This is a genomic window from Embleya sp. NPDC008237 (genome assembly GCF_042956465.1).
Classification (GTDB): Bacteria; Actinomycetota; Actinomycetes; order Streptomycetales; family Streptomycetaceae; genus Embleya.
The window spans coordinates 462,047-518,607 of record NZ_JBIBGL010000003.1 but is presented as its reverse complement, the minus strand read 5'-3'; the positions used below and the strand labels follow the sequence as shown (position 1 = coordinate 518,607).

Annotated in this window: 51 protein-coding genes and 1 pseudogene (2 of these 52 running past the window's edge); 34 read left to right on the top strand and 18 right to left on the bottom strand. The window is 70.7% G+C overall.

From position 1 onward, the window contains the following. The 3 genes from ACFZBU_RS09205 to era form a co-directional block, all read left to right on the top strand. Positions 1 to 518, top strand: partial view of a hemolysin family protein gene (locus ACFZBU_RS09205; protein ID WP_391582847.1) — the end only. The gene continues 811 nt to the left of window position 1, outside the view; the window shows 518 of its 1,329 coding nt (coding positions 812-1,329); its start codon lies off the left edge, out of view; its stop codon occupies positions 516 to 518. Between the two features lie 95 nt (positions 519 to 613). After that, on the top strand, positions 614 to 973 hold the full coding sequence (locus ACFZBU_RS09200; protein ID WP_391582846.1) for a cytidine deaminase: 360 nt from the start codon (positions 614 to 616) through the stop codon (positions 971 to 973). Positions 974 to 1,054: 81 nt separating this feature from the next. Further along, positions 1,055 to 2,005, top strand: coding sequence for a GTPase Era (era, locus tag ACFZBU_RS09195; RefSeq protein WP_391582845.1), 951 nt, complete (start codon positions 1,055 to 1,057; stop codon positions 2,003 to 2,005). Between the two features lie 13 nt (positions 2,006 to 2,018). Here era and ACFZBU_RS09190 read toward each other — a convergent pair whose 3' ends face one another. Further along, positions 2,019 to 2,738, bottom strand: a complete 720-nt coding sequence (locus ACFZBU_RS09190) for a hypothetical protein (protein ID WP_391582844.1) — start codon at positions 2,736 to 2,738, stop codon at positions 2,019 to 2,021. A gap of 309 nt (positions 2,739 to 3,047) precedes the next feature. Between ACFZBU_RS09190 and leuA the strand changes: the two genes are divergently transcribed. The 8 genes from leuA to ACFZBU_RS09150 all read left to right on the top strand — a co-directional run bounded on the left by leuA (position 3,048) and on the right by ACFZBU_RS09150 (position 11,109). Next, entirely contained in the window at positions 3,048 to 4,805 is a 1,758-nt protein-coding gene (gene leuA / locus ACFZBU_RS09185; protein WP_391582843.1) for a 2-isopropylmalate synthase, read from the top strand. Between the two features lie 180 nt (positions 4,806 to 4,985). Then, on the top strand, positions 4,986 to 5,906 hold the full coding sequence (locus ACFZBU_RS09180; protein WP_391582842.1) for a TauD/TfdA dioxygenase family protein: 921 nt from the start codon (positions 4,986 to 4,988) through the stop codon (positions 5,904 to 5,906). Between the two features lie 168 nt (positions 5,907 to 6,074). Next, positions 6,075 to 6,683, top strand: a complete 609-nt coding sequence (locus ACFZBU_RS09175; RefSeq protein ID WP_391582841.1) for a TerB family tellurite resistance protein — start codon at positions 6,075 to 6,077, stop codon at positions 6,681 to 6,683. Positions 6,684 to 6,753: 70 nt separating this feature from the next. Next, positions 6,754 to 7,506 carry a DNA repair protein RecO gene (gene recO / locus ACFZBU_RS09170; protein WP_391582840.1) on the top strand — a complete coding sequence of 251 codons (753 nt, stop codon included), beginning with the start codon at positions 6,754 to 6,756 and terminating at the stop codon, positions 7,504 to 7,506. Positions 7,507 to 7,529: 23 nt separating this feature from the next. Next, positions 7,530 to 8,420, top strand: coding sequence for an isoprenyl transferase (locus tag ACFZBU_RS09165; protein WP_391583075.1), 891 nt, complete (start codon positions 7,530 to 7,532; stop codon positions 8,418 to 8,420). Between the two features lie 120 nt (positions 8,421 to 8,540). After that, positions 8,541 to 9,626, top strand: coding sequence for a permease (locus tag ACFZBU_RS09160; RefSeq protein ID WP_391582839.1), 1,086 nt, complete (start codon positions 8,541 to 8,543; stop codon positions 9,624 to 9,626). Further along, entirely contained in the window at positions 9,623 to 10,411 is a 789-nt protein-coding gene (locus ACFZBU_RS09155) for a TIGR03943 family putative permease subunit (protein ID WP_391582838.1), read from the top strand. The genes ACFZBU_RS09160 and ACFZBU_RS09155 overlap by 4 nt, the downstream gene beginning before the upstream one ends. A 158-nt stretch (positions 10,412 to 10,569) precedes the next feature. Beyond that, complete coding sequence (locus ACFZBU_RS09150; protein WP_391582837.1) at positions 10,570 to 11,109, top strand: hypothetical protein; 540 nt, start codon at positions 10,570 to 10,572, stop codon at positions 11,107 to 11,109. 15 nt (positions 11,110 to 11,124) lie between these two features. On the opposite strand, the gene ACFZBU_RS09145 is transcribed toward ACFZBU_RS09150, so the two are convergent. The 4 genes from ACFZBU_RS09145 to ACFZBU_RS09130 all read right to left on the bottom strand — a co-directional run bounded on the left by ACFZBU_RS09145 (position 11,125) and on the right by ACFZBU_RS09130 (position 14,254). Then, on the bottom strand, positions 11,125 to 11,541 hold the full coding sequence (locus ACFZBU_RS09145; protein WP_391582836.1) for a Fur family transcriptional regulator: 417 nt from the start codon (positions 11,539 to 11,541) through the stop codon (positions 11,125 to 11,127). A 69-nt stretch (positions 11,542 to 11,610) separates the two neighbouring features. After that, positions 11,611 to 12,522 (bottom strand): metal ABC transporter permease, encoded by a 912-nt coding sequence (locus ACFZBU_RS09140; RefSeq protein WP_391582835.1) that lies wholly within the window; start codon positions 12,520 to 12,522, stop codon positions 11,611 to 11,613. Continuing rightward, positions 12,519 to 13,295: a metal ABC transporter ATP-binding protein gene (locus ACFZBU_RS09135; RefSeq protein WP_391582834.1), complete on the bottom strand. Its 777-nt coding sequence runs from the start codon at positions 13,293 to 13,295 to the stop codon at positions 12,519 to 12,521. Before ACFZBU_RS09135 ends, ACFZBU_RS09140 begins: the two co-directional genes overlap by 4 nt. Next, on the bottom strand, positions 13,292 to 14,254 hold the full coding sequence (locus tag ACFZBU_RS09130; protein WP_391582833.1) for a metal ABC transporter substrate-binding protein: 963 nt from the start codon (positions 14,252 to 14,254) through the stop codon (positions 13,292 to 13,294). Before ACFZBU_RS09130 ends, ACFZBU_RS09135 begins: the two co-directional genes overlap by 4 nt. Positions 14,255 to 14,417: 163 nt before the next feature. On the opposite strand from ACFZBU_RS09130, the gene ACFZBU_RS09125 reads away from it, so the two are divergent. Then, complete coding sequence (locus ACFZBU_RS09125; protein WP_391582832.1) at positions 14,418 to 15,800, top strand: glycine--tRNA ligase; 1,383 nt, start codon at positions 14,418 to 14,420, stop codon at positions 15,798 to 15,800. Between the two features lie 103 nt (positions 15,801 to 15,903). Here the strand turns inward: ACFZBU_RS09125 and ACFZBU_RS09120 are convergent, their stop codons facing one another. Together ACFZBU_RS09120 and ACFZBU_RS09115 are read right to left on the bottom strand one after the other, a co-directional pair. Further along, positions 15,904 to 16,911: a hypothetical protein gene (locus ACFZBU_RS09120; protein ID WP_391582831.1), complete on the bottom strand. Its 1,008-nt coding sequence runs from the start codon at positions 16,909 to 16,911 to the stop codon at positions 15,904 to 15,906. Positions 16,912 to 16,926: 15 nt separating this feature from the next. Continuing rightward, the gene (locus ACFZBU_RS09115) at positions 16,927 to 17,601 is read right to left on the bottom strand and encodes an NADAR family protein (protein ID WP_391583074.1); all 675 of its coding nucleotides are present in this window, start codon (positions 17,599 to 17,601) and stop codon (positions 16,927 to 16,929) included. Positions 17,602 to 17,737: 136 nt separating this feature from the next. Here ACFZBU_RS09115 and dusB point away from each other — a divergent pair, with 136 nt between their 5' ends. Continuing rightward, positions 17,738 to 18,934: a tRNA dihydrouridine synthase DusB gene (gene dusB, locus ACFZBU_RS09110; protein WP_391582830.1), complete on the top strand. Its 1,197-nt coding sequence runs from the start codon at positions 17,738 to 17,740 to the stop codon at positions 18,932 to 18,934. A gap of 113 nt (positions 18,935 to 19,047) precedes the next feature. Then, positions 19,048 to 19,629 (top strand): TetR/AcrR family transcriptional regulator, encoded by a 582-nt coding sequence (locus ACFZBU_RS09105; RefSeq protein ID WP_391582829.1) that lies wholly within the window; start codon positions 19,048 to 19,050, stop codon positions 19,627 to 19,629. A gap of 86 nt (positions 19,630 to 19,715) precedes the next feature. Here ACFZBU_RS09105 and ACFZBU_RS09100 read toward each other — a convergent pair. Next, a pseudogene (locus ACFZBU_RS09100) lies at positions 19,716 to 20,153 on the bottom strand (peptidoglycan DD-metalloendopeptidase family protein); the annotation flags it as partial. Between the two features lie 427 nt (positions 20,154 to 20,580). Between ACFZBU_RS09100 and rpsB the strand changes: the two are divergent. From rpsB to rlmN, 6 genes are all read left to right on the top strand, one after another. Next, positions 20,581 to 21,528: a 30S ribosomal protein S2 gene (rpsB, locus tag ACFZBU_RS09095; protein WP_391582828.1), complete on the top strand. Its 948-nt coding sequence runs from the start codon at positions 20,581 to 20,583 to the stop codon at positions 21,526 to 21,528. A gap of 205 nt (positions 21,529 to 21,733) precedes the next feature. After that, positions 21,734 to 22,567, top strand: coding sequence for a translation elongation factor Ts (gene tsf, locus ACFZBU_RS09090; RefSeq protein WP_391582827.1), 834 nt, complete (start codon positions 21,734 to 21,736; stop codon positions 22,565 to 22,567). Positions 22,568 to 22,648: 81 nt separating this feature from the next. Beyond that, entirely contained in the window at positions 22,649 to 23,458 is an 810-nt protein-coding gene (gene pyrH, locus ACFZBU_RS09085; RefSeq protein ID WP_078977400.1) for a UMP kinase, read from the top strand. 32 nt (positions 23,459 to 23,490) lie between these two features. Then, entirely contained in the window at positions 23,491 to 24,048 is a 558-nt protein-coding gene (gene frr, locus ACFZBU_RS09080; RefSeq protein ID WP_391582826.1) for a ribosome recycling factor, read from the top strand. Further along, positions 24,048 to 25,313, top strand: coding sequence for a phosphatidate cytidylyltransferase (locus ACFZBU_RS09075; protein WP_391582825.1), 1,266 nt, complete (start codon positions 24,048 to 24,050; stop codon positions 25,311 to 25,313). Before frr ends, ACFZBU_RS09075 begins: the two co-directional genes overlap by 1 nt. A 97-nt stretch (positions 25,314 to 25,410) precedes the next feature. Beyond that, positions 25,411 to 26,517, top strand: a complete 1,107-nt coding sequence (gene rlmN / locus ACFZBU_RS09070) for a 23S rRNA (adenine(2503)-C(2))-methyltransferase RlmN (protein ID WP_391582824.1) — start codon at positions 25,411 to 25,413, stop codon at positions 26,515 to 26,517. A 377-nt stretch (positions 26,518 to 26,894) separates the two neighbouring features. Here rlmN and ACFZBU_RS09065 read toward each other — a convergent pair whose 3' ends face one another. Next, entirely contained in the window at positions 26,895 to 28,157 is a 1,263-nt protein-coding gene (locus ACFZBU_RS09065) for a hypothetical protein (RefSeq protein ID WP_391582823.1), read from the bottom strand. A gap of 4 nt (positions 28,158 to 28,161) precedes the next feature. Continuing rightward, the gene (locus ACFZBU_RS09060) at positions 28,162 to 28,914 is read right to left on the bottom strand and encodes an ABC transporter ATP-binding protein (RefSeq protein ID WP_391582822.1); all 753 of its coding nucleotides are present in this window, start codon (positions 28,912 to 28,914) and stop codon (positions 28,162 to 28,164) included. Between the two features lie 180 nt (positions 28,915 to 29,094). Between ACFZBU_RS09060 and ACFZBU_RS09055 the strand changes: the two genes are divergently transcribed. Beyond that, positions 29,095 to 29,895 carry a tyrosine-protein phosphatase gene (locus ACFZBU_RS09055; RefSeq protein WP_391582821.1) on the top strand — a complete coding sequence of 267 codons (801 nt, stop codon included), beginning with the start codon at positions 29,095 to 29,097 and terminating at the stop codon, positions 29,893 to 29,895. A gap of 131 nt (positions 29,896 to 30,026) precedes the next feature. Here the strand turns inward: ACFZBU_RS09055 and ACFZBU_RS09050 are convergent, their stop codons facing one another. The 4 genes from ACFZBU_RS09050 to ACFZBU_RS09035 form a co-directional block, all read right to left on the bottom strand. Further along, positions 30,027 to 31,406 carry an NAD(P)/FAD-dependent oxidoreductase gene (locus ACFZBU_RS09050; RefSeq protein ID WP_391582820.1) on the bottom strand — a complete coding sequence of 460 codons (1,380 nt, stop codon included), beginning with the start codon at positions 31,404 to 31,406 and terminating at the stop codon, positions 30,027 to 30,029. Beyond that, positions 31,403 to 32,059: a pyridoxamine 5'-phosphate oxidase family protein gene (locus tag ACFZBU_RS09045; protein ID WP_391582819.1), complete on the bottom strand. Its 657-nt coding sequence runs from the start codon at positions 32,057 to 32,059 to the stop codon at positions 31,403 to 31,405. Before ACFZBU_RS09045 ends, ACFZBU_RS09050 begins: the two co-directional genes overlap by 4 nt. Positions 32,060 to 32,263: 204 nt before the next feature. Continuing rightward, positions 32,264 to 33,649 (bottom strand): aspartate aminotransferase family protein, encoded by a 1,386-nt coding sequence (locus ACFZBU_RS09040; protein ID WP_391582818.1) that lies wholly within the window; start codon positions 33,647 to 33,649, stop codon positions 32,264 to 32,266. Beyond that, a complete protein-coding gene (locus ACFZBU_RS09035; RefSeq protein WP_379989642.1) occupies positions 33,646 to 34,137 on the bottom strand; it encodes an Lrp/AsnC family transcriptional regulator in 492 nt (163 codons plus the stop codon). Before ACFZBU_RS09035 ends, ACFZBU_RS09040 begins: the two co-directional genes overlap by 4 nt. A gap of 184 nt (positions 34,138 to 34,321) precedes the next feature. Here ACFZBU_RS09035 and ACFZBU_RS09030 point away from each other — a divergent pair, with 184 nt between their 5' ends. Further along, a complete protein-coding gene (locus ACFZBU_RS09030; RefSeq protein WP_391582817.1) occupies positions 34,322 to 35,752 on the top strand; it encodes a gamma-aminobutyraldehyde dehydrogenase in 1,431 nt (476 codons plus the stop codon). A 200-nt stretch (positions 35,753 to 35,952) separates the two neighbouring features. After that, positions 35,953 to 37,170: a spermidine/putrescine ABC transporter substrate-binding protein gene (locus ACFZBU_RS09025; RefSeq protein WP_391582816.1), complete on the top strand. Its 1,218-nt coding sequence runs from the start codon at positions 35,953 to 35,955 to the stop codon at positions 37,168 to 37,170. A gap of 78 nt (positions 37,171 to 37,248) precedes the next feature. Here ACFZBU_RS09025 and ACFZBU_RS09020 read toward each other — a convergent pair whose 3' ends face one another. Next, positions 37,249 to 38,448 (bottom strand): cation:proton antiporter, encoded by a 1,200-nt coding sequence (locus tag ACFZBU_RS09020; RefSeq protein WP_391582815.1) that lies wholly within the window; start codon positions 38,446 to 38,448, stop codon positions 37,249 to 37,251. Positions 38,449 to 38,552: 104 nt separating this feature from the next. Between ACFZBU_RS09020 and ACFZBU_RS09015 the strand changes: the two genes are divergently transcribed. Beyond that, positions 38,553 to 39,785, top strand: coding sequence for a geranylgeranyl reductase family protein (locus tag ACFZBU_RS09015; protein WP_391582814.1), 1,233 nt, complete (start codon positions 38,553 to 38,555; stop codon positions 39,783 to 39,785). Between the two features lie 180 nt (positions 39,786 to 39,965). On the opposite strand, the gene ACFZBU_RS09010 is transcribed toward ACFZBU_RS09015, so the two are convergent. Next, positions 39,966 to 40,790: a hypothetical protein gene (locus tag ACFZBU_RS09010; RefSeq protein WP_391582813.1), complete on the bottom strand. Its 825-nt coding sequence runs from the start codon at positions 40,788 to 40,790 to the stop codon at positions 39,966 to 39,968. Here ACFZBU_RS09010 and ACFZBU_RS09005 point away from each other — a divergent pair. Both ACFZBU_RS09005 and ACFZBU_RS09000 read left to right on the top strand, forming a co-directional pair. Beyond that, a complete protein-coding gene (locus tag ACFZBU_RS09005) occupies positions 40,777 to 41,061 on the top strand; it encodes a hypothetical protein (protein WP_391582812.1) in 285 nt (94 codons plus the stop codon). The two genes, ACFZBU_RS09010 and ACFZBU_RS09005, sit on opposite strands and share 14 nt — an antisense overlap. Positions 41,062 to 41,354: 293 nt before the next feature. Next, positions 41,355 to 43,178, top strand: coding sequence for a protein kinase (locus tag ACFZBU_RS09000; protein WP_391582811.1), 1,824 nt, complete (start codon positions 41,355 to 41,357; stop codon positions 43,176 to 43,178). Positions 43,179 to 43,207: 29 nt separating this feature from the next. On the opposite strand, the gene ACFZBU_RS08995 is transcribed toward ACFZBU_RS09000, so the two are convergent. Next, positions 43,208 to 44,821 (bottom strand): PucR family transcriptional regulator, encoded by a 1,614-nt coding sequence (locus ACFZBU_RS08995; protein WP_391582810.1) that lies wholly within the window; start codon positions 44,819 to 44,821, stop codon positions 43,208 to 43,210. A 319-nt stretch (positions 44,822 to 45,140) separates the two neighbouring features. Between ACFZBU_RS08995 and ACFZBU_RS08990 the strand changes: the two genes are divergently transcribed. From ACFZBU_RS08990 to ACFZBU_RS08955, 8 genes are all read left to right on the top strand, one after another. Beyond that, positions 45,141 to 46,643, top strand: coding sequence for a gamma-aminobutyraldehyde dehydrogenase (locus ACFZBU_RS08990; RefSeq protein WP_391582809.1), 1,503 nt, complete (start codon positions 45,141 to 45,143; stop codon positions 46,641 to 46,643). Positions 46,644 to 46,738: 95 nt separating this feature from the next. Beyond that, a complete protein-coding gene (locus ACFZBU_RS08985; protein WP_391582808.1) occupies positions 46,739 to 47,890 on the top strand; it encodes an ABC transporter ATP-binding protein in 1,152 nt (383 codons plus the stop codon). Then, positions 47,887 to 48,819 (top strand): ABC transporter permease, encoded by a 933-nt coding sequence (locus ACFZBU_RS08980; protein ID WP_391582807.1) that lies wholly within the window; start codon positions 47,887 to 47,889, stop codon positions 48,817 to 48,819. Before ACFZBU_RS08985 ends, ACFZBU_RS08980 begins: the two co-directional genes overlap by 4 nt. Beyond that, a complete protein-coding gene (locus ACFZBU_RS08975) occupies positions 48,819 to 49,619 on the top strand; it encodes an ABC transporter permease (protein ID WP_391582806.1) in 801 nt (266 codons plus the stop codon). The genes ACFZBU_RS08980 and ACFZBU_RS08975 overlap by 1 nt, the downstream gene beginning before the upstream one ends. 106 nt (positions 49,620 to 49,725) lie before the next feature. Then, entirely contained in the window at positions 49,726 to 51,156 is a 1,431-nt protein-coding gene (locus ACFZBU_RS08970; RefSeq protein WP_391582805.1) for an NAD(P)/FAD-dependent oxidoreductase, read from the top strand. Positions 51,157 to 51,560: 404 nt separating this feature from the next. Then, entirely contained in the window at positions 51,561 to 53,063 is a 1,503-nt protein-coding gene (locus ACFZBU_RS08965; RefSeq protein ID WP_391582804.1) for a CoA-acylating methylmalonate-semialdehyde dehydrogenase, read from the top strand. Positions 53,064 to 53,273: 210 nt separating this feature from the next. Beyond that, complete coding sequence (locus tag ACFZBU_RS08960; RefSeq protein WP_391582803.1) at positions 53,274 to 54,233, top strand: metallophosphoesterase; 960 nt, start codon at positions 53,274 to 53,276, stop codon at positions 54,231 to 54,233. Between the two features lie 52 nt (positions 54,234 to 54,285). Continuing rightward, a complete protein-coding gene (locus tag ACFZBU_RS08955) occupies positions 54,286 to 55,080 on the top strand; it encodes a tyrosine-protein phosphatase (RefSeq protein WP_391582802.1) in 795 nt (264 codons plus the stop codon). 95 nt (positions 55,081 to 55,175) lie between these two features. Here ACFZBU_RS08955 and ACFZBU_RS08950 read toward each other — a convergent pair whose 3' ends face one another. Beyond that, positions 55,176 to 56,561 carry the 3' portion of an APC family permease gene (locus ACFZBU_RS08950; RefSeq protein ID WP_391582801.1) on the bottom strand. 30 nt of this gene lie beyond the right edge of the window, so the window shows 1,386 of its 1,416 coding nt (coding positions 31-1,416); its start codon lies off the right edge, out of view — the gene reads right to left on this strand; its stop codon occupies positions 55,176 to 55,178.

Sequence of the window (56,561 nt, the reverse complement as noted above, 5' to 3'; positions counted from 1 at the left end):
AGAGCGTCGACTCGATCATGCGCGCGGCGACCTTCGTGCCGGACAGCAAACCGGCCGACGACCTGCTGCGCGAGATGCAGGCCGATCGCACGCACATGGTCGTGGTGGTCGACGAGTACGGCGGCACCGCCGGGCTGGTCACCATCGAGGACATCCTCGAGGAGATCGTCGGCGAGATCACCGACGAGTACGACACCGAGACCGCGCCGGTGGAGCAACTCCCCGACGGCACGTTCCGGGTCACCGCCCGGTTGCCCGTGGACGAGTTGGGCGAGCTGTTCGGCCTCGAACTCGACGACGAGGACGTGGAGACCGTCGGCGGCCTGCTCGCCAAGGCGCTCGGCCGGGTGCCCATCCCGGGCGCCACGGCCGTGGTCGAGGGCCTGCGGCTGATCGCGGAGAGCCCCTCGGGCCGGCGCAACCGGGTCGGCACGATCGTGGTCGGCCGGGTCGAACCGGACCGGGACGACCCGTCGACCACCGCGGACGCCCGCCCGGGATCCGAGCGGAACCGCTGACCTGCCCGGCCGGCCCGCCGCCTCGGGTGCGACCTTCACACGAGCGCGAGTTAGGGTGTGCCGGCACCCGTACCGCGCCGAACAGGAGAGCCCCCGTGAGCGCCGAGACGCCCGAGTTCGCCGTCGATCCCGAGGACGCCAAGCTGGTCACCCTGGCCCGGGCCACCCGGGCCCGCAACGGGGCGAGCGAGGGTGCCGCCGTGCGCGACGAGACCGGGCGCACCTACACGGCGTCCACGGTCGCGCTGCCCTCGCTGGAGTTGTCGGCGCTGCGCACGGCCGTCGCGATGGCCGTCGCGGGCGGCGCACGCGGTCTGGAGGCGGCGGCGATCGTCGGCGCGGAGGGCCCGGTGGCCGAGGCGGATCTGGCCGCGGTGCGCGATCTCGGCGGCGCCGGCACGCCGATCCTGTCGGCCGGCCCGGACGCGGTCGTGCGCGCGATCGCGACCGTCTAGGGCGCGCCGGGATCGGTCGGAAGGGTCGAAAGGGCGTCCGGCGCACCCGCGACGCGAGGAGCGCTCGCTTCTTGAGCGACAATGTCACCCATGAGTGATCGCCCTAACCCCTCCGCGCCCGTCCACCGCTCGGGCTTCGCGTGCTTCGTGGGCCGCCCCAACGCCGGCAAGTCCACCCTGACGAACGCGCTGGTGGGCACGAAGGTGGCGATCACGTCGGGCCGCCCCCAGACCACCCGCCACACGGTGCGCGGCATCGTGCACCGGCCCGACGGCCAGCTCGTCCTGGTGGACACCCCCGGCCTGCACAAGCCGCGTACGCTGCTCGGCCAGCGGCTCAACGACCTGGTCCGGGCCACCTGGGCGGAGGTCGACGTGATCGGCTTCTGTATCCCGGCCGACCAGAAGGTCGGCCCCGGCGACAAGTTCATCGCGGCCGAGTTGGCCGAGGCCAAGCGCACGCCCAAGGTCGCGATCGTGACCAAGACCGACCTGGTGGACCAGCAGACGCTGGTCCAGCAGTTGCTCGCGGTGCAGAAGATGGGCGAGGACGTCGGCATCGAGTGGGCCGAGATCATCCCGGTCTCCGCCGTCGGCGACAGCCAGGTGACCCTGGTCGCCGACCTTCTGGTGCCGCTGCTGCCGGCGGGCCCGCCGCTGTACCCGGACGGCGAGCTCACCGACGAGCCGGAGATGGTGATGGCCGCCGAGCTGATCCGCGAGGCGGCCCTGGAGGGCGTGCGTGACGAACTCCCGCACTCGCTCGCGGTGGTCATCGAGGAGATGATCCCGCGTGAGGACCGCCCCGCGGACCGGCCGCTGCTCGACGTGCACGCGAACCTCTACGTAGAGCGGCCGAGCCAGAAGGCGATCGTGATCGGGCACAAGGGCGCGCGGCTCAAGGATGTGGGCACGCGCGCCCGCAAGCAGATCGAGGCGCTGCTTGGGACGCCCGTTTACCTGGACCTTCACGTGAAGGTGGCCAAGGACTGGCAGCGCGACCCCAAGCAGCTCCGCAAGCTCGGGTTCTGAGGTCGGTCGGGGATCAGCGGCCGTACGGGCCCGACTGGTTGCGCTTCGCGGTCATCAGGACGAATACGGCCGCGCCGATGGTGATCACGGCGCCGGCCAGAACCATCCACAGGCCGTACTCGACCGTGAGATCGATTTTCTCCAGGATCTTCTTGGCTCGGTCGACCTGAGAGTCGGGCAGGTCCGCGTCCTGGAGCGGCAGCCGAGTCTTGTCGGCGATGTTCCAGATCGCGAAGCCCAGAGCCACGAGCCCGGCGATCGCGGCGCCCGCGGCGACCTGAGCCTTGCGCAGCGCGATGCCGACGCCGAACAGGACCACGGCGATCAGGCTTGCGGCCAAGGTCCACTTGCCGTCGCCCTCGAGGCCCTTGAGCGGGTCGCCCTCACCCTTGGCGCCGATCCAGGCCAGGCAGGACCCGATCGCCGCGAGCACCGCACCGATCGCCCCGCCGATCGCCGCCGGCGCGAACGGCGCCAATCCGCCGCCCATGCCGCCTCCGCTCGGCGTGGGCGGCGGATATCCACCGGGCTGCTGCCCGTATCCCGGCTGCTGACCGTACGGGCCGGACTGCTGCCCGTACCCGGGCGGCGGCTGCTGACCGTACTGCGGGGGTTGCTGTCCGTATCCGCCCTGTTGCGGTTGTCCGTAGCCCGGGCCGCCCTGCTGGGGGTATCCGCCGGGCTGGCCCTGACCCGGCTGTTGTCCGTATGGGCCCTGGTTGTCGTAGCTCATGGTCAGTGAGCGTAGGAGGATCTCGGCCGGCGGGCGAGGGGCTCGGCCGAAAAGATCGCATGTGTTCGTATGCCGGATGCCGGCCCGACGGTTGCGATCGGTCGGGTATGGTTGCCAGATCATGCGTCAGTGGCTGCTTCTCCTTAGCCGCCGCGCCGGGGGCTCATCCCTCTGACAGAGGTCAGACCGGCTCCCCCGTCGCGGGGATAGAGGCATGTCCGCACGTCGGAGCCTCCGGGATGTCGTTTCCTCCCGTCGCCGGCCTACCTGCCGTTGCAGCCCGTTCCTCGCATACAGGAGACCAGCCGCATGCCTTCCGTGAATCGCCCCACGCCGATCACCGCCTCGTCCGTGACGCAGCAGCCGTCCGGGATGCCGATCCACAAGTACAGGCCGTTCCGGGGCGTCGACCTGCCGGACCGCACCTGGCCGTCGAAGACGATCACGGTGGCACCGCGCTGGCTGTCCACCGACCTGCGGGACGGCAACCAGGCGCTGATCGACCCGATGAGCCCGGCCCGCAAGCGGACCATGTTCGACCTGCTGGTACGGATGGGCTACAAGGAGATCGAGGTCGGCTTCCCGGCCGCGTCGCAGACCGACTTCGACTTCATCCGCTCGATCATCGAAGAGGGCGCGGTACCGGAGGACGTCACCATCTCGGTGCTGACCCAGGCCCGCGAGGAACTGATCGGGCGCACCGTGGAGTCGCTGATCGGCGCGCCCAAGGCCACGGTCCACCTGTACAACGCGACGGCGCCCGCCTTCCGTCGGGTCGTCTTCAACGTCGACCGCGACCAGTGCAAGGCGATCGCGGTGTCCGGCACCGAGCACGTGATGCGCTTCGCGGACAAGCACCTGGGCGACGAGACCGCGTTCGGCTACGAGTACTCGCCCGAGATCTTCATCGACACCGAGCTGGACTTCGCCCTGGAGGTCTGCGAGGCGGTGATGGACGTGTGGCAGCCCGAGGCCGGTCGCGAGATCGTGCTGAACCTGCCCGCCACCATCGAGCGCTCGACGCCGAACGTGTACGCGGACCAGATCGAGTGGATGAGCCGCAACCTGACCCGTCGCGACTTCATCGCGCTGTCGGTGCACCCGCACAACGACCGCGGCGCGGCGGTGGCGGCGACCGAGCTGGCCGTGATGGCCGGTGCCGACCGGGTCGAGGGCTGCCTGTTCGGGCACGGCGAGCGCACCGGCAACGTGGACCTGGTCACGCTGGGGATGAACCTGTTCAGCCAGGGCGTCGACCCGATGATCGACTTCTCCGAGATCGACGAGATCCGGCGCACGGTCGAGTACTGCACGCAGCTGCCGGTGCACCCGCGCCACCCGTACGCGGGCGACCTGGTCTACACCGCGTTCTCCGGCTCGCACCAGGACGCGATCAAGAAGGGCCTGGAGGTCCTGGAGCGGGACGCGGCCGAGGCGGGCAAGCCGGTCGAGGAACTGGACTGGGCGGTGCCGTACCTGCCGATCGACCCCAAGGACGTGGGCCGCACCTACGAAGCGGTGATCCGGGTCAACAGCCAGTCCGGCAAGGGTGGCGTCGCGTACGTGCTCAAGGCCGACCACCGGATGGACCTGCCGCGTCGGGCGCAGATCGAGTTCTCCCGGATCATCCAGACCAAGACCGACGCCGAGGGCGGCGAGGTGACGCCGGCTCAGATCTGGGCCACGTTCCAGGACGAGTACCTGCCCACGCCGGACGCCCCGTGGGGTCGGCTGGAGCTGCGCGGTCACCGCACGGTCTCCGGCGCGGACGGCAAGGACGTGCTGACCGTCGAGATGAGCGTGGACGGCGCGGTGCAGACGCTGGAGGCGACCGGCAACGGCCCGATCGACGCGTTCGTCCGGGCCCTGGGCGGCCTGGGCTTCGACGCGCGGGTGCTGGACTACAGCGAGCACGCGATGAGCGGCGGCGAGGACGCGCGGGCCGCGGCCTACGTCGAGTGCGCGGTCGACGGCCGGGTGCTGTGGGGTGTGGGCGTGGACGAGAACATCGTGCGCGCGTCGCTCAAGGCGATCGTGAGCGCGGTCAACCGCGCCGCGCGCGGGTGACCGAGAAGGTTTCCCGAACGGCGGTCCCCGGCTCGGCCGGGGACCGCCGTTCCGTTTTCATCGAGCCCGCACTTGGTTGACCGGGACTGCGTCGAACCGGACTCGAGATCGCCTCGACCCCGTTCCCAAGTTAACTCAGCTGAGTTAAAGTGCCGCTCTACCCCCGGGGAGGGCACTGCCATGACACCGCCCACAACGCCGATGCGCAGCCGGATCGCCGACCGCAGGCTGATGCCGGGGCCGCGCGTGCTCCGCCGACTGCCCGAAGGCGTCGAGTCGGCGCCGTACACCCTGTTCGAACTCGTTCCGCAGGGCGACCTGATCGGCGCCGAGATCCGCGGCGTCTCGCTTGCCGAGCCGGTCGGTCCCGAACTGTTCGCCGAACTCGACCGGGCGCTCCTGGAATGGAAGGTGCTCGTCTTCCGGGACCAGCCGATCACGCCCGCGCAGCACTGCGCGTTCGCCCGGCTCTGGGGCGAATTGGAGGTGCACCCCTTCCTGTCCCACGGGGACGTGCCCGAGGTGGTGCGCTTCGCCAAGGACGCCGCGTCCGTGGGTGTGGAGAACATCTGGCACGCCGACGTCACCTGGCGCGAGCGGCCCGCGCTCGGTTCGGTGCTGCGTGCGGTCGAGGTGCCCGAGCGTGGCGGGGACACGGTGTGGGCGGACATGGCCGCCGCCCACGACGCGCTGCCGGCCGACCTGCGCGAACGGGTGGCCGGGCTGAGCGCCGTGCACGACTTCACCCTCGCCTTCGGGCACGGCCTCGATGCCGAGCAACTCGCGGCCAAGCGACGCGAGTTCCCGCCGGTCGAGCACCCCGTGGTACGCACCCACCCGGCCACCGGTCGGCGCACGCTGTTCGTCAACGGCATCTTCACCGACCACGTCGTCGGGTTGCCGGACGCGGAGAGCGAGGAACTGCTCGGGCTGCTGTTCCGCCAGGCGATGACACCCGAGTACCAGTTCCGGCTGCGCTGGACGCCGGACACCGTCGCGTTCTGGGACAACCGGGCGACCCAGCACTACGCGGTCAACGACTACCACCCGCACGTGCGGGTGATGGAGCGCGCATCGATCCTGGGCGACCGTCCGTACTGAGCACTCCGGCCGCCTGCCCCGACGGCCCGCGCACCCTGCCCGCGCGCCGCCCCGCGCGAACAAAAGTAACCATCTGTCCGCTTTCGATGACGCTTCGTGAAAATCGTGGCAGCATCGGAGCAGGCGGAAATACTGCATTCCGTCGCGCGGGACGCAGGGGGCTGCACCATGTTCTTCGTCGTGGGCATCCGGACCATTCGATCGGCGATCGGGGACGGCGAGTTCCACTGTCCGGCGTGCGGTGGTGACCGGCGCTTTCGCAAGGGCGGCGGTCGACGCCGGCTCGTGCTGTTGGGCGTCGCGCTGATCCCGCTCGGGCGGGCCGGCTCCGGCATCGAGTGCGCGGTGTGCTGCACGCGGCACGACGTCTCGGTGCTGGAGACGCCGACCGCGCGCGCTCTGACGCTGCTGCTGCGCGAGGCGGTGCGTGCCCTCGTGGTGGCCGTCGTGGCGGCCGTGGACGACGAGCCGCACGCGGCGGAGGCGGTGCGCGCGGCGGCGGTGGAGACGGTCCGGGCCGCGGGCATGCCGAGCTACGACGCGTGCACGCTCGCCGCCGACGTCGGGGCGCACATCGCGCAGGACACCGCGTGGGCGCTCGCCGAGATCGCGCCGCACCTCGCGGTCGCCGGGCGCGAGCACCTGGTCGGCCTCGCGGCCCGGGTCGCGCTGGCCGGCGGGGCGTACGACCCGGCGCACCGGGTGATCCTCTACCACGCGGGCGACCGACTCGGCCTCGGCCGGGCCCGCGTCGATCACGTGCTCGCAGGGCCCTGAGCCGCCCGCGGCCGGCCGCGAGCCGTGAGCACGGACCCGGCGCGTCGGCCGAGCGCGGCACAATGGGAGCATGAGCCTCCTCCGTGACGAGGGTGTCGTCCTGCGCGCCCAGAAGTTGGGTGAGGCCGATCGGATCATCACCCTCCTGACCCGCGACCACGGGATCGTGCGCGCCGTCGCACGCGGGGTGCGCAAGACGAAGTCGAAGTTCGGCGCCCGGGTCGAGCCGTTCGCGCACGTCGACATCCAGCTCTTCACCCGGGGCAGCGACTTCCCGGGCCGCGGTCTGCCGATCATCACGCAGGCGGAGACCCTGGGCGCGTACGGCGGTCGGCTCGCGCTGGACTACGCCGCGTACACCTCCGGGACGGCGATCCTGGAGACCGCCGAGCGGCTCACCGACCACGAGCGCGGCCAACCGGCACTCCAGCAGTACCTCCTGCTGATCGGCGCCCTGCGCACCCTCGCGATGGGCAGCCACGAGCCCGGCCTGGTACTGGACGCGTTCCTGCTCCGCTCGCTCGCGGTGGCGGGCTACGCGCCCAGTTTCGTCGACTGCGCGCGCTGCGGACTGGACGGACCGAACCGGTTCTTCTCCGTCCAGGGTGGTGGGACGGTGTGCGGCGACTGCCGCCCGGCCGGATCCGTCGTACCCTCACCCGAGACCCTTTCCCTGCTCGGTGCGCTGTTGACCGGCGACTGGGGCCGAGCCGACGCGAGCGAGCCGCGGCACCGGCGCGAGGGCAGCGGCCTGGTGGCCGCGTATCTGCAATGGCACCTGGAGCGGGGTATCCGCTCGTTGAGATTGGTGGAGAGATCGTGAGTCAGTCGCGTGGCCGCTTCGGCCTGTTCCCCCGCCGCCGGCGGGCCGAGTCGGCACCCGCCCGGGCCGCTCGCGAGCAGCGGCAGTACCGCGACCCGAAGCCGCACGCCGAGGGCGCACTGCCACCGGAGATCCCGGCCGACCTGGTGCCCCGGCACGTGGCACTGGTGATGGACGGCAACGGCCGCTGGGCCAAGGAGCGCGGTCTGGCCCGCACCGACGGGCACACCGCGGGCGAGGCGTCGTTGTTCGACGTGGTCGAGGGCGCGGCGCAGATCGGCGTCAAGTACGTCTCCGCGTACGCCTTCTCCACCGAGAACTGGAAGCGTTCGCCCGAGGAGGTGCGCTTCCTGATGGGCTTCAACATCGACACGATCCACCGGCGGATCGACGAGATGGACGAGCTCGGCGTACGGATCCGCTGGTGCGGTCGGCGGCCCCGGTTGTGGGCGAGCGTGATCAGGGAGCTGGAGATCGCCGAGGAGCGGACCAAGAACAACACCAACCTCACCCTGGCGATGTGCATCAACTACGGCGGCCGGGCCGAGATCGCGGACGCCGCGGCGTTGATCGCGGCGGACGTCAAGGCGGGCCGGCTCGACCCGAAGAAGGTCGACGAGAAGTTGTTCGCCAAGTATCTGGACGAGCCGGACATGCCCGATGTGGATCTGTTCATCCGGTCCTCCGGTGAGCAGCGCACGTCCAACTTCCTGCTGTGGCAGTCCGCGTACGCCGAGATGGTCTTCCTCGACGTGTTGTGGCCGGACTTCGACCGGCGGCACATGTGGCAGGCGTGCGAGACGTACGCCTCGCGCGATCGTCGCTACGGCGGCGCCCTGCCGAACGCGGTCGCGGCGCCGGACCCGGAGTCGGAGCCGGTGCCGTCGGGTTCGCCGGCCGCGTCGGGGGCCTGATCGGCCCCGGCGGGGTCGGTCGGCACGGGGAGCCGCTCGCCCGAGTGGGCGACGGTCGACGGGTGAAAGGTTCGTAAAGCGGGGTGTGCGCCCGGCGGCAGCCTCACGATCAATGCGAACATGACCATCATGTTCGAAAAGAGCGCGCCGCCGCGCCCCGCTGCCGCCGCACGGACGGCGCCACCGCCACCGCGCAGCGCCGAGTCGTCCGCGACCGCCGGGCCCGTTTCGCACGGTCGCCCACCCGCCGAGCGATGGCGACCGGGCCAACTCGAATTCTTCGTCCTCGCCCTGGTCGGGCTGCTCTTCGCGCAGCCGTGGATCGTGGATCGGCTCGGCACGCCCGCGGTGCAGACCTGGGCCACCGTGTTCGTCGCGATCTCCGTGCAGGCGCTGCCGTTCCTGGTGCTCGGCACGCTGCTGTCCGCGGCGATCACCGCGTTCGTGCCGCCGTCGGTGTTCACCAAGGTGCTGCCCCGGCGGCAGTCCCTGGCGGTGCCGGTCGCGGGCGCTGCCGGGGCGATCCTGCCCGGCTGCGAGTGCGCGTCGGTGCCGGTGGCCAGTGGGTTGATGGCGCGCGGGGTCGCGCCCGCCGCGGCGCTCGCGTTCCTGTTGTCCTCGCCCGCGATCAACCCGATCGTGTTGACCGCGACCGCGGTGGCCTTTCCCAAGCAGCCCGAGATGGTGCTCGCCCGCTTCGTCGCCTCGCTCGGCACGGCGGTGCTGATGGGCTGGTTGTGGGCACGCTTCGGCCGGCCCGAGTGGATCAAGGCGATGCGCCGCCCGCACGATCACGGCGGCAGCGGCAAGTGGGAGAACTTCCGGCTCGCGCTCCAGCACGACTTCCTGCACGCGGGCGGCTTCCTGGTGATCGGCGCGCTCACCGCCGCGACGCTGAACGTCACGGTGCCCAAGCACGTGATCGACGCGGTCTCCGGTTCGCCGTGGTTCGCGGTGCTCGCGCTGGCCTTCCTGGCGGTGGTGCTCGCGGTCTGCTCCGAGGCGGACGCGTTCGTGGCGGCGAGTCTGATCGGGTTCTCGCCGACCGCGAAACTGGCCTTCATGGTGGTCGGCCCGATGGTGGACGTGAAGCTGATCGCGCTCCAGTCGGGCACCTTCGGGCGCGGCTTCGCGGCCCGGTTCTCCTCGGCCACGTTCGTGGTCGCGATCGTGGCAAGTTACGGCGTCGGATGGTGGTTGTTGTGAGGCGGGACGTCCAGGCGGTGCTGTTGATCCTGATCGGCGGCGCGCTGCTGCGGATCTCGCTGACCGACATGTACCTGCGCTACGTCAAGGACGGACTGCGTCCCGCGCTGCTCGCGGCGGGCGTGATCCTGCTCGTGGTCGGCCTGATCTCCGTGGTGCGGGACGGGATCCAGCGGCAGGCCAAGGAACCCGCCACCGAGCACGCGTCCGCCCATGCGGCCGGGTCGATCGACGAGCAGCCGGTGGAGCCGGCGGGCGAGGACGGTCACGGGCACGACCACTCGGCCGGCCCGCGTGCGGCCTGGCTGTTGTGCCTGCCGGTGCTCGCGCTGTTCCTGATCGCGCCGCCCGCCCTCGGTTCGTACACCGCCTCGCGCTCGGACAACGTGGTGGCCAAGCCGGCCGCCGCCTCGAACGACGCGGGCTTCCCGGCACTGCCGCCGGGGGATCCGCTGCCGATGACCCTGGCCGACTTCCTGATCCGCTCGGTCTGGGACACCACCGCGCCGCTCAAGGACCGCAACGTCCAGCTCACCGGCTTCGTCACGCCCGGCAAGACGGCCGGCACGTGGTACATCACCCGGATGGTGATCAGCTGCTGTGCCGCCGACGCCTTCGCCCGCAAGATCGAGGTGCACGGCGTCGCGGCGCCCCCGACCGACTCGTGGGTGACGGTCACCGGCCGCTGGCTGCCCAACGGCCAGACCCAGGCGGACGACGCGATGCCGGCCCTGACCGCGACCCGGGTCGACCCCATCCCGACACCGCGCGAGCCGTACGAATAGGCACGCCGTGACGATGTCACGGTCCCGTCACCGCCGCGTTCGCGTCCTGCGAGCGCGGCGGCGGCGTGACGCCCCTTCTCCTACCGTGAGTTCGCGGACGGATCGCCTGGGGAGGACGATCCGCCGCTCGATCGGGGGGAATCAGCATGGGGTGGGGAATGCGTCGTGCCGTCGTCGCGGCGGTCGTCGTGGGCGTACTCGGGTCGGGCGTGACCGGGTGTCAAAAGCACAAGGGCACGGACACCGACCGGCAGCAGGGAACGAGCACCGAGGTGCCGAAGACCTCGGGCCAGGACGGCAAGGCCGGGGACGGCGACCTGGAGGTCAAGGGCGTGTTCCTGACCGTCACGCCCGGCACGCTGGCCGGCGTCCGGTGCAAGACCGCGTTCATGGAGACCTTCATCGCCACGATCACCTTCGCCGACGGACACAGGGGCGGGCGGATCACGGTCAGCTACGGCGGCTCCTCCGGCAGCATGAAACAGGAGGACATCGACGTGCCCGCGGGCAAGAAGTCGATCACCAAGACGTTCGCCTACTCGGAGTTCCTCTACGGCGGTTCGATCGCGGCCGGACAGCTCAACGTGCTGAAACCGAATCGGGTCGGCTCGGCCACGGTGCGGCCCACCGGCACGTGCACCGAGGGCGGGACGTGGGGCGGCAGCACGACCGGTACGACCGGCGGGGGCAGCTGGTAGTCGAGCGAACCCGGGCTAGGCCGGGTTCGCGCACTGCGCGCAGGTGCCGAAGATTTCCAACTCGTGCGAGACGTCGCCGAAACCGTGCTCGGCGGCGATCCGGTTCGCCCACCGCTCGACCGCCGGGCCCTCGACCTCGACGGTGCGACCGCAGGAGCGGCAGACGAGGTGGTGGTGGTGCCCACGGCTGCACCGACGGTAGACCGACTCGCCGTCCTGGGTGCGCAGCACGTCCACCTCGTCGGCGTCCGCCAGGGCCTGGAGCGTGCGGTAGACGGTGGTCAGCCCGACCGCCTCGCCGCGCTGCTTGAGCAGGTCGTGCAGGTCCTGGGCGCTGCGGAAGTCCTCGATCTCGTCGAGGAGTGCCGAAACGGCGGCACGCTGCCGGGTGGACCGACCCCGAACCGGGCTCGCGCCGTGGGCGGTGGTCACCTGGGTGCCTCCTCGATCGCTACGAGCCGGACGGCGCGCTGTCCTCGCGCCGGCGCGGTGTGTCCATGTCTAGGTCGCCATTGTGCCGGCGCCGGGTACCTCCGCGTCCACATGCACGTCGTCGACCCGAGCCGGACCGGCCTCGGCCGCGGCGGCCTCCGCGCGCCGGGCCCGGCGCCGGTTCAGCGGCGTGGCGAGCACGCCCACCAGGACGAACAACGCGATGGCGAGCAGCACGATGGTGGCCCCGGGCGGCGCGTCGACGTAGTACGTCAGGGCCGTGCCGGAGACCGAGACCAGTACGCCGACCACGATCGCGAGCGCGGCGGTCATCGAGAACGTGCGCGAGACCTGCTGGGCGACCGCGACCGGGACCACCATCAGCGCGCTCACCAGGAGCAGCCCCACCACCCGCATGGCCACCGTCACGGTGACCGCGGCGGTGACCGCGAGCAGCAGGTTCAGCGCGCGCACCGGCAGGCCGGTCACCCGGGCGAACTCCTCGTCCTGGCACACCGTGAACAGAGCCCGGCGCAGCCCGAGGGTGACCGCGAGCACCGCGACCGCCAGGATCGTGATGATCCGGATGTCCTGTGGCGAGACCGAGGTCAGCGAACCGAACAGGTACGACTGGAGATTGGCGTTGGAGCCCTCCGGGGCCAGGTTGATCAGCATCACGCCGCCCGCGATGCCGCCGTAGAAGAGCACGGACAGCGCGACGTCGCCGCTGACCTTGTTGCGCTCGCGGATCAGCTCGATCAGCACCGCGCCCACGGACGCGGTGAGCACCGCGGTCCAGACGGGGGAGGTGCTGAGCAGGAAGCCCAGGCCGACGCCGGTCAGCGCGACGTGTCCGATGCCGTCGCCCATGAACGCCTGTCGGCGCTGGACCAGGTAGACGCCGACGGCGGGCGCGGCCATGCCCACGAGCAGGGCCGCGAGCAGCGCGCGCTGCATGAAGGGGAAGTCCAGGATCGTCACGAGAGCAGTCCCATCCCGGCGCGGTGCGCGGTGTGATCGTCGTGCGGGTGCACGTGGTCGTGGCCCGGCAGCGCATGTTGGCCGACCGCCCGGGGCGGCGGGCCGTCGTGGCACACGCAGCCCTCGCGCAGGACCACCGCGCGGTCGATCAGCGGCTCCAGCGGGCCGAGTTCGTGCAGTACGAGCAGGACCGCCCGGCCCTGTTCCTGCTGCGTGCGCAAGGTGCCCGCGAGCACCTCCTGGCTGCGCAGGTCCACGCCCGCCATCGGCTCGTCCATGATCAGCAGGTCGGGGCGGCGGGCCAGGGCGCGGGCGATCAGCACCCGCTGCTGCTGGCCGCCGGACAGGTGGGCGATGCCGTCGCGGGCCCGGTCGAGCATGCCGACCGCGGCCAGCGCCTCGTCCACGGCGGCCCGGCCGCGCCGACCCGGGCCGAGCACACGGCGGCCGTCGAGCAGGCCCGAGGTGACCACTTCGCGCACACTGGCCGGCACGCCGGCGGCGGCGGTGGTGCGCTGCGGCACATAGCCGATCCGCGACCAGTCGCGGAATCGGGCGAACGGCGTGTCGAACAGTTCGATCGTGCCGCCGGTCAACGGGACCAGCCCGACCAGGGTGCGCACCAGCGTGGACTTGCCCGAGCCGTTGGCGCCGAGCAGGGCGACCACCTCGCCGGGGTGCACGCTCAGGTCCACTCCGCGCAGTACCGGCCGGCCGCCCAGGGACGCGGTGCCGCCGGTCAGCCGGGCGACCGGCGCCTGAAGTCGTGTCATGAGCAGCCGAGTCCCTTCCGCAGCGCGTCCAGGTTGGCGCGCATCACCGAGAGGTAATCGTTCTCGGCCTCGTTCTTTATGCCCTCCAGCGGATCCAGGACGGCGGTCCGCACGTTCAGGTCCTGGGCGAGTGTCCTGGCGGTCTTGGGTTCGGCCAGCGTCTCGAAGAAGATCGTGGTCACCCCGCGCTCGTGCGCCAGCTTCTGGATGTCGGCCCGGCGGGCGGGGGAGGGCTCGGATTCCGGGTTGACGCCGTTCACCGCGATCTGGTTCAGGTGGTAACGCTCCGCGAGATAGCCGAAGGCCGCGTGGGCGGTCACGAAGTCCCTGCGGGCGCACGTGGTCAGGCCGGCGGTGAACTCGCCGTCGAGCGTGTTCAGGCGTGCGGTCAGGTCGGCGGCGCGGGCGCGGTAGTCCTGCGCGTTGGCCGGGTCCGCGGCGGCGAGCGATTCGCCGACGCCGCCGGCGATCGCGGCGAGCCGGGTCGGGTCCAGCCACACGTGCGGGTCGCCGTGCTCGGCGTCCGCGTGGTCGTGGCCCTCGTGCCCGCCTTCCTCGGTGCCGTGCACCTCGGTGCCGTGCTCCTCCAGCGGCGCGAGTGTGCTCGCCTCCACCGTGTGCTTGGGCTTGTTCTGCGAGATCGCCTTGTCCACCGCGGGCTGCAGACCCTTGAGGTAGACGACCAGATCGGCTTGCGAGACCGCGCCGACCTGCCTGGGGGTCAACTCCAGATCGTGCGGCTCGGCGCCGGCCTTGGTCAGGTTCGTCACCTTCACGTGCGGCCCGCCGACCTGCTGGGCAACGAATTTCATCGGGTAGAAGGCCGCGATCACCCGCAGCTTCGCGCCCGCCCCGGTATCCGCCTTCGCGTCGTCGGTGCCCGCGCATCCGGAGAGCAGCAGGGCGGATGCGGCGGCGGCCGCGAGCAGGGCAGCCGGAGCGGTGCGGCGTATCTTCATGACAATGATTCTCAACTAGAATGACAATCGTTGTCAATAATAGCGGGTTGGGCCAACCGTGGCACAGTCGGGTGCGGGCATAAGGATTTACCGGGGCGACCGGCGCGCCGGTAGCCTGTGCCGACACTGTCACTGCCCGCATCGTCGCACCGAAGAGAGCATTGTGGCCGCCGACAAGATCGACACCATCGTCAGCCTGAGCAAGCGCCGAGGCTTCGTTTACCCCTGTAGTGAGATCTACGGCGGCCAGAAGGCCGCCTGGGACTACGGTCCCCTCGGCGTGGAGCTCAAGGAGAACATCAAGCGCCAGTGGTGGCGCACGATGGTCACCTCGCGTGACGACATCGTCGGTCTGGACTCCTCGGTCATCCTCGCCCGCGAGGTGTGGGAGGCGTCCGGTCACGTCGAGGCGTTCGTCGACCCGCTGACCGAGTGCACCTCGTGCCACAAGCGCTACCGCGCCGACCACCTCGAAGAGGCCTACGAGGCCAAGCGCGGCCGGCTGCCGGAGAACGGCCTCGCCGACATCACGTGTCCCAACTGTGGGAACAAGGGCACCTTCACCGAGCCCAAGATGTTCAACGGGCTGCTCCAGACCTTCCTTGGCCCCACCCAGGACGAGTCCGGCCGCGCGTACCTGCGCCCGGAGACCGCCCAGGGCATCTTCGTCAACTACAAGGCCGTCGAGCAGACCTCGCGCAAGAAGCCGCCGTTCGGCATCGCCCAGACCGGCAAGAGCTTCCGCAACGAGATCACCCCCGGAAACTTCATCTTCCGCACGCGCGAGTTCGAGCAGATGGAGATGGAGTTCTTCGTCAAGCCGGGTGAGGACGAGACCTGGCAGGAGTACTGGATGCAGCAGCGCTGGGACTGGTACGTCGGTCTCGGCCTCAGCCCGGACAACATGCGCTTCTTCGAGCACCCGAAGGAGAAGTTGTCGCACTACTCCAAGCGCACGGTCGACATCGAGTACCGCTTCAACTTCGGCGGCACCGAGTTCTCCGAGCTGGAGGGCATCGCCAACCGCACGGACTACGACCTGCGCACCCACTCGGAGAAGTCCGGCACCGACCTGTCGTACTTCGACCAGGACGCCGGCGAGCGCTGGTTCCCGTACGTCATCGAGCCCGCCGCCGGCCTGAACCGGGCGATGCTCGCGTTCCTGCTCGACGCGTACTTCGAGGACGAGGCCCCCAACGCCAAGGGCAAGCTGGAAAAGCGCACCGTGCTGCGCCTGGACCCGCGCCTGGCGCCGGTCAAGGCCGCCATCCTGCCGCTGTCGCGCAACACCGACCTGTCGCCCAAGGCCCGCGGGCTGGCCGCGGACCTGCGGCAGTACTGGAACTGCGACTTCGACGACGCCGGCGCGATCGGTCGCCGCTACCGTCGCCAGGACGAGATCGGCACGCCGTTCTGCATCACCGTCGACTTCGACACGCTGGAGGACGACGCGGTGACCGTGCGCTCGCGCGACACCATGCAGCAGGAGCGGGTCTCGCTCGACCAGGTCGTGGGCTATCTCGCGGCGCGGCTGCCGGGCTGCTGACCCGGGGCCGGCCGTAGGCCGGATACACGCCGTGAGGGGCGCCGTCGTGGACGGCGCCCCTCACGCGTATCGCGGACCTGCCCGCCCCAGCCGGGGACAGCCCCTAGCCCATCTTGAAGATGCCCGCCACGATGCGATCGGTCATCCGGAAGCTCAGGTCGCCGACGACGGTGCTCGCGGCCTTGGACACCTCCTCGCCCTGGCCCTTGAGCGGTGCGCCGTCGGCCCGGCCGATGTCGATCACCAGCACGTAGTGGCCGGTCGTGGTGGAGACCGCGATGTGCTCGGAGCCGTCCTTGAAGGTGATCCCGCTCGACGCGGGAGGCTTGAGCCACCCGGTCGGCGACGTCGCGAACGGAATCGGATCCAGCGCCTTGCGCAGCGCCTGCGCCTTGGGCTTGTCCGGCACCGAGATCACCGACAGCGTCGCCACGAACTTGCCGGCGGAGTCCTTGTACGAGCCGCGCAGCACGCCCACGCAGCCGTTCTGGGCGAGCGCCGAACCGGTCGCGGTGGCCGCCTTCGAGCAGTCCGAGGCCGCGCTGCCGTCGGCGGCCAACTGCCGGTACTTGGCGCCGCTGCGCCCGTCGAACTCGGCGCCGTCCTTGAAGAAGTAGTCCGTGGTGAAGGCCAGTTTGTCGGTGGAGACCGCGTCGATGTCGCTCGTGTTCGGCGGCGGCGCGGACTGGAACCCCTTGGGCTCGTCGTCGGGTGCGAGGTTCGAGCCCTGCGGTGCGGGCAGCGAGCCGCCGTTGTCGGCCGGCTTCGGCGGGTTCTGTGAGGAGTCGGCGGCCGGCTTCTTGTCGTCGCCGTCGTCGCGCGACACGAAGAGGAACGCCCCGCCGCCGATCACCGCGAGCGCGACCACCGCGGCTGCGGGCACCAGCCACTTCGGCCGTCGCGGCGGCGCGGGCGGCGGCCCGCCGTACCCCTGGCCGTACTGCTGCTGCGGGTACGGCTGACCGTACGGCTGCTGTTGTCCGTAGGCCGGTTGCCCGTAGGGCTGCTGCTGCCCATAGGACTGCGGACCGTTGTTCGGCTGTCCGTACGGCTGTTGCCCGTGGCCGTAGCCGGGCCCGTTCGGGGGCTGCGGGGGCGGGAAGGCACTCATGGTGCGGAGATTAGTTCATCGGGCAGACCCGGCAGGGCCCGAGCCGCCGGCCCCGTCGGTCGAGGCGGTCAACCGCGCGCGGGCCTCCATCAACGCGAAGCCCAGCAGATTCGACCCGCGCCAGAGTTCGGGGTTGCCCGCCCGCTCGTCGTCCGCGGCCAGTCCGATGCCCCAGATCCGGTCCAGCGGACTGGCTTCGACCAGCACCCGCTGCCCGGTGCCCAACAGGAACGCGCCCATCGCCGGGTGTTGCCCGAACTTGGCCACATTGCCGCGCACGATCAGCTCGAACCGCTCGTCCACCCAGCGCCGTTCGTCGAAGCCGCGCACCTGCCGACCGATCGTCTTGGCGGTCTTGGGGTGAGCCGCGGCCACCACCCGCCGCTCCGCGTCCTCGTCGCCGAACATCCGCGCCTTGCCCGCCATCATCCAGTGCTCGGCCGTGCGATACGTCACTGCGTCCACCGTGAACGGCGACGGATACCACTGACTCAGGCAGCTCGAATCGACGCCCTCGCGCGGCTCCCGGTGGCCCCAGAAGAAGACGTACTTCACCCGAGGCTCCCGCCGGGCCCGCAGGATGAGCGACGCGACGTCGCGGGGCTCGGCGGCGAACCGGCCACCCGGTCCGTCGGTCGTCGTCCGGGACTCCGGGGAATCCGAGGTGTCCGAGGTCTCCGGGGTCTCCATGCTCATGCCGGCGATGGTGTCAGGACCGGCCGACTCCCGGCATCCGCTTATTCCCGGGAGTATTCCCCGAGGGTGCGTTTGCCGGTGGGGGACAATGGATCGGTTCCGTCCCCCGCACCCTCCTGGAGCACCGTCCATGGCACCCGCCGACGCACCCACCCCCGACGCGACCGGCAGCCCGTGGGCACCGCTGCGCCTGGGCGCCGCGGGCGGCGCGCAGATCTGGCCACCGGTGGTGCTGGCCCCGATGGCCGGTATCACCAACGCGCCGTTCCGCACGTTGTGCCAGGAACAGGCCGAGGCGGCCACCACCGTACGACCCGCCGGGCTGTACGTCAGCGAGATGATCACCACCCGCGCGCTGGTGGAGCGGGACGCCAAGACGTTGCGCCTGATCCGCTTCGCCGAGACCGAGCGCCCGCGCAGCATCCAGCTCTACGGCGTGGACCCGGACATCGTCGGCCGTGCCGTGGCGATGATCGTGGACGAGGACCTGGCCGACCACATCGACCTCAACTTCGGCTGCCCGGTGCCCAAGGTCACCCGTAAGGGCGGCGGCTCGGCACTGCCCTACAAGCGCAACCTGCTGCGCGACATCCTGCGCTCGGCGGTCAAGAACGCCCGCGGCGTGCCGGTCACCATCAAGATGCGCAAGGGCATCGACGACGACCACCTGACCTACCTCGACGCGGGCCGGATCGCCGTGGACGAGGGCATCACGTGGGTCGCCCTGCACGGCCGCACCGCCGAGCAGCACTACGGGGGCACCGCCGACTGGTCGGCGATCGCCCGGCTCAAGGAGGTCGTCACCGACATCCCGGTGCTGGGCAACGGCGACATCTGGGACGCCGAGGACGCGTTGCGGATGATGCGCGAGACCGGTTGCGACGGCGTCGTGGTCGGCCGCGGCTGCCTGGGTCGCCCGTGGTTGTTCCGCGACCTGGTGTCCGCGTTCGAGGGCAGCGCCGACCGGGCCCGCCCGACGCTGGGCGAGGCGACCGCGATCATGCGCCGGCACGCGGTACTGCTCGCCGAGTGGATCGGCGACGAGGCACACGGCGTGACCGACCTGCGCAAGCACGTGGCGTGGTACATGAAGGGCTTCTCGGTCGGCGGCACCATCCGACGCGGCCTGGCCACCGCGAGCAGCCTGGCCGAACTCGACGACTGGTTCGGGAAACTCGACCTGGACCAGCCCTGGCCGATCGGCGCCGACGGCCCGCGCGGGCGCACCGCGGGCGGCAAGCGGGTCGTCCTGCCCGAGGGCTGGCTCGACGACCCCGAGTGCGCGCTGCCCCCGGTCGACGCGGAACTGGACCACTCGGGCGGCTGATCCCGACCGGGCCGGCGGCCGATCCGTACCGGCCGCCGGCCGGCAGTGCGCGGGCGGCGGCGAATTCCACAAGCTCCCCGATGCCACCCACAGTGACGTCGTACAGTGAGTGGATGCCCAAGATTCGAGCGTCCTCCGTCGCCGAACACCGCGCGATGCAGCACGCCGCGCTGCTCGACGCCGCGCGGAGCCTGCTCGACGAGGGCGGTTTCGCCGCGCTGACCTTCCCCGCGCTCGCCGAACGCACCGGCCTGGCCCGCTCCTCGCTCTACGAGTACTTCGCCTCGCGCGCGGCCGTGGTCGAGGAACTGTGTGCGGTGGACCTGCCCGCGTGGGTGGCCGAGGTCGAGGACGCGATGGGCGCGACCGAGGACCCGGCGCAGAAGATCGCGGCCTACGTGGCTCGCCAGTTGGAACTGGTCGGTGATCGCCGTCATCGTGTGGTGGTCGCGATCTCCACCGGCGAACTGGACGCGAACGCCCGCGAACGCATCCGGGCAGCCCACGGGCGCATCGTCGAACTGGTGGTGGACGCGCTGGCCGCGCTCGGCCACCGGGACCCGATGCTGGTGGCGACCCTGGTCCAAGGCATGGTCGACGCGGCGGTCCGCCGGATCGAGTGCGGCGCCGACCCCGCCGCGGTCGAGGCGGCCACGCTGGCCCTCGTACTCGGCGGCGTGGCCCGGGTCGGATAGCCGGCGTCGTTCGGATACAACCGCACCCGCACGCGTCGCAACAACGTGAGCGGATCCCGATACCCGGGCACCAGCAACCCCCAGTGCAGGCACGGCTCGCCCAGATGGAACGGCCCCGGGGCCAGTTCCCCGAGCGGCTCGCCCGCCGCGACCGCCCGCCCGGTCGACACCGACGCGAGCACCGGCTCGTAGGTCGTGCGCACGGCGCCGTGCCGCACGCTCACCACCCCTCGTCCGGCCACCGATCCGGCGAACACCACCACCCCCGCGCCCGCCGCCCGCACCGGTTGTCCCACCCGGGCCGCGAGATCCACCCCGCGATGCCCCGGTGACCACGCCGTCTGTGGTGCCTCGAAGCCGCGCAGCACCACCGGGCGCGGATCCAGCGGCCACACCCACCGCCGCGGCGACGCGACGGGGCGCACCGCGGCGGGCGCGGCCGGCGGCCCGGCCGTCGACAACACGGCCGTGAGCAACAACAGAACCGGCACGATCGGCCTTCGACCCCGCTTCGATACGTTCATGCACTCAGGTTGACCACCCGCGGGCGCCGGGCGGTCCGGCACGAGCCCGCCTGTGGACACGACCCCCGGTTGTGGATACCGGTTGTGGATAAATGGCCATCTATCGCGTGTGGACGACTTTTTCCATGCCAAGAGCCAAAAAATGCCGGCCGGAAGGCGAGTCGCTCGGCCGCGCGCGGTTCCCGTACACTTCCCGGAGCGGCCCGGCTTTCCGGGTCGACTTCGCGCGCCCACCTTCGAGCCGCCGACGTCCCGCATGGCGAGACGCCAGAGAGCGGGACTCGATGGGGACACCTCTCGGTCCGGGAATCCGCAAGGACCTCGGCGTGGTGTCGCGGGCGTCAGGCGTGGCGGCGACCCGTCGCCACGGCACAACCGAGAGTCCCGGGCACGATCGCCGGGACGAGAGCCCAAGGAGCGTACGGCCATGGCCGTCGTCACGATGCGGGAGCTGCTGGAAAGCGGCGTCCACTTCGGTCACCAGACCCGCCGCTGGAACCCGAAGATGAAGCGCTTCATCTTCACGGAGCGCAACGGCATCTACATCATCGACCTGCTCCAGTCGCTGTCGTACATCGACCGCGCCTACGAGTTCGTCAAGGAGACCGTCGCCCACGGTGGCACGATCCTCTTCGTCGGCACCAAGAAGCAGGCGCAGGAAGCGATCGCCGAGCAGGCGACGCGCGTGGGCATGCCCTACGTCAACCAGCGCTGGCTCGGCGGCATGCTGACCAACTTCTCGACGGTCTACAAGCGCCTCCAGCGCCTGAAGGAGCTCGAGCAGCTCGACTTCGACGACGTGGCCGGCTCGGGCATGACGAAGAAGGAACTGCTCGTCCTCAAGCGCGAGAAGGACAAGCTGGCGAAGACCCTCGGCGGCATCCGCGACATGCAGCGCGTGCCTTCGGCCGTGTGGATCGTGGACACCAAGAAGGAGCACATCGGCGTCGGCGAGGCCCGGAAGCTGCACATCCCGGTCGTCGCGATCCTCGACACCAACTGTGACCCCGACGAGGTCGACTACAAGATCCCGGGCAACGACGACGCGATCCGCTCGGTCACGCTGCTCACCCGCGTGATCGCCGACGCGGTCGCCGACGGTCTCATGTCGCGCGCCGGTGGCGCCGCCGCCGACACCAAGGCCACCGTCGGCGAGCCCCTCGCCGACTGGGAGCGCGAGCTGCTCGAGGCCGGCAAGAAGGACGAGGCCGCTCCGGCCGAGGCCGCCCCCGCCGCCGAAGAGGTCGTCGAGTCCGGCCCGGTCACCGAGGCCGATGTCGAGGCCGAGGCCACCGAGACCGCTCCGGCGGCCGAGGTCGCCGCCGAGGCGCCGGCCACCGACGCGCCGGCCACCGAGGCCGACCCGCAGGTCTGACCCTGGATCGAGGGGTACGGCGGCCCAGCCGGCGTACCCCTCGCCCTGTGCCGGGACCCGATCACGGTGCGTACGTACTGCGTACGTCCCCGTATGTGTCGGAATACCGCACAGCCCCTTGACCTTCATCGGGTGGGACGACAGCCTCACCCGCAGTCGCTCGGCGCAACCGGGCCGCTGACCCGAGAGACGAGAGAATCAGGACATGGCGAACTTCTCCGCCGCGGACGTGAAGAAGCTCCGTGAGCTCACCGCCGCAGGCATGATGGACTGCAAGAAGGCCCTCGAAGAGGCCGAAGGTGACGTCGACAAGGCTGTCGAGATCCTTCGCGTCAAGGGCCAGAAGGGCGTCACCAAGCGCGAGGGCCGCTCGGCCTCCAACGGTGCGGTCGTCGCGCTGCTCGACGGCAACGCGTCCGGCGTCCTGGTCGAGCTCAAGTGTGAGACCGACTTCGTGGCCAAGAGCCCGAAGTTCATCGAGGCCGCCGAGGCGATCGCCGCCCACGTCGCCAAGACCTCGCCCGCCGACATCGCCGCGCTGCTCGCGAGCGAGATCGAGGCCGGCAAGACCGTCCAGCAGTACGTGGACGACGCCAACGTCACGCTCGGCGAGAAGATCGTGCTGGACCGCTTCGCGCAGTACGCCGACGGCTTCGTCGCCGCGTACCTGCACAAGACCAGCCCCGACCTGCCCGCGCAGATCGGCGTGCTGATCGAGCTGGACGGCGCCAACGCCGAGGTCGCCAAGGACGTCGCGCAGCACATCGCCGCGTTCTCGCCCACCGTGCTCAACCGCGAGGACGTGCCGGCCGAGACGGTCGAGAACGAGCGTCGCGTGGCCGAGGCCACCGCGCGCGAGGAGGGCAAGCCCGAGGCAGCCCTCGGCAAGATCGTCGAGGGCCGGGTGACCGGCTTCTTCAAGGAGAACGTGCTGCTCGACCAGGCGTTCGCCAAGGACAGCAAGAAGTCCGTGGGCAAGGTCCTGGACGAGGCCGGCGTCAAGGTCAAGCGCTTCACCCGCTTCCGCGTCGGCGTCTGATCCGCCTCTCGCACCACCGCCCCGATGTAGACATCAATGCAGTCGGGGCATGCAGTAGGCATGAACGCAGTGAAAAGCAGTATGGCGAGGAGGCCGCAAGGCGTGGAGGGAACCGTGCAGGAAACCGAAACGAAGGCGGCCTCCTCGTCGTCCGCCGAGGGCGACGAGCCGAACCCCTACGCACGTCGGGTGCTGCTCAAGCTCTCCGGCGAGGCGTTCGCGGGCGGCGGTGCCCTGGGCGTCGACCCGGACACCGTGCAGACCATCGCGCTCCAGATCGCCGACGTGGTCCGCCGCGGTACGCAGGTCGCCATCGTCATCGGCGGTGGCAACTTCTTCCGCGGCGCCGAGTTGCAGATCCGCGGCATGGACCGCGCGCGTTCGGACTACATGGGCATGCTCGGCACCGTGATGAACTGCCTCGCGCTCCAGGACTTCCTGGAGAAGCAGGGCATCGACACCCGCGTGCAGACCGCCATCACGATGGGCCAGGTCGCCGAGCCGTACATCCCGCGCCGAGCCGTGCGACACCTGGAAAAGGGTCGCGTGGTCATCTTCGGTGCGGGCATGGGCATGCCCTACTTCTCCACCGACACCACGGCCGCGCAGCGTGCCCTCGAGATCGACGCGGTCGCGTTGCTCATGGCCAAGGGTGTCGACGGCGTGTACGACTGCGACCCGAAGTCCAACCCGGACGCGGTCATGTTCGATCGTCTGGATCACGCCGAGGTGCTCGCCCGCGGGCTCAAGGTCGCGGACGCCACCGCGATCAGCCTGTGCATGGACAACGAACTGCCGATCGTCGTCTTCAACCTGCTCGTCGAGGGCAACATCGCCCGCGCCGTGCGGGGTGAGAAGATCGGCACCCTGGTCAGCCGTACCGACGGCTGATCGACGGCGACAGGACCGGGACAGGAGCCGACATGATCGACGAGATTCTCCTCGAGGCCGAGGAAAAGATGGAGAAGGCCGTCGTGGTCGCCAAGGAAGACTTCGCGGCGATCCGCACGGGCCGGGCCACCCCGGCCATGTTCAACAAGATCCTCGTGGACTACTACGGCTCGCCCACTCCGGTGAACCAGCTCGCGTCGTTCACCACCCCCGAGCCGCGCATGGTCATCGTGACCCCGTTCGACCGCGGCTCCACGAACGCGATCGTCAAGGCGATCCGCGACTCGGACCTCGGGGTCAACCCGACCGACGACGGCAAGCTCATCCGCGTGGTCTTCCCGCAGCTGACCGAGGAACGCCGCAAGGAGTTCATCAAGCTGGCGCGGGGCAAGGGCGAGGACGCGAAGATCTCGCTGCGGGCGATCCGCCGCAAGGCCAAGGAAACGCTCGACAAGCTGGTCAAGGACGGCGAGAGCGGCGAGGACGAGGTGCGTCGCGCCGAGAAGGAACTCGACGACACGACCCACAAGTACGTCGCGCAGATCGACGAGTTGCTGAAGCACAAGGAAGCCGAGCTGCTCGAAGTCTGATGAACGACTCGACCTGGGGCGGTACGCCGCCGGCCGATCCGCCCGCGGGAGCGCACCCCGATCTGCCGCCCGGCCACGATCCGTACGGGTCGTACGGCGCGTGGCCGGAGCAGGTCCCGGGCGCACCGACGGGTCAGGATCAGGCCCACTACGACGCGGCCCGGTCCGGCGGCCATGGGGACGGCGCCACTCGTGCGCAGCAGCACTTTCCCGCCGGCGTCGGGGTACGGACACAGGATGACCACACGCAGGTGCTGTCACCGATCGCGGGTCACGACCCGGGCGACGAACCGGAGCTCCGCTCGGGTGCGTCGTTGCCCGAGGAGGCCGCTCGGGTGGACGCGACTCTGCCCGAACCTCGGCGTGAGGGGCTCGTGGTGACGGAGGGGCCGCCTGCCAAACGGGTCGGCAAGGCCGGTCGCAACCTGCCGCAGGCGATCGGCGTCGGGGCCGGGCTGGGCGGGGTCATCATCGCCTCGCTGCTGACCCTGCCGGTGTTGTTCGTCGGCGTCGTGCTGCTCGCGGTCCTGGTCGGACTGTGGGAGCTGGCGGGCGCGTTCGGTCGGGCCGAGGCGGTGACCGACGCGTCCGGTCGGACCGCACAGGGCGCCACCGTCGGGCGCGGCATCCGGATTCCGGTGGTACCGCTCGCGGTCGGCTCGGTGGCGATGCTCGTCGCCGGTTACGCGCGCGGTGCCGAGGGGCTGGCGATCGCCACCGCGCTGACCGCGATCGCGGTGATGATCTGGCGGATGACCGAGGGTCCCGAGGACTTCCTGCGGGACATGACGGCCGGCGTGTTCACCGTCTTCTACCTGCCGTTCCTGGCCGGGTTCGCGGTGCTCATGCTCGCCGACGACGACGGTGCCCGGCGCGTGCTGACCTTCATCATCCTGGTGGTCTGTGCGGACACCGGTGCCTATGCGGCGGGCGTCACCTCCGGTGGTCCGCACAAGATGGCGCCGAAGATCAGCCCCGGCAAGAGCTGGGAGGGCTTCGCCGGCGGAGTGCTCCTGGCCGCCGGCGCGGGTGCGGTCTGCGTGACGACCATGCTCGACGGTGCGTGGTGGCAGGGTGCCGTGGTGGGCGTCGCCGCCGCCGCCGTGTCCGCGCTCGGGGACCTGGCCGAATCGATGATCAAGCGGGACCTCAAGGTCAAGGACATGGGCAGTCTGCTGCCCGGTCACGGCGGCCTGATGGACCGGCTCGACTCGTTGCTGCCCGCCGCGCCCGTGGTGTGGCTGCTGCTCGCCGCATTCGTATGACCCGGACCTGATCCGGCAGAGAAACCGGACAGGCCGCGTGTGCACGAGAGCGGGGCCGATTCGGCCCCGCCCGTACACCTGCGACACTGGACGAGCCATGCCCAAACCAGGAGAACTCACCTTCACCGCGCCGCCGCGTCGTTCGAAGCCGCCGCGCCACCTTGCCGACCTCACCCTCGCCGAGCGCCGCGATGCCGTGGCCGAGCTGGGCGAGAAGCCGTTTCGTGCGGCCCAACTGTCCAAGCACTACTTCGGTCACCTCTCGGACGACCCCGGGCAGTGGACCGACATGCCCGCCGCGTCGCGGGCCAGGCTCGCCGAGGCGCTGCTGCCCACGCTGATGACGTCCGTGCGGGACATCTCGTGCGACGACGGCGCGACCCGCAAGTCGCTGTGGAAGCTCTTCGACGGCACGCTCGTCGAGGCCGTGCTGATGCGCTACCCCGACCGGGTCACCATGTGTGTGTCCTCGCAGGCGGGCTGCGGGATGAACTGCCCGTTCTGCGCCACCGGCCAGGCGGGTCTGACCCGCAACCTGTCCACCGGCGAGATCGTCGAGCAGGTGCTCGCGGGCGCGCGGGCCCTCGCCCGCGGCGAGGTGCCGGGTGGCCCCGGCCGGGTCAGCAACATCGTCTTCATGGGCATGGGCGAGCCGCTCGCCAACTACAAGGCGGTGGTCGGCGCGGTGCGTCGGCTGACCGACCCGGCCCCGGACGGACTGGGCATCTCCGCCCGCTCGGTGACCATGTCGACGGTCGGTCTGGTCCCGGCGATGTACAAGCTCGCCGACGAACGCATCCCGGTCACCCTCGCACTGTCCCTGCACGCGCCGGACGACGACCTGCGCAACACGCTCGTGCCGGTCAACACGCGCTGGGACGTGCGCGAGGTGCTGGACGCCGCATGGCACTACGAGGGCGTCACCGGCCGACGGGTGTCCATCGAGTACGCGCTGATCAAGGACATCAACGACCACGGCTGGCGGGCCGACCTGCTCGGGCGCCGGCTGAAGAACCACAACGCGCACGTCAACCTGATCCCGCTGAACCCCACGCCGGGGTCGAAGTGGACCGCGTCGACGGCCGAACGCCAGGAGGAGTTCGTCCGCCTGCTGACCAAGCACGGCGTGCCGGTCACCGTCCGGGACACCCGGGGTCGGGACATCGACGGGGCGTGCGGTCAGCTCGCCGCCGCAGAGGTCTAGCCGTAGGGCCCGGTCCGCCGCAGCGGGCCGGGCCGTAAGTGGGACATCCCGGGCAGGTCACGGGTGCGCGGCGCGGCGATATAGAACGGGTAACGAATCCTTATCGGATCCTTAGGCGCCTCAGGGCAGACTGATCTCAGTGCCAAGCCGTCGGATCCTTTGATCCCCCCGTTCGAATGCTCCGGCGGTGGCACGCCCAAGCCGCCGGTCGAAGGGACACGATCCGGCGCACGGCTCGGGGTCGCGTGGCCCCCGAGACGATAAGCACTTCGGGCCCGTTGCGGAAGGGGACGCCGCGCCGGGCCCGAAGTGTTTTCCCATATCCGGCGGGCATTGCCCGCCGTTTTTGCGTTTCGTCCGCAGGCCCGGCCGCGGCTTCAGATCCGGCCCGGTCGGTCGTCCCGCAGGATCACCACCGCCGCCCCGATCAGCGCGAAGGCGAGCAGACCGATCGTCCACAGCGTGCCCAGCAGGGCCGCGTGTGCGGGCATGGTCGGAAACGAGTCCCCGTTGCCGCGCGCCGGCCACGCCTGCAGCGCGCCGACCGCGACCGAGACCGGTACGCACACCAGCAGCGGCAGCACCAGAGCGGCCAGCGCCGCGCGCCGATCCATCCGCTCCCCGGCGCCGATCGAATGCAACGTGTGTGAGGTCTCGCGGCGCGCGGAGCCGTACTCCACGACGACCGTGAACAACATCGCCGCCGCACACGAGGACACCGTCGTCATGGTCAGGAACAGTGGGGCGTCGGCCATCCCGGTCGGCGTGCGGTCGCCGGCGAGGCCGCTGGTGGTGACCACCGCGAGAGCGATCGTGGTCAGGCCCAGCGGCAGTGCCAGACCGCGTGCGCTCGCCTCGATCCGGCGCGCCGCGCACAGCGTCCACACCCGATCCGCCCGGGCGGCCCAGCCGGAACCCAGCCAGGTCAACAACCACGGCACGGTGAGTGCCGCGCCTGCCGGCACCGCGCCGTAGCAGATCGCCGCCGCCGGCACCGCGCCGTGCGACAACCGGTCCGGGTGGCCCGGGTCGGCGATCAGGTACTGCCCGAGCAGTCCGGCGAGCAGCACCAGGGGTCCGATGTAGCGCGGGACCCGGGGCTTCAGCCGCAACGACGGTCGGGCCGTCGCGTAGCAGGCGGCGAGCACCGCGACGGTGGGTACCGTGGCGAGCACCGCCACCACGGCCGGCCAGGGCGCCGAGGCGCCGATCGCCAGCAGACGCCGGACCGCCGGGGGTGGCGAAGCCGGGAGGGTGCGCAGCACCAGGTGCGCCTGAACGCCGGCAAACGTGCCGGCCAGAGCGGTGACGGCGGTCTCGGACACGACCACCTCCCGACTCCGGCGGTTCTTCCCGTGGGCCCGGAACGGGGCACCCGGTCGGTCGATGCGGCCCGGGAACGTCAGGCGGATGCCGACCGTGACCAACACGGCCACGGCACCCAGCACCGGCAGTATCGCGAGCACCGGTCGGATCAGTGCCGGACCGGGACGTGCGACCGGCAATGCCCAGGCCAGCAGGCACAACAGCACGATCGTGGCCGTACCCGCGACCGCCGCACAGGCCAGCACACGCACGGCGTCGACCCGGGATGCGTTGCGCAACGCGTCGCGCAGCGGGCTCGGGTCGGCCCGGGACATCGCCCTACCACCCGTCCGTATGCGGGTCGGGGCGACCATCGCGCAGGACCAGACAGTGGTCCGCGTGTGCGGCCACCCGCCGGTCGGCGGTGGCCAGCACCAGGGTCGTCCCGTGCGAGCGCACGGCGGAGACCAGGATCCGCATCAGATGGTCGACCTCGGCGCCGTCCAGATCGTGCGCCGGTTCGTCCGCGAACACCACGGCGGGCCGGGTGACCAGCGCGCGGGCGACCGCCGCCCTCCGCAGCAGGGCCGGACCCAGGCCGGTCGGCCGGGATTCGGCGTGCTCGGTCACGTCCAGCCGCTCCATCCAGTGCCGGGCGATCGCGAACGCCTCGGCCCGGCGCATCCGGTCGAGCAGCAGCGGCAGTACGACGTTCTCCGCGACGGTCAGCTCCGGCAGCAGCCGGGTACGGCCGTCGACGAGCCCGAAGTGCCGACGCCGCAGCGCGGTTCGGCCCTTCTCGTCGAGCACGTGCATCGCGCCGCTGTTGAACCACACCTCGCCCGAATCCGGGGCGACCACACCGGACAGGCAGGCGAGCAGCGCCGACTTGCCGGCGCCGGCGGGGCCGGTGATCGCGAACGTCTCCTCGGCCCGGACCGCCATGGAGACGTCCCGCAGCAGGGTGACCGGACCCTGGGTCAGGGTCAGCCCGCGAGCGCGCAGGACGTCGTTGTCGGGCGGGGCGGTCGGTACTCCGGCGACGACGGCGCGCCGCTCATGCGGTCTCGCCGCGCGGGACGACAGGGACATGGCACACCTCCCGCAGAGAAACGTTGGTTGCCACCCGTTCTCCTCCAACGAGCATCGCGACGCCTGGTTGCGGCAGGGACGCCAAACCCCTTCACTCGGGGAACCCTGCCGGCGGCGGGAGTTCGCGCGCACCATGATGAGGCGAACAGGTGTATCGAACGCGTTCCGAACGGGGTGCACATGAACCGCCGACTCGATCTTCCGGATCTCCTCAATGCCCGCGACGTCGGGGACCTACCGCTGATCGACGGGGGAGTCACTCGAACGGGCGTACTCATGCGCTGTGAGACCCCGGACCTGCTGACCCCCGAGGGAATCGACCGGCTGACCCACACCTACCGCGTGCGGCACGTGCTGGACCTGCGGTCGGAGGGTGAGGGGCTGCCGCCGGAGCAGTGGCCGGGTGTGACCCGACACCGGCTGCCGCTGCTGGGCCGACGCTCGGCGCTGGCCGCCGATCGGGCCGCGATCGGCGACGTCTCGGCGGGACAGACCCAGGGTCTGGGGTTGGACGACGACATCGACCTGGGCAGCGTGGACGAGCACGGCGCGGGTCTGTTGTACATGCGGATGGCCGAGCGCGGCGGTGAGTCGTACGTGCGTTCGCTGGAGATTCTGGCCGGTGACGGCGGAGTGCCGGCGCTGGTGCACTGTACGGCGGGCAAGGATCGGACCGGGATCCTGGTCGCGCTGCTGTTGTCGGTGGCGGGGGTGGAGCGGGAGGCGATCATCGCCGACTACACCGAGACCGAGGTGCACCTGGTCGAGATGTTCGAGCGGATCGACCGGTTGCCCAGGCAGCCGCGGATCGATCCGGCCCATCCGGTGGCCCCGGCGATGCGCGGTGCGGCCCGGGCCTCCATCGACACGTTCCTGCGCGTGCTCGCCGAGCGGCACGGCTCGGCGGCGGAGTTCCTGCTCAAGGCGGGTGCGGCGCCGGAGCACCTGGAAACCTGGCGCCGCACCATCCGGGGGCGCTGACCCGGCCGGTCGCCGGGGCGCCGGGCGGCTCACCGGCCCGGGCCCGGGCGCGATGGCCCGGGCTCGGGCGTAGTGGCTCGGCCCGGGCCGCCGGTCGCCCCGGCACGTGGCCCGGGCGCGGTGAGCCCGGCTCAGTGGCCCAGGAATCGGCCGAACGCCTGCGCGAGTCGGGACTCCCTGCCGGTGCGCTGCTCCTCGGCGTCCGCGCCCGCCATCACCCGCAGGCCGACGTTGGTGCCGATCCAGCGGAGCGGCTCCGGCTCCCACTTGGGCGAGCGGTGGCGGACCCAGGGCAGCCGGGTCAGGTCGGTGTACTCGTCGCGGATCAGGTCGGCGAGGGTGCGGCCGGCCAGGTTCGCGGTGCCCACGCCGTCGCCGACGTAGCCGCCCGCCCAGGCGAGTCCGCGGGCGCGGTCCAGGCCGCAGCTCGCGTACCAGTCGCGGGCCACACCCAGCGGTCCGCCCCAGGTGTGGGTGATCGCGGCGTCGGCGACCGCCGGGAACAGCTCGGCGATCACCCGACGCAGCTCGGCGAAGACGTTCTCGTCGCGGTCGAACTCGGGCCGCACCCTGGAGCCGAAGTGGTACGGCGCGCCGCGCCCGCCGAAGGCCAGCCGGTCGTCGGCGGTGCGCTGGCCGTAGATGATCAGGTGGCGCATGTCGCTGAAGCTTTCCCGGCGGGCCAGGCCCGCCTCGGCCCAGAAGGACTGCGGCAGCGGCTCGGTGGCGATCATCAGCGAGTACACCGGGGCCAGTTCGCGATGGAAGCCGGCCAGCTCGGGGGTGTAGCCCTCGGTGGCCCGGACCACCACGTCGGCACGGACTCGGCCGTGCGGGGTGAGCGCGACGCCGTTCTCGATCGCGGTGACGGGGGTGCGCTCGTGGATGGTCACCCCCAGGCGGGTCACCGCGTCGGCCAGACCCCGGGCCAGTTTGGCGGGGTGGACGACCGCGCAGTGCGGGGTGTAGGTGCCGCCGAGCACGTCGGTGGCGCCGACCATCGCGCGGGCCTCGGCGGCGTCCAGCAATCCGGCGTCGGACTCGTCGAAGCCCCATGCGTGTTCGTCCGCGACCAGTTGCCGGGCCCGGGCCAGCTGGACCGGGGTGCGGGCCAGGACCACGGTGCCGCCCTTGGCGAAGTCGCAGTCGATACCCTCTTCGGCGACCACCCGGCCGACCTCGTCCACGGTCGCGTTCATCGCCCGCTGTTGGGCGATCGCCCGCTCGCGGGTGCTGCTCCGGGCCACCTTGGCGATCGAGGCGGGGAACAGCGCCGAGCACCAGCCGCCGTTGCGGCCGGAGGCGCCGAATCCGGCGATCTCCCGCTCCAGGACCACGATGCGCAGGGACGGGTCCGCCTTGGCCAGGTAGTAGGCGGTCCACAGGCCGGTGTAGCCGGCGCCGACGATGGCCACGTCCACGTCCAGGTCGCCCGCGAGCGCCGGTCGTGGCGTGACGTCCGCGCCGAGGGTGTCGAACCACAGCGACAGGTCGCGGTAGTCGGCGGTCATCGTTGCCACTTCCTCAGGTAGTCCGGCGCGGGCAGATCGAAGCGCAGGTCGGGGGCGGGCACGGGCTCGCCGAAGTGCTCGGTGATGGGCACCACGCCGGCCCAGATCGGGGTGTCCAGGTCCTCGTCCGCGTCGTCCGGCGGTCCGGAGGAGATCTTCACCGACGCCTCGTCCAGGGACAGTGCGAGCACCAGCGTCGCGGCGAGTTCCCGGGCCCGGTGCGGGCGCAACTCGTCCCGGCGGCCGGGCAGCAGCCGGTCGGTGAGCAGGTCCAGCGCGGCGACCTTCTCGTCCTCGGGCAGCACGACGCACGAGCCGAGCACCATCGCGCTGCGGTAGTGCATGGACGATTCGAACGCCGAGCGGGCCACCACCAGGCCGTCGAGCAGGGTCACGGTCAGGCAGGTCGGCGCGCCCGCGGCCAGGCCGCGGAAGAGTCGGCTGCCGGTCGAGCCGTGGATCAGCACACGTTCGCCGTCCCGGGCGTAGGCGACCGGGAGGACGAACGGCTGACCGTCCTCGCCGGTGATCGCGAGGTGTCCGACCAGACCGGCGTCGAGCACGGCGTGCAGCGCGGTTCGGTCCGGCACGGCGTGGTGGGGCAGGCGGCGTATCCGGGTGCGGGGGGTGGAGCCTGGCGTGGGGTGGCTCATCGGGCCTCTTCGGTGATCCGAGCGCGGCGCCGGTCGGCGCGGGCGGGTCGATGTGACGGTGTATTTCTCGGTTCTTCGGGGCCCTGACGCGCACTTCGTGCCAGGCACCCCGGACATGAGTCTGCCGCCGTCGCGCACTGGCGTGTGCGCGACGGCGGCAGACTCACTGAGGGTTCGTCGAATAGCCGGGGTCCACTGCTCGATCTACAGCTTGGTCCATGCCTCGGTCAGCACTCCGCGCAGGATCTGCTCGATCTCGTCGAACACACCCTGGTCCGCGACCAGCGGCGGGGAGAGCTGGATGACCGGGTCGCCGCGGTCGTCCGCGCGGCAGTACAGGCCGTTGTCGTAGAGCGCGGTGGACAGGAAGCCGCGCAGCAGGCGCTCGGCCTCGTCCTCGTTGAACGTCTCCTTGGTGCTCTTGTCCTTGACCATCTCGATGCCGTAGAAGTACCCGTTGCCGCGCACGTCGCCGACGATCGGCAGGTCCTGGAGCTTCTGCAGCGTGGCCAGGAACTTGGACTCGTTGTCCAGCACGTGCTGGTTCAGGCCCTCGCGCTCGAAGATGTCCAGGTTGGCCAGCGCCACGGCGGAGGACACCGGGTGCCCGCCGAACGTGTAGCCGTGCATGAAGACGTTGTCGCTGCCGTTGTAGAACGGCTCGGCGATGCGGTCCGAGACGAGCATCGCGCCGATCGGCGAGTAGCCCGAGGTCATGCCCTTGGCGCAGGTGATGATGTCCGGCACGTAGTCGAACTTGTCGCACGCGAACATCGTGCCGAGCCGGCCGAACGCGCAGATGACCTCGTCCGAGACGAGCAGCACGTCGTACTTGTCGCAGATCTCGCGCACGCGCTGGAAGTATCCGGGCGGCGGCGGGAAGCAGCCACCGGCGTTCTGCACCGGCTCCAGGAAGACCGCGGCGACGGTGTCCGCGCCCTCGTTGAGGATCGCCACCTCGATCTGGTCGGCGGCCCAGCGGCCGAAGCCCTCGGGCGAGGAGTCGGCCAGGAACTCCGGCTTGCGGTACTGGTTGGTGTTCGGCACCCGGAAGGTGCTCGGCACCAGCGGCTCGTACGGCGCCTTGTAGTCCGGCAGACCGGTGATCGACAGCGCGCCCTGCGGGGTGCCGTGGTAGGCGATGGCCCGGGAGATGACCTTGTGCTTGGTCGGCTTGCCGGTCAGCTTGAAGTAGTGCTTCGCCAGCTTCCACGCGGACTCGACGGCCTCGCCGCCACCGGTGGTGAAGAAGACCTTGTTCAGGTCGCCCGGGGCGTAGTTCGCCAGCCGCTCGGCCAGCTCGATCGCCTTGGGGTGGGCGTAGCTCCACACCGGGAAGAAGGCGAGCTGCTCGGCCTGCTTGCGGGCCACCTCGGCCAGCTCGGTGCGGCCGTGACCGGCCTGTACGACGAACAGGCCGGCGAGGCCGTCGATGTACTTGCGCCCGTTGGTGTCCCAGATGTAGCTGCCTTCACCGCGCACGATGGTCGGCACGGGAGCGTTCTCGTAGGACGCCATGCGGGTGAAGTGCATCCACAGGTGGTCGTAGGCGCTCTTGGAGAGAGCCGCGTTGTCGTACTGCTGTGTCATCGAGTACCCCACTGGTAGGTCTGCTTCCGAAGCTTCAGGTAGACGAAGCTCTCGGTGCTCCGTACGCCCGGAATCGCTCGAATCCTCTTGTTGATGATGTCGAGCAGGTGGTCGTCGTTCTCGCATACGAGTTCCACGATGAGGTCGAAGGAGCCCGCCGTGATGACGACGTAGTCCACTTCCTTCATCGTGGCCAGTATGTCCGCTACGGGGTCGATGTCTCCTTCGACACGGACCCCGACCATGGCCTGGCGATGGAAGCCGACGGTCAGCGGATCGGTCACCGCGACGATCTGCATCACGCCCTGGTCGAGCAGGCGCTGTACGCGTTGACGCACTGCGGCCTCCGAGAGACCGACCGCCTTGCCGATCGCGGCGTACGAGCGGCGTCCGTCCTCCTGGAGCTGCTCGATGATCGCCTTCGACACGGCGTCGGCCGGAGCGTTCGGGTTTCTGTCTCGACCGGCCACGTGGTCACTCTGCCTCATCAGATGGGCCTTTCGCAAGGGAATCCGTTGACTTTGCTCAATGAGACAACTGATTCAGTTGTTGGTACGTGATGGGTATGCGGATACCGACAGCAATCCGGTTAGGCTGGGAACGCGGCCCAGCCCGGGATCGACCCCTCACCGTCCTGCCGGCGCCGCCCCGTTTTCGAAGGAGACTTGGGACATGAGCGACCTGCGTACTCTGCGCAACTACATCGACGGCACGTTCACCGACGCCGCGGACGGCGGCACGCTCGACATCGTCGACCCCGCCACGGGCGAGGTCTATGCGACGTCCCCGCTCTCCCGCGAGCGGGATGTCGACGCGGCGATGCGCGCGGCGGCCACGGCGTTCGAGACCTGGAGCGAGACGACCCCCGCCGAGCGGCAGCTCGCGCTGCTGCGGATCGCCGACGCGGTGGAGAAGCGTGCCGACGAGCTGATCGACGCCGAGTGTCTCGACACCGGCAAGCCGCGTGCGCTCACCGCGTCCGAGGAAATCCCGCCGATGGTGGACCAGATCCGCTTCTTCGCGGGCGCCGCGCGCATGCTCGAAGGCAAGTCGGCCGGAGAGTACATGGCAGGGCACACCTCCATGGTGCGCCGTGAGCCGGTCGGTGTCTGTGCCCAGGTGGCGCCGTGGAACTACCCGATGATGATGGCCGTGTGGAAGTTCGCGCCGGCCATCGCCGCGGGCAACACCGTGGTGCTCAAGCCGTCGGACACCACCCCCGCGTCCACCGTGCTGCTCGCCGAGATCATCGGCGAGATCCTGCCCGCCGGCGTGTTCAACGTGATCTGCGGCGACCGCGACACCGGCCGGCTGATGGTCGAGCACAAGACCCCGGCGATGGCCTCGATCACCGGTTCGGTACGCGCCGGCATGTCGGTCGCCGAGAGCGCGTCCAAGGATCTCAAGCGGGTGCACCTCGAACTCGGCGGCAAGGCGCCCGTCGTGGTCTTCGAGGACGCGGACATCGCCGCCGCGGCCGAGGGCATCGCCGGTGCCGGCTTCTTCAACGCCGGCCAGGACTGCACCGCGGCCACCCGGGTGCTCGTGCACTCCTCGATCCGCGACGAGTTCGTCGCCGCGCTGGCCGCCGCCGCCGGCGACCTCTCGACCGGCTCGCACGAGGACGCGTACTTCGGCCCGGTCAACAACGTCAACCAGCTCAAGCAGGTCAGCGGCTTCATCGAGCGCCTTCCCGCGCACGCGAAGGTCGAGACCGGCGGGCACCAGGTCGGCGACAAGGGCTTCTTCTACGCCCCGACCGTGGTCTCCGGGCTCAAGCAGGACGACGAGATCATCCAGAACGAGGTGTTCGGCCCGGTCATCACCGTGCAGTCGTTCGAGGACGAGGCGGAGGCGCTCGGCAACGCCAACGGCGTGCAGTACGCGCTCGCCTCCTCGGTGTGGACCAAGGACCACGGCCGGGCGATGCGGATGGCCAAGCGGCTCGACTTCGGCTGCGTGTGGATCAACACGCACATCCCGCTGGTCGCCGAGATGCCGCACGGCGGCTTCAAGCACTCCGGCTACGGCAAGGACCTCTCCGGCTACGGCTTCGAGGACTACACCCGGATCAAGCACGTGATGACCAACTACGACGCCTGATCCACCCCGCCGCACCCGCGGCGTCGGCACGACCCGCACGCACCCTGTCAACTCCGCTCCGCGAGGGTTGACAGGGTGCGTGTTGCCGTTCGGGGCGGGTGGGCGCCACGATGCGGTGGGCCATTTTGTACGCCACCGTGCGGTCCCCCGCCCATGGAGCAGGTCCCACCCCCCCCCCGCATTTCGCCAAGGAGTCGCCGATGACCCGCGCCCGCACTCGCGCCCAGTCCCCGCTGCGGATCGCCGGGCACCGGGTGGATCGGCGGATGTTCCTGCGCGGCACCGGCGCGGCGGCGGCCGTGGGCACCCTGGCCGCGTGCGGCGTGCCCTCCGCGTACGTCCAGGAGAGCAAGCGCGGCGGCCGGGACCGGTCGGAGCAGGAGAAGGTGGTGCGCTTCTCGAACTGGGCGCTCTACATCGACATCGACGAGAACGACGAGCAGCGGCATCCCACGCTCGACGCCTTCACCGAGAAGACCGGCATCAAGGTCCGGTACTCGGAGGAGATCAACGACAACGACGAGTTCTTCGGCAAGATCCACCCGGCCATCCAGGCGGGCAAGGAGCCCGGCCGCGACGCGATCGTCATCTCGGACTGGATGTGCACCCGCTTCGTCCGGCTGGGCTGGGTGCAGAAACTGAACAAGGCCAACCTGCCGCAGGTGGACGCCAACCTGGCCGAATCGCTGCGCAGCCCGGGCTACGACCCCAAGCGCGAGTACACGGTGCCGTGGCAGAGCGGGATGACCGGCATCGCGTACAACAAGAAGCTGGTGGGTCGCGAGATCCGGTCGGTGAACGACCTGTGGCGGCCCGAGCTCAAGGGCCGGGTCACCGTGTTCGCGGGCTTCATGGAGGCCGTCGCGCTGCTGATGCTCGGTGAGGGCACGGACATCAAGACCTTCACGGACGCGGACGTGGACAAGGTGATGGAGCGGATGCAGAAGCTGGTGGACAAGGACCACATCCGCAGCTTCACCGGCAACGACTACACCTCGGGCCTTGCCAGTGGCGACATCCTGGCCTGCCAGGCGTACTCCGGCGACGTCGGCCAGCTCAAGCTGGACAACCCCGACATCGAGTTCGTCGTGCCCGAGGAGGGCGCCGAGCTGTGGTCGGAGAACCTGATGGTGCCGAACAAGGCCGCGCACAAGACCAACGCCGAGAAGCTGATGGACTTCTACTACGACCCGGAGGTCGCCGCCGAGTTGGCGAACTACGTGGCGTACGTGTGTCCGGTCCCGGCCGCGCAGCAGGTGCTGGCCGAGTCCTCGGACCAGGAGATGCGCGACTCGGCGAGCAACCCGCTGATCTTCCCGGACGCCGAGATGACCGCGAAGCTGCACGGGATGCGCGAGACCACCGAGGACGAGGAACGGCGCTGGGAGAAGGCATGGGGGAACATCATCGGCCTGTGAGCCACGGGTCGCGCGAGCGGCGGTGCGCGCTCGACGGCGGGGTCGAGGCCGGGGTCGAGGCCGGCGGGGTCGGCGGAATCAGCGCTCGGCCAGGGCCGGGTCGGCGATGACGGCGCCGCGATAGGCGCGCATGCCGAGCAGTGGGAACACCAGTACGGAGACCATGCCGGCGCCGACCATCGCGGCGGCGGTGCCCGGGCGCAGTTCGCCCTCGTCCACGCCGATGCCGGTGATCACCACGATCAGCGGCAGGCCGGCCGAGGCGAACAGGGACAGGCCCAGCCGCACCCCCGCCGGCGAACCACGCTCCAGCAGATACGTCGGCACCCCGCGCACCACGAGCAACAGCGCCAGGAACAGCGGCAGCAGGGCGAGCGTGCCGAGGTCGGAGAACAGCGCACGGCCGTCGAAGCGCACGCCGCTGATCACGAAGAAGACCGGGACGAACAGCCCGAAGCCGATCCCGTCCAGCTTGCCCGCGACCGTCTCGCGCGACTCGGCGGGCATGTCGGACAGCAGCAGCCGGATGACCAGCCCCGCGGCGAACGCGCCGAGCAGGGCGTCCAGGCCGAGTTCGTCCGCGGCCCAGACCAACAGCGCGAGCACGAGCACCGCCAGCCGGATGGCGAGCTGGCCGCTGGAGTGCAGCGTGGCCCGGACCACCCGGTCCAGCGCCCCGGGCAACGGTCGACGGGCGAATGCGAACACCACCACGGTCACCGCGGCGAAGCAGGCCAGCGCGACCGCCGAGGCACCCGCGTTGCGCCCGCTCAGCAGCAGCGACACGGCCACGATCGGGCCGAACTCGCCGAGCGTGCCGATCGCCATCACCTGCGCGCCGAACCGGGTCGGCAGCGCGCCCGCGTCGCGCAGGATCGGCAGCAGCGTGCCGAGCGCGGTGGTGGTCAGGGCGAGTCCGACCACCAGGCGGGACATCGTCGAGCCGGACCACACCAGCAGCAACCCGAGCAGCAGGCCGACCACCAGGGACAGCGCCCAACCCAGCGTGGCCCGGCGCAGCGGCCGGCCGCTGAGCCGGCCCGGATCGATCTCGAAACCGGCCAGGAACATCAGGAACGCGAGCCCGAAGTCGGCCATGTAGGTCAGCACGTCCCCCTCGTGCACCCAGTCCAGGACGGACGGACCCACCAGGACGCCGAGCAGGAGTTCGACCACGACCGTGGGCACCGGGACCCGGCGCCCGAGCAGATCGGCCACCAGCGGTGCGGCGAAGGCCAGGGCGAGAACGATCAGGAATGGTGCGCTGTCGTCGGACATCGGCGGAGCATATTGCGCATTCGGCGGCCATTCGGGCAGACGCGCAGGTCGGCGGCGGACCTCCCGGGAAGAGCGCCCGGACGGACGCACTAGGGTCGATATCCATGACTAGCAGCTCTCCCGAGGCCGCCGCCGTGCCCGCCGTCGAACTGCCCGCCGACCCCGGTACCGACCCCGGTGCCGAGCCTGTGACCTGGGATGTCGTGGTGATCGGAGCGGGCCCCGCCGGGGCGTCCGCGGCCCTGGCCGCGGCGCGCGCGGGACGCCGGGTGCTGGTCGTGGACCGGGCCGAGCTGCCGCGCTACAAGACCTGCGGCGGCGGCATCATCGGCCCCGCCAAGAGCGCCCTTCCGCCCGGTTTCGAGCCGCCGGTCGAAGACCTGGTGCACGAGGTCGAATTCACCCTGCGCGGCCGCCGTCGGCGGGTGCGCTCGGCGCGGACCACGCTGATCGGCCTGGTCGACCGGGCCCGCTTCGACGAGGCGCTGACCCGGGCGGCGGTGGCCGCGGGCGCGGTGCTGCGCGAGGGCGTCGCGGTCTCCCGGATCGCCGAGCGGGACGGCCTGGTGACGCTGACCCTGGCCGGCGGCGAACTGCTGCGGGCGCACGCGGTGGTCGGTGCGGACGGCAGCGCGGGACGCAGCTCCGCCTACGTCGGGGTCACCTTCGAACAGGTCGATCTGGGCCTGGAGGCGGAGATTCCGGTGCCGCCGGAGGTCGCCGCGCACTGGCGCGGCCGGATCCTGCTCGACTGGGGGCCGTTGCCCGGCTCGTACGGCTGGGTCTTTCCCAAGGGCGACACGTTGACGGTCGGGGTGATCTGCGCCCGGGGCGAGGGCGAGGCCACCCGCGCCTACCTGCGCGACTTCATCGCCCGGCTCGGCCTGGCCGGGTTTCGGCCGGCGGTCGAGTCGGGCCACCTGACCCGATGCCGCAAGGAGAGCGCGCCGCTCTCGCGCGGCCGGGTCCTGGTCGCCGGCGACGCCGCCGGACTGCTGGAGCCGTGGACGCGCGAGGGCATCTCGTACGCGCTGCGCTCGGGCCGGCTGGCGGGGGAGAGGGCCGCGCTGGTGGCCGAGGCGGGTACCGACGCCGAGGTGGACAAGATCGGCGCCGGCTATCACGCGGACATCGATGCGGTGCTGGGTCGTGAGATGCGCGCCGGACGGCTCCTGCTCGGCGTGTTCGAGCGGCATCCCGGGATGTTGCACCATGCGGTGAGCACGCTGCCGCAGGGCTGGCGGGTGTTCCGCAAGGTGGTCCAGGGGCGGACCACGTTCGCCGATCTGCTGGAGCGGCCCGCCGCCCGGCGGGTGCTGGCGTTGACCGGCCACTGACGACGTCGGACGGCCCCGGGCCCGTTGTGCACGGGGCCGGGGCCGTCCGCTTCGGCTGTGCTCGTCGACCCATGTGCTTACGGGCCGATGTGTGCACGGCCCGGTGTGCCCGGGCTCGGTGCGCTCGGGCCCGGTGTGCTCACGGATCGCAAGCGGGCCGGCGGTGGTCGTGCGCCGGACTCAGTCCCGGTCCGGCTCGTCGTCGCCCTCGGCCGAGCGGATCCGGCGCAGCCGTGCGCCCTGGAAGAGCGCGTTGCCCACCAGCATCAGGCCGAGCGCGCCGCCCGCGAGTGGCAGCGTGTCATCCTCGGGGCCGGTCTTGGGCAGCGAGGTGGGTGGCGTGGTCCGGTCGGTGCCGCCGGTGGTGCCGCCCGTGTCGCTCCCGCCGCTCGTGCCGCCGCCGCTTGTGCTGCCCTCACCCGTCGAGCCGCCGCCCGTCGAGCCGCCGGCGGTCGTGGAGCCGCCGTTGGTCGTGGAGCCGCCGTTGGTGCCCCCGCCCGTCGAGCCGCCGCCGTTGGTGCCGCCGGGGACCGGTGTGTTGACGGTGTAGCCGATGAACGACGGGTCGTTGTTGTCGGCCCGGTTGACCAGCGTCAACGGTCCGGCCACACCCAGCACCACGGACGTGTCCGTGGCGCCCGCGGGCACCACGAGCACGCAGAACGTGGAGATGTCCGCCTCCGGCGCGAGCGGGAGCCGCGCCTCGGCCCGAGCCGCGCGCGGCTGCTGCACGGCCGGCGGATATTCCACCGCCGCGGACCAGCGCTTGGTCTCGTGCGGCCCGAGCGGACCCGGCGCGCACTTGAAGGTGGTCGTCCAGGCCGGTCCCGGTGCCTTGAGCGCGGGTGCGGCCGAACAACCGGGCACCGAGAGGATCCGGAGGCTGCCGGTGCTGCGGGCGTACACGTCGCGGGCCGGCTGGGGCCGGTCGGTGTTGTTGGTGACGGTGAACTCGATCGAACCCCGACCCTCGGCGTCGAAGGTGATCTGGGTGGACGTGGTCACCGCGAACGGCCTGGCCGTGGGTGGCACGGTCGGCGACGCGGACGTGCTCGGCGGGACCGTGGTGGGCGGCGGGGTGCTCGGCCGCGTCGTGGTCGGTGGCGGCGTCGTCCCCGGCCGGGTCGTCGAGGGCCGGGACGTGGTCGGCGGTGGCGTGCTGCCGGGCCCGTGCGTCGTGGGCCGCGACGTGGTGGCCGGCGGCGTCGTGGTGACCTCGCCGGTCGGACCGTGCGTGCCCGTGGGGCCGTGTGTGCCGGTCGGTGCGTGTGTGTAGGTGTGTCCGCCGCCCGATCGATGCGCGGGTCCGTTCCCCTCGGTATCCGCGACGGCCAGGCCGGCGTTCAGAATCATTCCTATTCCGACCGGAACAGAAATTATCAGGGCCGCGCGCTTGACGTTTTCTGATCGAAACTTTTTCGGGGTGAACATGCGGTATCCCCCTCCCGCTATGTGTGACGATTCGTTCTACCATGTCCGTCCTAAGCTTTCGCAGGGCCTTTAACAGGTAATCCCACGAAAGTGGCAATGGTCTGATCTTGAAATGCGGCGGGACCTGGGGGAAAGCCGATGTCGGGCGGGCCGGGAGAGGATTGGGCGGGCTTCGTGGTCGGAGCCCGCTACGAACTGGTGAGCGTGCTCGGCAGCGGTGGCATGGGCACCGTGTGGCGGGCCCGGGATCGCGTGCTGGACCGTCCCGTGGCGGCGAAGGTGATCACCACCGGATGGGGCCGCAACGCGTCCCGGTCCTTCCGCGAACGCAGCCTGCGCGAGGCGCAGGCGACCGCGCGGATCAATCACCCCAACGTCGTCCGCGTCTACGACTACGTCGAGGACGACGACCGGTTGTGGATCGTGATGGAGCTGCTCGACGCCCGCTCGCTGGACGCCATCCTGGACGAGGACGGGCCGCTCACCCCGCATGCCGCGGCGGCGGTGGCCGTGCAGATCGCCCGCGCGCTCGGCGTCGTGCATGCGCACGGCATCATCCATCGCGACGTCAAGCCGGGCAATGTGCTGATCGCCCGGGACGGACACGCCGTGCTGACCGACTTCGGCATCGCCGCGCTGGAGGGCGTGAGCGGGTTGACCGGCACCGGGGCCATCCTGGGCTCGCCCGAGTTCATGGCCCCCGAGCGGATAGAGAGCGAGCACCCCGGGCCGGCGTCCGACCTGTGGTCGCTGGGCGTCACGCTGTGCGCGGCGGTCACCGGCGCGTCGCCGTTCCGCCGCGCGACGCCGGTGGCCACGATGCACGCGATCGTGATCGCCGAGCCCGAGGTGCCCGAGGAGATCGGCCCGCTGGAGCCCCTCGTGCGCGACCTGTTCCGCCGCGACCCGGCGCGGCGCCCGGACTCGGCCGAGGTGGAGGCACGCCTGAACGCACTGCTCGCCGCCGAGGGCCGCCGACATGCGGGCGACGTGACCCGACCGATCCCGCCCACCACGCTCGGCCGGGTGATCGAGCGCGGGCCGGCCGAATTCGGGCCGGACGAGGCGAACGACGACGTGACGCTGGTGCCGACCGTGCACCCGCGGCCGCCGCTGCGCGACCTGCTCCCGCCCGCCCGGATCGCCCCCGACGACGGCACCCCGCTCGACCCGTTCCCGCGGGTGCCCGCCGCACCCTCGCCGGAGCAACGGCCGAGCACCCCGGCCGGCCCCGCGCACTCGCCGACCTTCCCGATGCCGACCCGCACCCGCCGGCCGCCCCGCTCGCGGCGCCGCCTCCTGGCCGTGCTGATGCCGCTCGTCACGCTCCTGGTGGCCGGTGCCGTCGTGGCGGCGTTGCTGCTCGCGAACGGCGGCGGCAAGTCGGGCGGGGGCGAGGGGAAGGGCGACGGCAGGTCGGGCCCGATGCCGCCGACGAGCTCCGGGACGGGCGGCGCGCCCGCGGCGAACCCGGTCGCGGGTCTCGCGCCCTACCCGGGCGCGCCCGTGGCCACCCCGCCGATCCCGGTCCGCACAGCCGACGAGAGTACCTTCACCTGGCAGATCCCGCAGGGGTGGACCCGCAAGGAGCAGGACCAGAGCGTGGTCTACGCCGACCCGGCCGGCGCGAGCGTGTTGACCGGGCGTACCGCGTTCCAACAGACCACGGATTTGTTGGAGCAGTGGCGCGACGACGAACAGAACGCCCCGAAGGTTTTCCGCGACTATCGGAAAACGGTCTTCGAGGAACGCGCCATTCAGGGCCGAAAGGGCGTGGTCTGGGAATACACCTGGACCGAGTCCGGAGTGGCCCGGCACGCGATGTTGGCCGCGGTGATCGTGAATGGCGTCTACATCGAGGTCGACGTGTTCAGTACCGAGCGGCAATGGACGCGCGATGCGGCCCTGCACGCGGTCGCGGTGACCGCCTTCACTCTTGCGGGCGGCCGCCCCGCCGCCTGAGGACCGCGCCCGGGGGAGCGGCGCCGCGCTCAGCGGCGGAGGGCCTCCAGGCCGAGCAGCGCCACGTGCAGCGAGAGACAACTCTCCACCTGATCCAGGTCGACGCCCAGGATCCGCTCGATGCGGTGCAGCCGCTCGTAGAAGGACGGGCGGGACAGGTGCGCGGCGTCGGCTGCCGCGGACTTGTTCCGGCCGTGGTCCAGATAGACCTGGAGCATCGCGATCAGATGGGTGCCCTGCTGCGCGTCGTAGGCGAGCAGCGGACCGAGTTCGCGCTCGACGTAGGTCTGCAACCGGGCGTCGTCGCGGAGCAGGTGCAGCAGCCCGCGCAGGCGCACGTCGGGCAGCCGGTAGAAGGCGGCCTTGCCGCCCTGGTGCAGGGCGGCGTCCGCGACCTGGGTGGCCTCCAGGAGCGAGCGGCGCGCATCGCGCACCGCGCCCACTGAGGAGCCGACCGCGACCACGATGTCGTCCGCGAGGTCCGGGGCGAGCCGGCGGATGGCGGCGGAGAAGCCCTCCAGCGCGCCGTCCTCGGTGTCCTGCGAGGCGAGCGCGACGAGCAGCCCGACGTTCTCGTCGTCCAGCCCGCCGACCAGGGCGGCCAGCCGGCGTTCGCGCACCGCCGCGGCGGCGATCTCGGTGAAGTCGCGCAACCGGGCCTGCGATTCCAGCGCGGCCGGGGTCACGCTGCGGCGCAGCCGCAGCACCACGCCGACCAGGCGCCGGCCCTCCAGCGGGACACCGAGCGCGCGGGCCCGCAGAGTCACCTCGGCCACCGTGTAGGAGTGGGTCAGGATCCCGGACAGCAGGGTGCGGTGGGTCTGCCGCTCCAGGCTCTCCCGGTCGCGCACCACCAGCCGGTTCAGCGCGAGAGTGGACGCGGCCCGCTCCAGGAGCATGGTCTGCTGTGCGGGCGGCGGTGTGCCGTCGCCGACCAGCACCAGCCGGCCCCAGTCGTGGCCGCGCGCGCCGACGGTGGTCACCAGCCACCCGGTGCGTTCGTCGAACGCGGTCCGGGCGGTCAGTCGCAACTGTCGGGAGCGGTCCTCCCAGTTCTCCAGCAGGGTCTCCGCGACTATTCCGGCCGCGTCGTAGGCGAGCACCTGGTGTGCCAGGTTCTCCAGGATCACCGGGCGGCCGGCCATCCGGGACGCCTGCCGGACGATCTCGGCCGGTTCCGCGCCCTCGACCGCGAGCTCGTTGAACGCCTGGTGCACCGCCTCGGAGGCCTGCAACTCGGCCAGCTGGGCGTCGATGATCAGCCCGTGCACGGCCTCGGTGATGCCGATGAAGCGGGTCTCGTTGCGCAGGGTGATCACCGGCAGGCCGACCTGCTCGGCCGCCGCGACCAGCGCCCGCGGCAGCTGCTCGGTGTAGCGCCGGCCCAGCTCGACCACGAGTCCGGCCGCGTCCACCTCGGCGAGATCGCGGATGTAGCGTTGCAGGCCCTCGCGCTCCTCGGGGAGCGCGATGCCGGTGGCCATCACCAGTTCGCCACCCTTGAGCAGCCGGGTGACGTCCGGCAGCTCGCTGATGTGCACCCAGCGCACCGGCCGGGCCAGGCCGCGTTCACCCGCGACCACCTGCGGGCGGCCGCGCTGGACGATGTCGAGGGCCAATACGTCGGCGACCGTGGGGAACATCCGAAAACCTCCGCGAGCTGACAACGGCCCGACCGCGACGGCGGTTGGTTCCCGAAGGAAGCGGGAATTCGCGAGCAATCTGTAAACGGCTCGGCGGGCGACGCTTCCATGGTGACAGGTCGGCGCCCGGTTCGACCCCGGACCCCTGGGTTCGGCCGGGCGATTGGCGACCTGTAAAGCCCACGCCGCCCTACCTGTCGATGTGCCTGTTGCGGCACCCCGTGTCGAAACGGCATCGTCCTACGCTGACGCGGCTCACGCGCATACCCACCGCACGCAGCGCCCGTCTGCTCATCGAAAACCCCCTTGGAGGGCTCCCATGCCTGTGCAGGACTTCGGCAAAGGTCATCAGTACGTCGGGGGACAACTGCGGCAGGGCTCGTCCGGAGAGACCTTCGACGTCGTCGACCCGGCCACCGGCGAGACGGTCGAGACGGTCACCCTCGCGAACACCTCGGACGTGGACGCGGCGGTAGCCGCCGCCAAGGGCGCCTTCCCGCAGTGGTCGCAGGCCACCCCGGGCGAGCGGGCGACCGCGCTGAACCGGCTGTCGGTGCTGCTCGAGGAGCGGGCCGAGGAGTTCGCCCGGGTCGAGACCGCGCAGGCGGGCAAGCCGATCCGGCTCAGCACCGAGTTCGACGTGCCGGGCACGATCGACAACACCGCGTTCTTCGCGGGCGCGGCCCGCAACCTGGAGGGCAAGGCGGCCGGCGAGTACGCGGCCGGCTCCACCTCGATGGTGCGTCGTGAGGCGATCGGCGTGGTCGGCTCGATCGCGCCGTGGAACTATCCGCTCCAGATGGCCGCGTGGAAGATCCTGCCGGCGATCGCCGCAGGCAACACGATCGTGCTCAAGCCGGCCGAGATCACCCCGCTGACCTCGTTGATGTTCGCCCGGGCGTGCGCCGACGCGGGCATCCCGGACGGCGTGGTCAACGTGATCACCGGCAAGGGCCGCACCGTCGGCGAATACCTGATGGGCCACGCCGACGTGTCGATGGTCTCGTTCACCGGCTCCACCGGGGTCGGCAAGCGGGTCGGCGAGGTGGCGCTGCAGACCGTCAAGCGCCTGCACCTCGAACTCGGCGGCAAGGCCCCGTTCGTGGTCTTCGACGACGCCGACCTGGACGCGGCGATCAACGGCGCGGTCGCCGCATCGCTGATCAACTCGGGCCAGGACTGCACCGCCGCGACCCGCGCGTACGTGCAGCGCCCGCTCTACGACGCGTTCGTGGCGGGCGTCGCGGAGCTGTACGACGGCGTGCGCCTGGGCGACACGATGGACCCCGCGACCGACCTCGGCCCGCTCGTCTCGCGCCGCCAACAGGAGTCCGTGGCCGGCTTCGTCGAGCGCGCCCGCGGCTACGGCGCGACCATCGTGACCGGCGGCGAGATCCCCGGCGGCGAACTGGCCAGGGGCGCGTTCTACCGCCCGACGCTGGTCACGGGTGTGGCCCAGGACAGCGAGATCGTGCAGGACGAGATCTTCGGCCCGGTCCTGGTCGTGCTGCCGTTCGACAGCGATGAGGAGGGCATCCGACTCGCCAACGACACCCCGTACGGCCTGGCCGCCTCCGCCTGGACGCGCGACATCTTCCGCTCGCTGCGCGCGACCCGGGAGATCCAGGCCGGCTGCGTGTGGGTCAACGACCACATCCCGATCATCAGCGACATGCCGCACGGCGGTTACAAGGCCTCCGGCTTCGGCAAGGACATGTCGCAGTACTCCTTCGACGAGTACACCCAGGTCAAGCACGTGATGTACGACGGCACGGGAATCGCCCGCAAGGACTGGCACCGGACGATCTTCGGAGCCCGGTAACCACCCCCATCGAACGGGCGGCCGAGGACGCGAGTCCTCGGCCGCCCTTGCGGCCGGCGAGCGGGTTCGGGGCCCGCGGCGCGGCGAGAGGAATCATGACTGAGCAGCAGCGGGCCGGCGCCTCCGGCGACGTCTCCTTGGCGGGCCTGAGCAAGCACTACGGTGACTTCACGGCCGTCCGACCCATGGACCTGACGATCCCCGCGGGATCGTTCTTCGCCCTCCTCGGTGCCTCGGGCTGCGGCAAGACCACGACGCTGCGGATGATCGCCGGACTGGAGCAGCCCTCGACCGGCAGCGTGAGCATCGGCGACCGCGACGTCACGGCGCTTCCGCCGTACAAGCGCCCGGTGAACACGGTGTTCCAGAACTATGCGCTCTTTCCGCACCTGAGCGTGACCGACAACGTCGGCTTCGGCCTCAAGCGGCGCGGCATCAAGGACACCCGGAAGCAGGTCGAGGACATGCTCGACCTGGTCGAGCTCGGGCACCTGGCCAAGCGCAAGCCGACCCAACTCTCCGGCGGTCAGCAGCAGCGGGTCGCGGTGGCCCGGGCGCTGATCAACACGCCGCAGGTGCTGCTCCTGGACGAACCGTTGGGCGCGCTCGACCTCAAGCTGCGCCGGCAGATGCAGCTCGAACTCAAGCGCATCCAGACCGACGTGGGCATCACGTTCGTGCACGTGACGCACGACCAGGAAGAGGCCATGACGATGGCCGACACGATCGCCGTGATGAACGGCGGCCGAATAGAGCAACTCGGCTCCCCGGTCGAGCTGTACGAGGCGCCGCGCACCACGTTCGTGGCCAACTTCCTGGGCCAGTCCAACCTGGTCGAGGCCAAGGTGACCGGGCGCGCCGACGGCGATCTGCTGTTGGACGCGCAGGGCAACCGGCTGGCGCTGCCCGCCGCCCGCTCGGCCGCCGACGGCGACCACCTGGTGATGGGCATCCGACCGGAGAAGATCACCATCTCCTACGCGGCGGACGCGAAGGTCGCGGACAACCGCAACCGCCTCGACGGCGGCGTGATCGTGGACGCCGCGTTCATCGGCGTCTCCACGCAGTACGTGGTGCGGATGCCGTGGGGCCAGGAGTTCACCGTGTTCGAACAGAACATGGAGCGCGACCCGCGCGTGGTGCCCGGGGCGACGGTGACCCTGCACTGGAACCCGGGGCACGGCTTCGGCCTGGAGTCGGGCGACCTGACCGCGGGCATCGCCGAGGCGAGCGAGGACGCCGCGTGAGCGCGCTCGGCACCCTCGGCGCGGGCACGACGGGAGGTGCGGACACCAAGACCACGGAGCTCAAGCGGCGCGGCAGGTGGGTACCGTACGCGCTGCTCGCGCCCGGCCTGCTGTGGCTGGTGGTCTTCTTCGCGATCCCGATGGTGGTGCAGGGCTCGACGTCGCTGCAGACCGGCAACCTGACCAAGGGCTACGACCTCACCTGGCACTGGGCCACCTACTGGGACGCGCTCGACCAGTACTACCCGCAGTTCCTGCGCTCGTTCGGGTACGCGGCCGCGGCGACCGTGATGTGCCTGGTGATCGGCTACCCGCTCGCCTACGCGATCGCGTTCAAGGCCGGCCGGTGGCGCGGCATGTGGCTGGTGCTGGTGATCGCGCCGTTCTTCACCAGCTTCCTGGTCCGCACGCTGGCCTGGAAGACGATCCTGGCGGACAACGGGATCGTCGTCGACGTGCTCAACAAACTGCACTTCACCAACGTCACGGCGTTCCTCGGCCTGACCCAGGACGACCGGGTGCTGGCCACGCCGCTCGCGGTGATCTGCGGTCTGACCTACAACTTCCTGCCGTTCATGGTGCTGCCGCTGTACGCGTGCCTGGAGCGGATCGATCCGCGCCTGCACGAGGCCGCGGGCGACCTGTACGCGTCGCCGCGGACCACCTTCGCCAAGGTCACCTTCCCGCTGTCGCTGCCGGGCGTGGTCTCCGGCACGCTGCTCACCTTCATCCCGGCGTCCGGCGACTACGTCAACGCGCAGTGGCTCGGCTCGCCGGACACCGGCATGGCGGGCAACGTGATCCAGACCCAGTTCCTGCGGGTGCTGGACTACCCGACCGCCGCCGCCCTGTCGTTCATCCTGATGTTGTTGATCGTGCTCATGGTGACGGCGTACATCCGCAAGGCGGGGACGGAGGACCTGGTCTGATGGCCGTCGTCAACTGGTTGCGTCGCAACGTCATCGTGCTGTTCGGCCTGCTCGCGCTCGGCTACATGACACTGCCCAACATCGTCGTGCTGATGTTCTCGTTCAACGACCCGAACGGGCGCTTCAACTACACCTGGAACGGCTTCACGCTCGATGCGTGGGAGGAGCCGTGCGGGGTCGCCGGCATCTGTGACTCGGTCGCGATCAGCATGAAGATCGCGGTCCTGTCCACCCTGATCGCCACGGCGCTCGGCACCGCGATCGCGTTCGCGCTCGGCCGGTACCGGTTCCGGGCCCGCGGCGCGATCAACACGCTGCTGTTCCTGCCGATGTCCATGCCCGAGGTGGTGATGGGCGCCTCGCTCGGCACGCTGTTCCTGAACATGCGGATCAACACCGGCTTCGTGACGATCCTGATCGCGCACATCATGTTCTGCCTGAGCTTCGTCGTGGTCGCGGTCAAGGCCCGTGTCCTGGGCATGGACCCCAAGCTCGAAGAGGCCGCACAGGACCTGTACGCCTCACCCACCCAGGTGTTCCTGCGGGTGACCCTGCCGCTCGCCGCGCCCGGCATCGGGGCGGGCGCGATGCTCGCCTTCGCGCTGAGCTTCGACGACTTCGTGATCACGAACTTCACCTCGGGCAACACGGTCACCTTCCCGATGTTCGTGTACGGCGCGGCGCAGCGCGGCACGCCGCCGCAGATCAACGTGATCGGCTCGGCGATGTTCGTGATCGCCGTGCTGATCGTGATGATCGGGCAGATCCGTGCCTCGCGGCGAGCCAAACAGCGGGCGTAGTTTCGCCTGTTGGATGATGATCAATCCCAGATCTGTAGCTATGCGGTGAAATCGCCGGGGCCCGACAAGGCGGCCCCGGCGGGCACTGCGAAAGTGGTGAAACCCCATGGGTCCCCGGAACACGTCGGATCCTGCTCCCTCGGTCGAGGCCATCCGCTCGCTCGCGGACGCCGCGCCCACCCCCTTCTGGCTCGACCAAAGCGACCGTCCGGAGCCGTGCGCGGCCCTGGTCGGCGACGACCACTGCGATCTCGCGATCGTCGGCGGCGGCTACTCGGGTCTGTGGACCGCGCTGATCGCCAAGGAACGCAACCCCTCGCGCGATGTGGTGCTGGTCGAGGCGCACGAGATCGGCTGGGCGGCCTCGGGCCGCAACGGCGGATTCTGCGCCGCGAGCCTGACCCACGGCTTCTACAACGGGCTGGATCGCTGGGAGGGTGAACTCGCCCGGCTGGAGCGGCTCGGCGAGCACAACCTCGACGAGATCGAGGCGGCGATCAAGCGCTACGGCATCGACTGCGACTTCCGTCGCACCGGCGAACTCAGCGTCGCGACCCAACCGCACCAGGTCGAGGAACTGCGCGAGGAGATCGACCTCGCCCGCCGGTACGGCACCGAACTGACCTTCCTGGACCGGGACGAGGTGCGGGCGGAGGTCGACTCGCCCACCTACCTCGCCGGCGTCTGGGACCGGACCGGCTGCGCGATCATCGACCCGGCCCGACTGGCCTGGGGCCTCAAGGCCGCGTGCGAGTCGCTGGGCGTGCGCATCCACGAGCGCACCAAGGTGACCGAACTGGCCGAGCACGGCTCGGGGATGGTGCTCAAGACCGCGTACGGCCGGGTCTTCGCGGGCAATGTGGCGCTGGGCACCAACGTCTTCCCGTCGCTGGTCAAGCGGCTGCGGCCGTTCGTGGTGCCGGTCTACGACTACGCGATGATGACCGAGCCGCTGAGCGCCGGGCAGCTCGCGGCGATCGGCTGGCACAACCGGCAGGGCATCGGCGACACGAACAACCAGTTCCACTACTACCGGCTCAGCGCGGACAACCGGATCCTGTGGGGCGGTTACGACGCCGTCTACCACTACGGCTCCAAGCTCTCCTCGGACCTGGACCAGCGCCCGGAGACGTTCGCGAAGATTGCGCAGCACTTCTTCGAGACCTTCCCGCAGTTGGAGGGTCTGCGCTTCAGCCACACGTGGGGCGGCGCGATCGACACGTGCAGCCGCTTCTCGGCGTTCTTCGGGACGGCGTACAAGGGCAAGGTCGCGTACGCGCTGGGCTTCACCGGTCTGGGGGTGGGCGCCACCCGCTTCGGCGCCGAGGTGATGCTGGACAAGCTCGACGGTCGCCCGACCGAGCGCACCGAACTCGAAATGGTCCGCACCAAGCCCCTCCCGTTCCCGCCGGAACCGATCAAGTGGGCGGGCGTGACGATGACCAAGTGGTCGATGGACCGCGCCGACAAGAACGCCGGCAAGCGCAACCTGTGGCTGAAGGCGCTCGACAAGGTCGGCATGGGCTTCGATAGTTAAGACCGCGCTGCGCGCGGAGGTGGCTGCGCCACCGGTGGCCTCCGGCCGCTCTCCTCGCGCGCTCCTCGATCACCGCACGCGATCAAGTCGTGGGCGCCGGCGCGCCTTGGGGCAGCCGGGTGAGCATGCGCCTCACCCGGCTTCCGGCGCGTTGTGCGCGAGATCCGGCGGAGGCCGCGGGGCCTATTCGTCCGCCCCTTCGCGGTAATTCCGTAGCGTCGTCCGAAACGTAACGGGTGGTGCGGGCGGGCAATAGCCACGCCGACCGAGACGGTCTGTAAGGCGAACGGCCCAACCGCCGACACTCTGAAGCTTGAGCCCCTCCCACCCGGCCAGCAGACTGGCAAACCGTACGGGGCTTGTGCGGCCCCTCGCCAAACCCGCATCCCCCGGAAGGTCGGACCGTGACGAACCACGTAACCCACTGGATTGCCAACGCGGAGTGGACCGGCGTCTCCGAGCGTCGGGGCGACATCCACAACCCCGCCACCGGCAAGGTCACCGGCACGGTCGACTACGCCTCCGTGGCCGAGGTCGACGAGGCCGTCTCGGTCGCCGTCCGGGCCTTCGCCGGCTGGAAGAACGCCTCGCTCGCGAAGCGCTCCTCGGTGCTCTTCAACTTCCGTGAGCTGCTCAACGCCAAGAAGGACGAGCTCGCCGCGATCATCGTGGCCGAGCACGGCAAGGTGCACTCGGACGCGCTCGGCGAGATCGCCCGCGGCCAGGAGGTCGTGGAACTCGCTTGCGGCATCCCGCACTTGCAGAAGGGTGGGCACTCCGAGCAGGCGTCGACCGGCATCGACGTCTACTCGATCCGCCAGCCGCTGGGTCCGGTCGCGATCATCTCGCCGTTCAACTTCCCGGCGATGGTCCCGATGTGGTTCTTCCCGATCGCGATCGCCACCGGCAACACGGTGATCCTCAAGCCGAGCGAGAAGGACCCGTCCACCGCGAACTTCCTCGCCGACCTGTGGAAGCAGGCCGGTCTGCCCGACGGCGTGTTCAACGTCGTGCACGGCGACAAGGTCGCCGTGGACCGGATCCTGGAGCACCCGGACATCAAGTCCGTCTCGTTCGTCGGCTCGACCCCGATCGCCAAGTACGTGTACGAGAACGGCACCCGCTACGGGAAGCGCGTGCAGGCCCTCGGCGGCGCCAAGAACCACATGCTGGTGCTCCCGGACGCCGACCTGGACCTGGTCGCCGACGCCGCGGTCAACGCCGGTTTCGGTGCGGCCGGCGAGCGCTGCATGGCGATCTCGGCCCTGGTCGCGGTCGAGCCGATCGCCGACGAGCTGATCGCCCGGATCAAGGAGCGGATGACCAAGCTCCGGGTCGGCGCGGGCAACGACGCCGCCTCCGAGATGGGCCCGCTGGTCACCCGCCAGCACGCGGACAAGGTGCTGTCGTACGTGCGGGCCGGCGAGGACCAGGGCGCGACGCTCGTGGTGGACGGCCGCGAGCACCCGATCAACGGCACCGACACCGCCGACGGCTACTGGGTCGGCCCGACCCTGTTCGACAACGTCACCCCCGAGATGTCGATCTACACCGACGAGATCTTCGGCCCGGTGTTGTCGGTCGTGCGGGTCGAGTCCTACGACGAGGGCCTGGCGCTGATCAACGCCAACCCGTACGGCAACGGCACCGCGATCTTCACCAACGACGGCGGCGCCGCCCGCAGGTTCCAGAACGAGGTCGAGGTGGGCATGATCGGCATCAACGTGCCGATCCCGGTCCCGGTCGCCTACTACTCGTTCGGCGGCTGGAAGAACTCGCTGTTCGGCGACCTGCACGCGTACGGCGCCGACGGCGTGCAGTTCTTCACCCGCGGCAAGGTCGTCACCCAGCGCTGGCTCGACCCCAGCCACGGCGGCATCAACCTGGGCTTCCCGACCAACGACTGACGCTCGCCCGCCTCGGCGAGCCCGCGCTCCCAGGCCGTGTCCAGCCCGCCCGACCCCAATGACGTGGTCGGGCGGGCTTCGTCGTCCGGGGTCCGCACCGACCCCGGTCCGCTTCGCCATTTCCTCCGTACGCCTTCCCTGGCAGCATGCGTGACGGGTCGTCAGATGATCAGTCTGCGACCGTTCACGGACGTGACAGGGGAATGGCGCATGCCCATCGAAGACGGTCCGGCCGGCGATACCGCCATCCGTTTGATCCAGATTTCCGACGTGCACTATCGGGACGCTCCGGGCACCCACGGGTTCGTGCAGCACGATCCGGACGCCGGGCTGGCCGCGACCCTCGCGGACGCCGCCGACGCGCTCGCCGCCGCCGATGTGCTGGTGGCCTCCGGCGACCTGGCGGACACCGGCGAGCCCGGGGCCTACCGGCGGCTGGGGGACGTGCTCCAGGAACTCCCGGTGCCCGTGTACTGCCTGCCCGGCAACCACGACAACCACGACGCCTACATCGCGGGCCTGCCGCGCACCGGCGTGCACCTGGAACCCGCGGTGCGGATCGGGTCCTGGCTGCTGCTCATGGTGGACACCAACGCGCTCGGCCGCGAGCACGTGGGCGAGGGCGTGTACCGCGACCTCGACGACCGGATGACCCGGGCCGACGGGCCGGAACTGAGTGCGCCCGAAGCCGCCCGGATCCGGGAGATCCTGGCCGGTTCGGACGCCGAGCACGTGCTGCTGTTCGTGCACCAGCCACCGCTCGCCGAGATCTGCCCGAACCTGGACCCCTCCGGTCGACTCGGCGCGCTGCTCCGCGACTTCGGGCACATCCGGGCCATCTCCGGCGGCCACCTGCACGGCGCGCTGGAAGGCGAGTTCGCCGGCGTACCGGTGTTCGTGGCGCCCTCGACCACGTACAGCATCGACTACGCCGGCAAACACTTCGACGGCCCCGGCTACCGCACCTTCACATTGCATCCGGACGGCCGGGTCGAATCCGCCGCGCACACCGCGCCCGGTCCGATCACGGACACCATGCGCGCCAAACCCGCACCGCGCTTTCTCACCGATCTCATGCTGGGCGTGGTGACCATCGAGGAGATGCGCGAGATGAGCGACGAGTGGTTCGAGGCCAGGTTCGGCGAGCCCCGTCCGGTCCGCGGCGCCTGAGTCCGATCCCCCGCACGGCCACGACCACAGCCCGACCAGCACGAGGAGACACGTGACACAGCATCAGGCGGACGCCGGACTCGCCCTCGAAGGAATCCGCAACTTCCGCGACATCGGCGGACTGCCCACCGCCGACGGCCGGCGGGTGCGGGCCGGTCGCTACTTCCGCAGCGGCCACCTGGCCAAGCCCACGGAGGCGGACCGCGCCGTCCTGGCCGACCTGGGCATCCGGCTCGTGGTGGACCTGCGCAGCCCGGCCGACATCGAACTGGACGGCGCCGACGTGCTGCCCGACGGTGCCCGGTGGCTGAACCTGCCGATGTCCGATCCGGCCCGCCACTCGGACTTCTGGAAGGATCTGCGCAGCGCCGACCTGAGCGTGCTGCGCGAGCGGCTGGGCAACGGGCGCGCGGAGAAGTCGATCGCGGCGGACTACCGCGACCAGGTGGTGAGTCGGGTCGACCGGCACGCGCAGATGTTGCGCGCGATGCTCGACGCGGACGGCCTGCCGGTCGTGGTGCACTGTTCGGCCGGCAAGGACCGTGCCGGGATCGCGGCGGCTCTGGTGCAGCGCATCGTCGGGGTCTCCGCCGACGACGCGGTGGCGAACTACCTGATCAGCAACGACCCGGGCAACCGCTACGAGCCGAACAGCGACAAGCTCGCGATGCGGCCGGGCCTGCTGGAACTCTTCCAGCCGTTCCTGGAGGTGCGCGAGGAATACCTGCGCGGCGCGCTGGAGGTGATGGACACCCACTGGGGCGGCTTCGACGCCTACCTGGAGCAGGGTCTGGGCCTGGACGCGGAGCGGCTGGACCGGCTGCGGGCGATGCTGCTGGAGGACTGAGCCGGATCCGGACGAGCCCGAGGACGGTGCCCACAGGAGGAGGCACCGCCCTCGGGTCGGTGCGGCGTACGACGGTTGCCGCGGGCCGCCGAGAATCAGGAGTCGTCGGCCATCAGCTTGATGTTCCAGCGGGTCTCCTGACGCGGACGCAGGTAGACCACCCAGTACAGCGCGGCCAGGACCAGCACCCCGCCGGTGATCAGCAGGGCGCGGGTCGGCTGCTCGGTCAGCACGTAGATCATCGACGCGATCAGGAGCACCGGGATCGCCGGCCACAGCGGCATGCGCCAGGCCTGGGTGCTCTTGTGCGCGCCCTTCCGGGCGACCAGCACGGCGAGCGCCACCACCAGGTAGAGCGCGGCGACCGCGACGCCGGTGACCTCACCGAGGATGTCCAGGTTCACGAAGCACAGGAGCGCGCCGGGCACCCCGACCACCAGCGTGGAGACCCACGGCGAACCGAACCGGTTCACCTTGCCGAAGGCCCGGTTGATCGGCTCGGGCCAGGCCCGGTCGCGGGCCGAGGCGTAGACCACGCGGGAGTTCTGGATCACCATGACCACGCCCGCGTTGATGATCGCCAGCGCGATGCACAGGCCGATGAAGGTGGCCGTGCCGTGGTTGGACCAGCCCTCGACCAGGCCGAGGATGTCGCCGCCCGCCAGGGTCGCCTGGTCCGGCGCGCCCAGCGAGATCGCGACGGTGGGCACGATCAGGATCACGCCGCCCAGGCCCAGGGTCCACAACACCGTGCGGGAGACCGTGCGCCGCGGGTTCTCCATCTCCTCGGCCAGGTAGACCGCGGTGGAGAAGCCCTGCAGGGCGAACAGCGCGCCGGCCATGCCCGCGATCAGCACACCCATCTTCAGCGGGTCCGTCGTGTTGCTCGCGGCGTCCACGACGACCTCGGGCTTGATCAGCGTCGAGGTCGCCTGGTTCACGTTGGCGAAGCCGAGGAAGGCCACGATCGCGGCGGCGATCACCTCCAGGGCCAGGAAGACGCCGGTCACCCACGCGTTCGCACGCAGGTCGAGCAGCCCCATGACGGTGGCCAGGATCATCACCGCGGCGCCGGCCCACATCGTGTCGAACGTCGCGATCGAGGTCAGATACTCGGCGGTGCCCAGGGCGATGATCGGCGGCACGATCATCACCACGATGGTGGCGATGATGAAGACCAGCCAGCCCATGAAGCGGCCCATCAGGGTGCCGACCATGGCGTACTCGCCGCCGGCGCTGGGGATCAGGGTGCCCAGCTCGGAGTAACAGAACGCGACGCCGACACACAGGACGGCGGCCACGACCAGGGCCAACGCGGTTCCGGAGCCGAGCGTCTCGAACATCCCCGGAACGATCACGAACAGCGAGGACGCGGGGGTCAGACAGGAGAGTGTGAGCAGGGTGCCGCCGACGACTCCGATGGAGCGCTTGAGCGGGGCGGGGGTGCCATCGGCGTCGAGGGTGACTGGAGTCAGGGTCCC

Coding starts and splice junctions, on each gene's coding strand:
- ACFZBU_RS08960 (WP_391582803.1), top strand. CDS start 53,274: ATGCCCATCGAAGACGGTCCGGCCGGCGATACCGCCATCCGTTTGATC.
- dusB (WP_391582830.1), top strand. CDS start 17,738: ATGGCACCCGCCGACGCACCCACCCCCGACGCGACCGGCAGCCCGTGG.
- ACFZBU_RS09180 (WP_391582842.1), top strand. CDS start 4,986: ATGACACCGCCCACAACGCCGATGCGCAGCCGGATCGCCGACCGCAGG.
- ACFZBU_RS09015 (WP_391582814.1), top strand. CDS start 38,553: ATGACTAGCAGCTCTCCCGAGGCCGCCGCCGTGCCCGCCGTCGAACTG.
- ACFZBU_RS09030 (WP_391582817.1), top strand. CDS start 34,322: ATGAGCGACCTGCGTACTCTGCGCAACTACATCGACGGCACGTTCACC.
- ACFZBU_RS09045 (WP_391582819.1), bottom strand. CDS start 32,059: ATGAGCCACCCCACGCCAGGCTCCACCCCCCGCACCCGGATACGCCGC.
- ACFZBU_RS09055 (WP_391582821.1), top strand. CDS start 29,095: ATGAACCGCCGACTCGATCTTCCGGATCTCCTCAATGCCCGCGACGTC.
- leuA (WP_391582843.1), top strand. CDS start 3,048: ATGCCTTCCGTGAATCGCCCCACGCCGATCACCGCCTCGTCCGTGACG.
- ACFZBU_RS09120 (WP_391582831.1), bottom strand. CDS start 16,911: ATGAGTGCCTTCCCGCCCCCGCAGCCCCCGAACGGGCCCGGCTACGGC.
- rlmN (WP_391582824.1), top strand. CDS start 25,411: ATGCCCAAACCAGGAGAACTCACCTTCACCGCGCCGCCGCGTCGTTCG.
- recO (WP_391582840.1), top strand. CDS start 6,754: ATGAGCCTCCTCCGTGACGAGGGTGTCGTCCTGCGCGCCCAGAAGTTG.
- frr (WP_391582826.1), top strand. CDS start 23,491: ATGATCGACGAGATTCTCCTCGAGGCCGAGGAAAAGATGGAGAAGGCC.
- ACFZBU_RS09060 (WP_391582822.1), bottom strand. CDS start 28,914: ATGTCCCTGTCGTCCCGCGCGGCGAGACCGCATGAGCGGCGCGCCGTC.
- ACFZBU_RS09160 (WP_391582839.1), top strand. CDS start 8,541: ATGACCATCATGTTCGAAAAGAGCGCGCCGCCGCGCCCCGCTGCCGCC.
- ACFZBU_RS09190 (WP_391582844.1), bottom strand. CDS start 2,738: ATGAGCTACGACAACCAGGGCCCATACGGACAACAGCCGGGTCAGGGC.
- ACFZBU_RS09025 (WP_391582816.1), top strand. CDS start 35,953: ATGACCCGCGCCCGCACTCGCGCCCAGTCCCCGCTGCGGATCGCCGGG.
- ACFZBU_RS09000 (WP_391582811.1), top strand. CDS start 41,355: ATGTCGGGCGGGCCGGGAGAGGATTGGGCGGGCTTCGTGGTCGGAGCC.
- tsf (WP_391582827.1), top strand. CDS start 21,734: ATGGCGAACTTCTCCGCCGCGGACGTGAAGAAGCTCCGTGAGCTCACC.
- ACFZBU_RS09130 (WP_391582833.1), bottom strand. CDS start 14,254: ATGAAGATACGCCGCACCGCTCCGGCTGCCCTGCTCGCGGCCGCCGCC.
- ACFZBU_RS08970 (WP_391582805.1), top strand. CDS start 49,726: ATGGGTCCCCGGAACACGTCGGATCCTGCTCCCTCGGTCGAGGCCATC.
- ACFZBU_RS09035 (WP_379989642.1), bottom strand. CDS start 34,137: ATGAGGCAGAGTGACCACGTGGCCGGTCGAGACAGAAACCCGAACGCT.
- ACFZBU_RS08990 (WP_391582809.1), top strand. CDS start 45,141: ATGCCTGTGCAGGACTTCGGCAAAGGTCATCAGTACGTCGGGGGACAA.
- ACFZBU_RS09040 (WP_391582818.1), bottom strand. CDS start 33,649: ATGACACAGCAGTACGACAACGCGGCTCTCTCCAAGAGCGCCTACGAC.
- ACFZBU_RS09135 (WP_391582834.1), bottom strand. CDS start 13,295: ATGACACGACTTCAGGCGCCGGTCGCCCGGCTGACCGGCGGCACCGCG.
- ACFZBU_RS09050 (WP_391582820.1), bottom strand. CDS start 31,406: ATGACCGCCGACTACCGCGACCTGTCGCTGTGGTTCGACACCCTCGGC.
- ACFZBU_RS09150 (WP_391582837.1), top strand. CDS start 10,570: ATGCGTCGTGCCGTCGTCGCGGCGGTCGTCGTGGGCGTACTCGGGTCG.
- ACFZBU_RS09065 (WP_391582823.1), bottom strand. CDS start 28,157: ATGTCCCGGGCCGACCCGAGCCCGCTGCGCGACGCGTTGCGCAACGCA.
- ACFZBU_RS08975 (WP_391582806.1), top strand. CDS start 48,819: ATGGCCGTCGTCAACTGGTTGCGTCGCAACGTCATCGTGCTGTTCGGC.
- ACFZBU_RS09105 (WP_391582829.1), top strand. CDS start 19,048: ATGCCCAAGATTCGAGCGTCCTCCGTCGCCGAACACCGCGCGATGCAG.
- era (WP_391582845.1), top strand. CDS start 1,055: ATGTCACCCATGAGTGATCGCCCTAACCCCTCCGCGCCCGTCCACCGC.
- ACFZBU_RS09115 (WP_391583074.1), bottom strand. CDS start 17,601: ATGGAGACCCCGGAGACCTCGGACACCTCGGATTCCCCGGAGTCCCGG.
- ACFZBU_RS09075 (WP_391582825.1), top strand. CDS start 24,048: ATGAACGACTCGACCTGGGGCGGTACGCCGCCGGCCGATCCGCCCGCG.
- ACFZBU_RS09020 (WP_391582815.1), bottom strand. CDS start 38,448: ATGTCCGACGACAGCGCACCATTCCTGATCGTTCTCGCCCTGGCCTTC.
- pyrH (WP_078977400.1), top strand. CDS start 22,649: ATGGCGAGGAGGCCGCAAGGCGTGGAGGGAACCGTGCAGGAAACCGAA.
- rpsB (WP_391582828.1), top strand. CDS start 20,581: ATGGCCGTCGTCACGATGCGGGAGCTGCTGGAAAGCGGCGTCCACTTC.
- ACFZBU_RS08995 (WP_391582810.1), bottom strand. CDS start 44,821: ATGTTCCCCACGGTCGCCGACGTATTGGCCCTCGACATCGTCCAGCGC.
- ACFZBU_RS09175 (WP_391582841.1), top strand. CDS start 6,075: ATGTTCTTCGTCGTGGGCATCCGGACCATTCGATCGGCGATCGGGGAC.
- ACFZBU_RS08985 (WP_391582808.1), top strand. CDS start 46,739: ATGACTGAGCAGCAGCGGGCCGGCGCCTCCGGCGACGTCTCCTTGGCG.